Below are 57,671 nucleotides of genomic sequence, written 5' to 3' on the forward strand. Positions count from 1 at the left end.
TGGGCGCGGATTTGCAGGCCGTGCTGCTGGACGACTTCGACAGCCTGGACATGAGCGGCTTCGAACAGGGCGACTTGCGTCTGGTCAGTGCCGGGCAGGGACGCGGCCCGGTTGCCGGAAGCCTGCTGGACAAAGTCGAGTCTGCTACCGACCTGTCGCCTTGGCTGGGTCGGGTGCGACCGGTGGCGGACCTCGATCAGGCCTTGGCAGCACGTGCCTCGCTCGCTGATGGCGACAGCCTGATCAGCCGTGACGGTTACTGGGTTGGCCGGCATTTTCTAAGGGTCAAACGCGCCGGGGAGACTGAGTCCGGGCTGTTGGCGCGCAGCCAGGAGCTGGCGCTGTTGCAGGCCGAGCGTGATGACTGTGAGGTGAACCTCGAGCTGTGGGCCGAGCAGCTTGGCCAACTGCGAGAAACGCAACGCGAGCAGGAGGAATGCCGTGAGCAACAACGGCGCCAGCACCAGGAGCTGTCCCGTCAGCAAGCCGATCTGAATGCTCGTCTGTCGGCCAGCCAGGCCAAATTGGAGCAGCTGAGCCTGCGTCGGCGCCGGCTGGATGAGGAGCTTCTGGAGCTCTCCGAGCAGCGCGCCCTGGAAACCGAGCAGCTGGGCGAGTCGCGGCTGCAGTTGCAGGATGCGCTCGACGCGATGGCCGTCGACACCGAGCAGCGCGAGTCATTGCTGGCGAACCGCGACACGATTCGGGAAAAACTCGACCGGGTTCGCCAGGACGCCCGCCAGCACAAGGATCACGCGCACCAGCTGGCCGTGCGGATTGGCTCGCTGAGGGCTCAGCATGACTCGATCCGCCAGGCGCTCGAACGCCTTGAGCAGCAGTTCGAACGCGCCGTGGAGCGCCGCGAGCAGCTGAACCTGAATCTGGAAGAGGGCGAGGCGCCGCTCGAAGAGCTGCGCATGAAGCTCGAAGAGCTGCTGGAACGGCGCATGGGCGTTGAAGAAGAGCTCAAGCTGGCGCGTCTGGCGCTCGAAGACGCGGATCGCGAACTGCGTGACGCTGAGAAGCGCCGGACGCAGGCCGAGCAGCAGGCACAATTGCTGCGCGGCCAGCTTGAACAGCAGCGGATGGACTGGCAGGCCCTTAGCGTCCGTCGCAAGACATTGCAGGATCAGTTGCATGAGGATGGTTTCGACCTGCATGGCGTGCTGGCGACGCTACCTGCCGAGGCCGGCGAGGCGGCGTGGGAGGACGAACTCGAGAGTCTGGCTGCGCGCATACAGCGTCTTGGCCCGATCAACCTTGCGGCGATCGACGAATACCAGCAGCAATCGGAGCGCAAACGCTATCTCGATGCGCAGAACGATGACCTGGTCGAAGCACTGGATACGCTGGAAAACGTCATTCGCAAGATCGACAAGGAGACGCGCAATCGCTTCAAGGAAACGTTTGACCAGATCAACTCCGGCTTGCAGGCGCTTTTTCCGAAGGTTTTCGGTGGTGGCAACGCTTATCTGGAACTTACCGGGGAAGATTTACTCGATACCGGGGTGGCGATCATGGCGCGTCCGCCGGGTAAGAAGAACAGCACTATCCATCTGCTGTCAGGCGGTGAGAAAGCACTGACCGCGCTGGCGTTGGTGTTTGCGATCTTTCAACTCAATCCAGCACCGTTCTGCATGCTGGACGAAGTGGATGCGCCGTTGGATGACGCCAACGTAGGGCGCTATGCGCGGCTGGTCAAGGAGATGTCAGAGAAGGTGCAGTTCATTTACATCACGCACAACAAGATCGCGATGGAAATGGCCGACCAGCTGATGGGCGTGACCATGCACGAACCGGGATGCTCAAGGCTGGTCGCGGTCGACGTGGAGCAGGCGGTGGCGCTCGTAGAAGCTTGAATGGCGCTGTTTCAAGCGCAGTGGAAGGTGTTGGAAGACCAATAAAAGAGCCGTGTCGGGCGGTGCAAAACTACCGTTCGTCGTGCTAGTTTAGAGCGCAATTTTTACGATGCGCAGATGAGCCTGTTCAGCGGCTGTGAATCTGCGTCTTTATCATCGATTTCAGGGGTTCAAGCATTAATGGATATCGGTCTGCGCGAGTGGCTGATCGTCATCGGCATCATTGTCATCGCCGGCATTCTTTTTGATGGCTGGCGGCGGATGCGCGGTAGCAAGGGCAAGTTGAAGTTCAAGCTGGACCGCAACATTGCGAGCAATCTTCCCGATGAAGACGAGTCGAACGAGCTGTTGGGCCCGCCGCGTGTCGTGAGTCGAAACAACGAGCCCTCACTGGACGAAACCGATCTTCCCTCGATGAGCGCGCGCGAAACCGGTAAGCGTCGCGCCGAGCCGCGGCAGGGCGATCTGCATTTCTCGAGCGACGATGCCCCCGTTCCGACGCTGCTGGATCCTGTGGCCCACGAAGAGGCGGAATCGAATGAGCATTTCGATCAGGATCTTCCTCCCGTCGAGGAAGTGCTGGTCATCAATGTGATCTCGCGTGATCCGCACGGCTTCCGTGGTCCTGCACTGTTGCAGAATATTCTGGAAAGCGGTCTGCGCTTCGGTGAGATGGACATCTTCCATCGTCACGAAAGCATGGCGGGCAACGGCGAAGTGCTGTTCTCCATGGCCAATGCGGTCAAACCTGGCACTTTCGATCTGGATGACATCGACCACTTCACTACCCCAGCCGTGAGCTTCTTTCTGGGTCTGCCAGGCCCGCGCCATCCGAAGCAAGCTTTCGATGTCATGGTTGCCGCTGCTCGGAAGTTGTCACAGGAGCTTAACGGCGAGCTTAAGGACGATCAGCGCAGCGTGCTGACGGCTCAGACCATCGAGCATTATCGCCAGCGTATTGTGGATTACGAGCGCCGGCAGATGACAACCAAACGTTGATCCAGAAAACCGCTCCCAGGAGCGGTTTTCTGTTTGGCAGGGGAGGGATTCACCTGGCCTCACCGAACGGCACGTGAGGAGGGCTTCAGCCCCTCGAAGCTTATTCGCTTCGCTCTGGCTCAGAAGGTAATCGAAGCCCTCTGGCCAACCATTTCTTTGGTTTTTGCCTCTAGCGTAGCCTTAAGGGCCAGGGTGATTCTGCAGATAACCAGTAACCCTCCGATACCCTTGCGCCCGACGCTCCATGCCGTCACGCAAACAGGCTAAAATCCTCCGCAGAACATTCACTTAAGGTCGACCGGCGTGCCGCTTCTGCACTCGGTCCAGCCTGCAGCTATGGCCTCAATACCATGACGTCCGCCCAGACCGCCGCAGAACGCATCGCCGAGCTGCGCAGCGAAATCGACGCCCATAATTATCGTTATTACGTATTAGACGAGCCCAGCGTTCCCGATGCTGAGTATGATCGCTTGTTCAAGGATCTCAAGGCGCTCGAGGCCGAGCATCCCGAGCTGGTCAGTCCGGACTCACCGACTCAGCGCGTCGGCGGCGCGGCGCTGGCGGCCTTCGGCCAGGTCCGTCATGAAGTGCCGATGCTGAGCTTGGGTAATGCCTTCGAAGAGCAAGACCTGATCGACTTCGACCGCCGCGCTCGCGAAGGCTTGGACCTGCCGTCAGGCGACCTTTTCGGCGACGGCGTCGAGCTGGAGTACAGCTGCGAGCCGAAACTCGACGGCCTGGCGGTAAGTCTGCTCTACGAAAATGGCCAATTGGTGCGCGGTGCTACGCGTGGTGACGGCAGCACCGGCGAAGACATCAGTGCCAATGTCCGAACCGTGCGCAACATTCCGCTCAAGCTCCACGGCGACGGCTGGCCCGAGGTACTGGAAGTGCGCGGTGAGATCTATATGCCCAAGGCGGGTTTCGAGGCGTTGAACGCGCGTCAGCTGGAGGCGGGCAACAAGCCGTTCGCCAACCCGAGAAACGCTGCCGCAGGCAGCCTGCGCCAGCTGGATTCGAAGATTACCGCCAGCCGTCCGCTGGAACTCTGCGCCTATGGGGTCGGCCGTAGTGACGACGATCTGCCTGGTACCCATATTGGCATCCTCGAGGCACTTAAGGGCTGGGGCTTGCCGATCAGTCGTGAGCTCAAACTGGCGAAAGGCGTTAAAGAGTGCCGCGATTACTTTAATGCCATCGGCGAGAAGCGCGACGCGCTGCCGTATGAGATTGACGGCGTGGTGTTCAAGGTCAACTCCATTGCGCAACAGCGCGAGCTAGGCTTTCGCGCTCGTGAGCCGCGTTGGGCGATCGCTCATAAATTCCCGGCGCGCGAAGAAGTGACCGAGCTGCTCGACGTGGAATTCCAGGTAGGCCGTACCGGTGCTATCACACCGGTTGCGCGTCTGCAGCCGGTTCAGGTCGCTGGCGTGACGGTGTCCAACGCGACGCTGCACAACATGGACGAGGTCGCCCGGCTCGGGGTCATGATCGGGGATACGGTCATCGTCCGTCGCGCCGGTGACGTCATCCCGCAGATCCTCGGCGTCATTCCGGAGCGCCGACCTGAGAATGCCCGTACCGTTCATGTGCCGGAGCAGTGTCCGGTTTGTGGCTCGGCCGTCGAGCGCACCCAGCTGATCAAACGCAGCAAAGGGCGCGAGTCGGTAACGGAAGGTTCGATCTATCGCTGTGTTGGTCGTCTGGCCTGTCAGGCGCAGCTCAAGCAGGCGATCATCCATTTCGTTTCGCGCCGGGCGATGGACATCGATGGCCTGGGTGACAAGATCGTCGAGCAGCTGGTCGATGCCGGGTTGGTCCGGTCCCCGGCAGATCTCTATTGCCTCAGCTTCGAACAGGTCCTGGCACTTGACGGCTTCGCCGAAGTGTCGAGTCGCAACCTGCTCAATGCCATCGACGCCAGCCGCAAGCCTTCCCTGGCGCGCTTCGTCTTTGCCCTTGGCATCCCTGACGTCGGCGAAGGCACGGCGAAACTGCTGGCGCGTGCCCTGGGTTCGCTGGACCGCATCAGTCGTGCTCTGCCTGACGTGTTGGTTTACCTGCCGGATATCGGTCTGGAAGTCGCCCACGAAATCCATAGCTTCTTCGACGATGAACACAACCAGTCGGTCATCCAGCAGTTGCGCTCGCGTGGTGTTGAGTTGCAGGAGGAGGGGGATGTGCATCCTGACTTTGCGGCCTGTGCGACGCTGGCAGGCTTGCTCGACAGGCTGAACATTCCGTTTATCGCCGCCACCGGTGCCCAGCGTCTTGCTGATCGTTTCGGCAGCCTGACCGGTATCATCGAAGCCGACTGGCTGGACCTGCGTCAGGTTGAACGGCTCAACGAAAAGGCGGCCCGAGCACTGCGCGACTATTTCGATGACCCGACAAATACCGCCCGTGCTCGCGCCATCGAAGACCAACTGAAAGATTTCGGCATGCATTGGGAGAGTGAGCGCAAGACTGCTCAAGGCTTGCCGCTGGCCGGCCAGACCTGGGTGCTGACGGGCACGCTGGAAAGCATGAGCCGCGACGATACCAAGGCAAGACTGGAAGCGTTGGGCGCAAAGGTGTCGGGTTCAGTCTCGGCCAAGACCAGTGTCGTGGTGGCCGGGCCAGGTGCTGGCTCCAAGCTGGCAAAAGCCAATGAACTGGGCCTTGAAGTGGATGACGAGGAGGCCTTTCTGAAACGCCTCGCCAGCCTGGAAGGTTAGCCGTCAGAGGTCCCCGGCTAGGTAGGGAATGACGGTCAGGCGGCCATCGGAGCGACGGTCGCCCTTGTTTTCGAGCGAAGAGGCAATTCGCTATTCACAAGCGTAGTACGAACTACACATTCTGAGCTTGCTGGATGCTTGCCCTGCTTGACGCTTCACTGGCCACGGTATTCGCAGCCGCTGGTGCAGGTTTCATGAATGCGTATTCGCGACAGCTCTGGCAGCAACGGCTTGAGCTCATTCCAGATCCATACGGCAAGGTTTTCGCTGGTCGGATTGTCGAGGCCTGGCAGGTCGTTCAGATAGTTATGGTCGAGTCGTTCATAGACAGGCTTGAAAATCTGCTTGATCTCACTGAAGTCCCGGATCCATCCGGTATGGGGGTTCACCTCGCCTTCAAGGTAAATCGCAACCCGGAACGAGTGCCCGTGTAGGCGGCCGCATTTGTGCCCTTCGGGAACATGGGGCAAGCGGTGGGCTGACTCGAACGTAAACTCTTTGAATATTTCCACTGGTCGATCCGGTAAGGCGAAAAGCCGCATTCTACCGGTTTGTATTCGGCTGTCGCCGTTGCGCAGCGAGCTACCAGTCGCAACCGCCGCACTGCATACGCAGCGCTTTTGACACTCCCTCGGGCTTGCGGCACAGTGCCCGGCTTTTTATCGGCGTTCGCCGCTTTCGGGGAGTTGAAATGAATGCAGTGGTAGCGGCAGTCGGCATCATGCTGATTCTTAGCCTGTGCAGGGTCCATGTGGTAGTGGCATTGATTGCCGGCGCGCTTGCTGGCGGCGTTATGGGCGGATTGGGGCTGGACGGCAGCCTTGCAGCGTTCAACAAAGGGCTGGGCGGTGGCGCGACGGTAGCGCTTTCCTACGCTTTGCTGGGCGCATTCGCTGTTGCGATCGGCAAGAGTGGGTTGGCTCATGCGCTGGCTGATCGCGCGTTGGCCATGGTGGGCCGGCACGAGTCGGACTCCGCAGGGGTTGTGAAGTGGTTGATGATCGGTCTACTGCTGGCGGTTGCCGTGTCGTCGCAGAATATCCTGCCGATCCATATCGCCTTCATCCCTTTGCTGGTTCCACCGTTGCTCTACGTGCTGAGCAAGTTGAGGATCGACAGACGCTTGATTGCCTGCGTACTCGCGTTCGGCCTGGTGACACCGTACATGTTCCTGCCGGTAGGTTTCGGCAGCATCTTTCTGCATGAGATTCTGCTGGCAAACGTGGCCAAGAGTGGCGCCGACATCGCCGGCATCAATGTCAGTCAGGCCATGCTGATTCCCGCAATCGGCATGCTGACCGGCCTGCTGATAGCCATGTTCAGCTATCGAAAGCCGCGCAATTACGATCTGGCCAAGGTTGACCAATCGAAAGCCATCAGTGTCAGCTACAGCCCGCTGACCTTGTTGGTGGCTGCGTTGGCCGTCGCTGCTGCGTTCGTCGTTCAACTGTGGTTGGACTCGATGATCATCGGCGCGCTGGTCGGTTTCGTGATCTTCTCCGTATCCGGCGTGGTGCGCTGGAAAGAAGCTGATGATCTATTCACAGAAGGCATGAAGATGATGGCCATGATCGGCTTCATCATGATTGCTGCAGCGGGATTTGCCGAGGTCATGCGCGAAACCGGCGAGGTGAAAACCCTGGTCGATACATCTGCCGCCTGGATTGGTAACAGCAAGGCCATCGGCGCGTTGATGATGCTTCTGGTGGGGTTGCTGGTCACCATCGGTATCGGCTCCTCCTTTTCCACCGTGCCGATCATCGCTGCCATCTTCGTACCGCTCGGGTTGGAGCTTGGCTTCAGTCCGCTGGCGATCGTCAGCTTGGTGGGCACGGCGGGTGCGCTGGGTGATGCGGGGTCGCCCGCTTCGGACTCGACCCTCGGGCCGACCGCCGGGTTGAATGCCGACGGCCAGCACAACCATATCTGGGACACCGTGGTCCCGACTTTTTTGCACTACAACCTGCCGCTTCTTGCCTTCGGCTGGATTGCTGCGATGACGCTGTAACTCTCATCGGTGTGGTTGCGCTGGCACGATGCGTCGTCGCCGGCGCGTCCGCTCTTTCGCTAGGTCGTGCTCCATCAGCACTCCTGGCGCGAATCGCTGACTAACTGATACGACCGCAGCGATAGGATGAATTCGTGAACACCACTCTTGAGCAGAAAGTCTTTCTCGCTCTACTGCTCATCGTGAGCATTGCCTTCGGCTGGATACTGCTTCCGTTTTATGGGGCCGTGTTCTGGGCCGTAATTCTCGCGATCATCTTTGCGCCACTGCAACGCCGCCTGCAGCGTCGCATGGGGCACAGGCGAAACCTGACGGCGATCATCACCTTGACGGTCTGCCTGGTTGTTGCGGTACTTCCGGTTATCTTGATTGCGGGTCTGCTGGTTCAGGAGGGCTCGTTGCTGTATCAACAAATGGAAAGCGGAGAGCTCGACGTCGGCGAGTTCGTTGGCGGCGCCAAGGAGATGCTGCCTGAGTCGGCGCAACGACAATTGCAACGCTTTGGGCTCGGCAATCTTGATCAGATGCGTGATCGACTTGCCAGTGGCGCTTTGCAGGGCAGCCAGTTCCTGGCTACCAAAGCGTTCAGCTTCGGCCAGGGCACCTTCCAGTTTCTGGTCAGCTTTTTCGTGATGACGTATCTGTTGTTTTTTTTCATTCGGGACGGGCGCGATCTCGTCGCCAAGATTCGCCGTGCGATGCCACTGAGCGATAACCAGAAGCGTCGGCTGTTCAGCAAGTTCACCCGCGTGGTCAGGGCTACCGTCAAAGGCAACATCGTCGTGGCGGCCACCCAGGGATTTCTCGGCGGTGTGATCTTCGCTGTCATGGGCATCCCAGGCTCGTTGCTCTGGGGTGTGATGATGGCGTTTCTTTCCTTGCTCCCCGCGATTGGCGCCGGTTTGATCTGGGCACCTGTCGCGATCTACTTCCTGCTACAGGGAATGGTTTTGCAAAGCGTGATCCTGACGCTCTACGGTGTTCTGGTGATTGGCCTGGTGGACAATTTCCTACGGCCGATTCTGGTGGGTAAGGACACCAAGATGCCCGACTATCTGGTGCTGATTTCGACGCTGGGCGGGCTCGCCCTGTTTGGCTTGAACGGCTTCGTCATCGGGCCGCTGATTGCAGCGCTGTTCATGTCGTCGTGGGCCTTGTTTATCGCCCCTGATGCCAAGCCTTCACCTCGATAGGCGTCCGGGCTAGCCGGACGCCGCTTCGGGCTAGAGGATACGTCCGCCATCATCACGCGTGATGATGACTGTTGCCGAGCGTGGCCGACGGCCCGGGCCGTCGGGCCAGCTGCTGGTGTACTCGGTTGACGTCGAGCCTTCCCCTGGATGCTGGATATTCACGAACAACGTGCGGAAGTCCGGCGTTGCGGTAATGCCGGTTACCTCGGCACCCTGGGGGCCGACCAGGAAACGTTTGGTTTCGCCGCTCTTCGGGTCTGACACCAGCATCTGATTGTTGCCGAATGGACCGCTGCGCAGCTGGCTTCCGCTCATGTCGGTCTGGATCCAGAGGCGGCCTTCATCGTCGAACCAGAGCCCGTCCGGGCTCGCCATGATGTTTTCGTCGGTCAATGGTCGACCATGCGGATCACGGCTATCACTCTGCGGCCCGGCGAGCAGATAGAGGTCCCACTGGAACCGCGTGCCAACCTGATGCTTGCCTTCCTCACGCCAGCGAATGATGTGGCCGGTGGGGTTCGGCGCGCGAGGGTTGGCTGCGTCGGCTTCCTGCCTCGAGCTGTTGTTGGTAAGCGTGAAATACACTTCGCCCGTGTCGGGGTGGACGGCGCCCCACTCAGGGCGATCCATTTTGGTCGCGCCAACGATGTCCGCTGCCAGACGCGTGTTGATCAGTACCTCGCCCTGATCGGCAAAGCTTACATTTGCAGCCGCACAGGCCTGCTGAAAGGCTTCGTCTTCGAGATCCAGCGCTAGCCAGTCGCCGCTGCCGTCCGGGTTGAAGCGCGCGACATACAGGGTGCCCTCGTCGAGCAGCCGACCGTCGCTTCGCTGTGGGCGGTACTTGTCGCGGCTGATGTATTTGTAGATGTACTCGTTCTGCGAATCGTCTCCTGAATAGCAGACAAGTGGCCAGCCCGGTTTGGTGGGTGCAAACACTAGGCCTTCATGACCAAAGCGGCCCAGGGCGGTGTGCTTGACGGGCGTGGAGTCGGGGTCGAATGGATCGATCTCGACAATCCAGCCAAAGGTGTTGGGCTCGTTGCGATAGTCGGCGCGCGGATCTGTCGCCGTAGTGGTTGCATCGAAACGCTCGAATTCGTCGCCGCGAATGGTTTCCCAGCCGTAACGCCCGGTTGACCGGAGGCCGTAGCGCTCCAATTGGCGTGGCAATTCAGCGTCGCGAGTGGCGAAATAGCCCGCCCAGTTTTCCTCGCAGGTCAGGTAGGTGCCCCAGGGGGTATAGCCATTCGAGCAGTTGTTCAGCGTGCCGCGGGTGGAGGTGCCGCTCGGGCTGTAGCGCGTCTTCATCAAGTCATGGCCACGTGCCGGGCCTTCAATGCGCATCGGCGTCGCGCCGGTTATGCGGCGGTTGCGTGCCGAGGGAAGTACCGACCAGTCTCCCTGAGGGCCACGGCGAACTTCGACAACGGAAACGCCGTGCGCATTGATCTCCTTGCGCACTTCATCCGCGTCGACACGCTTGCCAGCGACGACGGTCGGACCGTTGGGATGGAGCAGCGGGGCATCAATGTATTCATGGTTCAGCACGAGCAGACCATGATCACTCTTGCGGCCTTTGAAACGTGCATCCATGGGAAAGAAGTGCATGCCATCGTGGTGCATGCCGGTCTGCTGGGCCTGATCTTCCGCACTGTTGCTGGCGTCTTCGAGGAATGCTGGATAGCTTCCACAGATTGGCGTGCCCCAAGGGATAAAGGCTTTTGCGGAGAAGCCTGCGGGAACGGTAATGGTGTCGGCGCGGGTTACTGCTACCGTCCCGAAGGGAAGACGGTTACGCCGTTGAAAGGGCGACCGGCTGCCGATCTCAGCCGGCTCGGCTGCAGTGGCCATCGAAGGCAGCCCGCCGAGAAAGGCCAGTGCGCCGAACGCTGCACCGCCGGCCAAAACCTTGCGGCGTCCCGCATCGATGACATCCTGAATGTGAGGGTTGGCAGAGCGGTTACTAGGCAGCTCATCACCATTGCCGAACAGTATCTTTTGATTATCGTCAGTCACGACGCAGCTCCATTGGTAATCGACGGGACTGTGACGTTATGTTCGGCTTGCGACAGCTTAATGACACCCACTCCAAGCTCGACGAGCGGTCCGCTAGTTCTGTTCGCCAGGACTGTCTGCGTTACCATCGTCGCCCTAGTTCACAATGGCCTTGTTATGGAATTCAGCGCTCCGCTTGCCCTGTATCAGCAGGCTATTGCACGTCAGGGTTACGTCAGTGACGCCGCCCAGCTGCGCGCGGTCGAGTGGCTGCAGCGCTGCCATGAGGCGCTGCACGACGATGCGGGTGGCGAGTCGATTCGCGGCGTTTACCTATGGGGTCCAGTCGGACGCGGCAAAACCTGGTTGATGAACATGTTCCATCGCAGCCTGCAGGTGCCAGCAAGACGGCAGCATTTCCACCATTTCATGCGCTGGGTTCACATCCGTCTGTTCCAGCTCAACGGTACGCCTGATCCGTTGCAGGCATTGGCAAAGGAGCTGAGCGAAGAGGTGAGGGTGCTGTGTTTTGACGAGCTGTTCGTTGCCGACATCGGCGATGCGATCATTCTGGGGCGCTTGTTTCAGGTGATGTTCGAGCACGGCGTGGTCATCATCGCGACGTCCAACCAATCACCCGATCAGCTCTATGCTGACGGGTTCAACCGCGAGCGCTTCCTGCCTGCCATTGATGCAATCGAGCTGCACATGCAGGTCGTCAATGTCGACGGCGGGGCTGATCATCGTCAGCGCCCGGGCATAGCCGAACAACGCTATTGGATCAGCGAGCCACAGGACGGCGGGTCGCTGCGCTCTGTATTCGACAGGCTGAGCAGAGGGCAGGCTGCCGATACCCGGCCAGTCCTCGTCGGACGTCGACTTTTACAGGTCGAGTGCAGCAGCGACTCCGTGCTCTGGTGTTGTTTTGCTGCCCTGTGCGAGCAGCCATTCTCAGCGTTGGATTTCATCGAACTCTGTGATCGCTATTCGGCGATCCTGATCGGCGCAGTGCCGCGACTGGGAAGCGAGCAGCGTGAAGGACGCATCGCGCGCGGTACTGAAGACGGCGCAGCACAAGTAGTGGCGGGCGACCGCGAGCTACCGAAGCTGGCCGCGCACGATGACAGCGTCAGACGCTTCATTGCGCTGGTAGACGAATGCTACGACCGAGGCGTGCCGCTGTATCTGGAGGCCAAGGTTGCGATGGATGAGCTCTATACCGAGGGTTATCTGTCCTTTGCATTTCGCCGAACGTTGAGCCGGTTGCAGGAAATGCAGCTGAAGCGTTTCGGTCACACCGACTAGCTTCTTAGTCGCGGTAGAACACCTGCACCAGGTGATAGCCGAACTGGCTTTTGATCGGGCCATGCACCTCTCGCAGCGGCTTCTTGAAGATCACCTGGTCGATGCTGCGCACCATTTGCCCCGGACGGACCTCTCCCAAGTCGCCACCTTTCTTGCCGGAGGGGCAGGTCGAATATTTCTTCGCCAGCACGTCGAAGGCTTCGCCGTTGGCGATGCGCTTTTTCAGCTGCGCGGCTTCGGCTTCTGTCTTCACCAGAATGTGGCGGGCCATGGCTTTGGGCATTGCGGATCTCCTCGGATGCGGCGGCGATTGTAGTCAGGCAGCGCTGCAAACCGAAGCGGGAAAACAGCGAATCTGACCGTTCGGCTGCAAGCAAAGCCGACGAACGGTAGTTATGGTTGGTCATATGTTAGCGCTACCATCCGGTCCACAAACATAATGTGGCACAACGATGCCGCCGGAGACCGACAGTGGATTACCACACCCACAGCGATTTTCCCCCTAACCGCCGCGCATTGGTGGTCATGGGCGTCAGTGGTTCGGGAAAAACCGAAACCAGTCACGCCGCCGCCGATGCCCTGGGCTTTCGACACATCGAAGCCGATCATTTCCACCCAGAAGAAAACGTTGCACGCATGCGTGCCGGCACGCCGTTGTCAGATGCCGACCGCGTCGAGTGGCTGCAGAAGCTCGTGGTGGAAATGCAGCGCGCCATCGATGATGACGTCGGCTTCGTTCTTGCCTGTTCCGCGCTGAAGCGCCGCTACCGTGATCTGTTGCGCGATGCGGTGCCGGGCTTGTGCTTTGCGCACCTGTCCATTGATTACGACACGGCGGTCCAGCGAGTCGGTGGGCGCGCTGGACATTTCATGCCGATTTCGCTGGTTGACAGCCAGTTCGCCACGCTCGAGTCCCCAGCCGGCGAGCCCCATGTGCTCGTGGTCGATGCCAGCCAGCCACGCGAGCAAGTGCTGGACGAGATCACCGCTTGGATGACTGAGGACGGCGGCTTGGCGATCAATGCCAAAGAGGACCTTTCTGCGGTTCCGCTTGATAGCGCTAACAAGGGCGACGGTCAGCGCGGCGGCCAAGCTTCGGGCGCGGTCAATGTCGATGACGTCGAGCCGACGGGCGCCGAGCTGACCACCCAGCCGATCTATGGCGGCAAGTTCGCGCAGGGCTTTGACCGGATTACCGACTGGCTGATGGCGGCGCTGCTGGCCTTCATGGTGATCGTGGTGTTCAGCAGCGTGGTCCTGCGCTATGCCTTCGGCACGGGCTGGACCGGAGCTGAAGAGCTTTCGAGGCTGGCCTTTGTCTGGTTGGTATTCGTTGGCGTGGCCTCGAGCATGCGCCGTGGCGAGTTGATGGCCTTCAGCATGATCCGCGACCGGTTCCCACGTCTGTTTCGTCGAGTGGTGGATTCGGTCAGCTGGATCATGGTCGCGGTAGCCAGCGCACTTGCCGCGATGGGCGGATGGAATCAGATGCAGTTCGGCTGGACCATCAATAGCCCGGTTGTGGGTTATCCGCTGGCCGTGGCGATGGTTCCGGTCGCCGCCAGCATGGTTGCGCTTGCGGTTCTGGCGCTGATCCAGCTGGTCAACGTCTGGCGTCGACAGCCACCTCTACCCATCGCCGAAGCCAACGTTACGGCCGATTGATTCCTGATAACAACAAGGGCATACGCCCACCCGAGGTCCGTACATGACTGTCGTCGTCTTCTTATCGTCATTGTTTGGCTTCATGGCCTTCGGTATGCCGATTGCCTTCGCGCTGATTCTCACCGGCGCGGTGCTGATGTGGTACTTGGATTTCTGGGATGTGCAGCTGCTGGCACAGAACCTACAGGCCGGTGCCGACAGCTTTCCGCTGCTGGCCGTGCCCTTTTTCATCCTCGCCGGCGAACTGATGAATGCCGGCGGCATCTCCCGCCGGATCATCAACATGGCGCAGGCCTACTTCGGCCATAAGCGCGGCGGTCTCGGCTACGTCGCGATTGCGGCATCTGTCCTGCTGGCAAGCATGTCCGGGTCTGCGCTTGCCGACACTGCGGCGCTGGCAACCTTGTTGTTGCCGATGATGCGCGAGCGCGGCTATCCGCTGAGTTCCTCGTCGGGGCTGGTTGCGGCGGGCGGCATCATCGCGCCGATCATTCCCCCCTCAATGCCCTTCGTGATCTACGGTGTTGTCACCAATACCTCGATCAGCCAGCTGTTTCTTGCCGGTATGGTTCCCGGTCTGATCATGGGCGCCGGGCTGGTCGTGGCGTGGACGCTGATCGCACGAAAGATCGAGGAGCCGCCCCAGGCGAAGGCCACCGGAGCCGAACGCCGCAAGGCGCTGGTCGATGGCGCGGCTGCGCTGATGCTGCCAGTGATCATCGTCGGTGGCTTGCGCTTTGGTCTGTTCACGCCGACCGAGGCAGCAGTGGTCGCGGCCGTTTACGCCTTGCTGGTCTCGACGCTGCTGTATCGAGAGCTGAGCTGGAGCGGTGTGGTCGAAGTGCTGACCCGAGCCAGTCGTACCACGGCGTCGGTGATGTTCCTTTGCGCCGCGGCGATCGTCTCCGCCTACATGATCACCCTGGCTCAGCTGCCAGACGAAATTGCCTCGATGCTTGGCCCCTTGGCTGAAGATCCCAAGCTGCTGATGGTCGCCATCATGGTGCTGATGATCGCCATCGGCATGGTGCTAGACCTGACCCCGACCATCTTGATCCTCGGGCCGGTACTGGCGCCTATCGCCGTAAAGGCCGGCATCAATCCGGTGTACTTCGGCGTGATGTTCGTGCTGATCGGCTCGATCGGTCTGATCACACCACCCGTCGGTACCGTACTCAACGTTGTCGGCGGAATAGGGCGGCTGCGCATGGAAACACTGGTGCGCGGCGTCATCCCGTTCTTCGTCATCTATCTGGCCATCGTCATTCTGCTGATAGCAGTACCGTCGATCATCACCGTGCCACTGGCGTGGCTGCGGTGATCGACGCGAGGCTTGAGCTTTATCCTTCATTCACAACAACAAAAGGTAAGAGAGCATGAAACGATTTCTCATCGCGGCGCTGGCCGCCACAACCCTCAGCAGCGCAATCACTGCGGTGACCGCTCAGGCTGCCGACGATATCCGGCCTCGGATGATTCGCTTCGGTTATGGACTCAACGAAGACAGCAACCAGGGTCGCGCCGCGAAGCTGCTGGCCGAGGAGATTGCCAAGGCGTCCGATGGCAAGCTCAAAGTCCGTACCTTCGGCTCTGCCAGTCTGGGTTCCGATGATCAGATGCAGAATGCGCTGATGGGCGGCGCTCAGGAAATGATGGTCGGCTCGACGGCGACCCTCGTCGGTGTGGCTGAAGAAATGGCGGTCTGGGACACGCCTTTCCTGTTCGAAAGTGAAAAACAGGCCGACTACGTACTGGATGGCCCTGTCGGCCAGAAGGTCATGGATGCGCTGGAAGAAAAGGGCCTCGTTGGCCTGGCCTACTGGGAGAATGGCTTCCGTAACCTGACCAACAACGTCCGTCCGGTCGAAAAGATGGAAGATTTCGAAGGCATCAAGCTGCGCGTCATGCCGAACCCAGTGTTCATCGACACCTTCAAGCAGATGGGCGCGAATGCCGTCCCGCTGCCGTTCTCCGAGCTGTTCACCGCGCTGGAAACCAAGGCAGTCGATGGCCAGGAGAACCCCTATAACACCATCCTCTCGTCCAAGTTCTACGAGGTACAGAAGTACCTGAGTGTGACCAATCACGTGTACAGCCCATGGATTGTCACGGCATCCAAGCGCTGGTGGGATGGCCTGTCGAAAACCGAGCAGGACATCATCATGACGGCGGCGAAAACCGCGCGTGACTCGGAGCGTGAAGACACTCGCGCTGAAGCCCGCGAAGCCTTGGCTAAAATCAAGGAGCAGGGCATGGAGGTGAACAAGGTCAGCCCGGAGGAAATTCAGCGCATGCGCGAGCAGGCCAAACCGGCTATCCAGACCGTGATCGATACCGTTGGCGAGCCGCTGTTCAACGAAGTACAGGCAGCGATTGAGAAAGCGCCGAAGTAATCGGTTGCAGCCCCTTCAGACCTTGTGAGCGCTGGCGTCTGTCAGTGCTCACCTGGCCTGATTCGGGGCGACTTCCCGTATAGAATCTCCGCCCCCTCGCCGCTGGATTCCACCATGAGTTCTCGCCGTCGCCGCTCGCTGGAGCGGGCCACCTTGTCCGACGTGGCTCGCAGTGCCGGTTGTTCGCTGATGTCCGCCTCGCGCGCGCTGTCTCAACCCGAAAGGGTGTCAGACGCCCTGCGCGAACGGGTGATGGCAGCGGTCAAGACACTGGGTTACGTCCCGCATACAGCGGCGCGCAACCTGGCCAGCGCGCGTTCAAACCTCGTCGCAGTGATTATCCCCTCGCTGTCGAACGCCGTATTCGTCGATACCGTCGAAGCCATTCAGCGCGTGCTGATGCCGGCAGGTTACGAGCTGATGATCGGCGTCAGCCATTACCATCCCGAAGAAGACGAGCGCCTGTTGCGTGCCTACCTTGCCCATCAGCCGGCTGGGCTGTTGGTTACCGGCTTCGAGCGCAGCGATGCCGCGCGCGAAGTACTTGGCAGCTACACCAGCCCGATCGTGACCTTGATGGAACTGAGTGATGGCGAAGAGGAGTACTGCGTCGGTTTCTCCCAGTTGGAAGCCGGTGCGGCCATGACCCGCAAGTTGCTCGACCGCGGCTATCGCAACATTGCGTTCGCAGCCGCGCAACTCGACCCCCGAACCTTGCAACGTGCCGAAGGTTATCGGCAGGTCATGCGCGGGGCCTCGCTTTACGATGCCGCACTTGAGGTGCTTACGCCGCAGGTTTCATCCATAGGGCTTGGCGCCGAGTTGCTCGATCGGTTACTGGCGCAGCATCCAGAAATCGATGCGATCTTCTTTAACAACGACGATCTGGCGCTGGGCGCGCTCTTTCGTGCTCGCCAGCTGAACTTGGCCGTGCCGGAGCGGCTGGCGATTGCCGGTTTCAACGATCTGCCGGCCGCCGCCTGGATGCACCCGGCGCTGACCACTGTACGCACCATCCGCGGCGAAATCGGCAAGCTGGCTGGGCAAATGCTGCTGAGCCTGATGCGCGGCGAGTCGCCACCGCAACGGCGTATTGATGTGGGTTTTGAAGTGGTGATGCGCGAAAGCGCATGAGGCAAGCCGGCACGCATTGGACGTGCCGGCAGATCTGAGGCTCAGCTCGGGTAAATCAGTCGGCCTGCTGCGCCGCCGTGACCTGCTGAGCGATCTCGATCATCTGTTCGCGCATCCAGCGGTTGGCTGGGTCCTGATCGGTACTCTCGTGCCAGTAGATGTGTGTTTCCAGCGGTGGGATATCCACTGGCAAAGGGACCTGGAATAGGTCGTGACGCCGTGCGAAACGCTCGGGGACGGTCACCGCCATATCGGTCTGTTGAATCACTTGGGTGGCCATCATGTAGTGCTGGGAGCGCAAGGCAATTTTGCGCTGTTGCCCCATCTTGCCGAGCGCCAGGTCCACCATGCCCAGCCCGCTGCGTCGGCTGGAAATATGAATGTGCGACAGCGAGAGGTATTCCTCGACGCTGAGCTTGTCCTTGGCCAGTGGATGCCCACGGCGCATGGCGCAGACGTAGCGGTCTTCCAGCAGCTTGACGTGGCGCACCTGCGGGTCAGTGTTGAGTGGGGCGTCCATGGCGAAGTCCAGCCGCCCAGCCGCCAGTTCCTTGGTGGTTTCGCGGCGCTTGGCGAGCATGCTTTCGATCTTCACGTTCGGCGCCAGCCGACGCAGACGCTGGAACAACGGCGGCAGCACAACGGCCTCGGTAAGGTCGGTCATGCTGATGCGGAAGGTCTTGTTCGCCTGCAGCGGATTGAAGGTGCGGCTTTCCTGCACCGAGACGCGAAGCAATTGCAGCGCGTTGCGCACCGGTCCGATGATGTTCTGCGCCATCGGCGTCGGCACCATACCCTGCGCGGTTCGCACGAACAGCGGATCGTTGAACGTCTCCCGCAGGCGTGCCAGGGCGTTGGAAACGGCTGGCTGAGTAATGCCGACGATCTGCCCGGCGCGGGTCAGGTTGGCCTCGGTGTAGATGGCGTCGAAGACAATGAATAGATTCAGATCGACCTTGTTCAGGTTCATTGTTGTGCTCTCTGGCGTGTATCGGAATTCGCCGATCATATATCGGTGATGAATGTTTATACACGAGGAAAATAGCTTAGATAAATCAAGAAACCTCCTCTAGCATCCAAAATTACAAAACATTACCTGCCAGAAGGTTATCGCCCATGGATTTCGCCTACTCCCCAAAGGTTCAAGAGCTGAGAGAGCGTGTGCAAGCGTTCATGGATGCTCACGTCTATCCCGCCGAAAAGGTCTTCTATCAGCAGGTCGCAGAGGGTGATCGCTGGCAGCCGACCGCCATCGTCGAGGAACTCAAGGCCAAGGCAAAAGCCGAGGGCCTGTGGAACCTGTTTCTGCCGGAGTCCGAGCTGGGTGCGGGCTTGACCAACACCGAATATGCGCCGTTGGCGGAAATCATGGGCAGCTCGGGCCTCGGCCCGGAAGCCTTCAACTGCTCAGCGCCGGACACCGGCAACATGGAAGTGCTGGTTCGCTACGGCAGCGAAGCGCAGAAGCGCGAGTGGCTGGAACCTTTGCTGCGCGGCGAGATCCGTTCCGCCTTCGGCATGACCGAACCAGGCGTGGCTTCGTCCGACGCCACCAACATGGAAGCCCGCGCGGTGCGCGAGGGAGACGAATGGGTCATCAACGGGCGCAAGTGGTGGACCTCCGGTGCCTGCGATCCGCGCTGCAAGATCATGATCTTCATGGGGCTGACCAACCCGGATGGGCCGCGCCACGCCCAGCATTCGATGATCCTGGTGCCGATGGATACCCCCGGCGTCAAGGTGCTGCGGCCGTTGCCGGTGTTCGGTTACGACGACGCCCCGCATGGCCACGCCGAAGTGCTGCTGGAAAACGTGCGCGTGCCCTATGACAACGTCATCCTCGGCGAGGGCCGCGGCTTCGAGATCGCTCAGGGCCGACTCGGCCCGGGCCGCATTCACCATTGCATGCGTTCGATCGGCGTGGCCGAACGTGCGCTGAAGTTGATGTGCGAACGCGCCGTCAGCCGTACGGCTTTCGGTAAACCGCTGGCGCGCCTGGGTGCCAACTTCGATTACATCGCCGAGTGCCGTATCGAGATCAACATGGCGCGCCTCTTGACGCTGAACGCGGCGTACATGATGGATACAGTCGGCAACAAGATCGCCGCCAGCGAGATCGCGCAGATCAAGGTGGTCGCGCCCAACGTCGCGCTGAAGGTCATCGATCGCGCCATCCAGATCCACGGTGGCGCGGGTGTTTCCGAAGACTTCCCGCTGGCCCACTGGTGGGCGATGCAGCGTACGCTGCGGCTGGCCGATGGCCCGGACGAGGTGCATCGGGTGGCCATCGCCCGTCACGAGCTGGGCAAGTACGTGCCGCGTGAGGCGCTGCGTAGCCGCTAAGCCGACCGCTATCGGGCAACAGCTGAAAGCAAGGCCACGTGAGTGGCTTTGCTTTTTTATGCGCTGTTATCAGTGCGGCATAAAACAAGCTTGCCGCCACGAGGGTCCGCTTTTGCAGGAGCGAGCTCTGCTCGCGAACGGGCTGCAGGCCACGGTCATACCGCCGTACCTGCCTCCTCTCCCGGCGCGCTTATGGCGCCACAGTGCGCAGATCCGGCGGCGTTTGTTGACCATGGGTGTCGATGACCAGCTGCCGATAGCGCCGATAGGCCTGTTCATAAGCCCGAACCGATTCCGCCTGCGGCTCGACCGCTGTGCCTTCATCGACCCGCACGCAGCGAGCGCACAGCGCTGCGAGGCTGGCGATGGGGTTGCTTTGTCGTGCATGGCACCACGCCGCCTGGATGGCGCCGCCAAGGGCCGCGGCTTCGCTGTGGGTGGTGCAGACCACCGGGGTGGCCATCAGGTCGGCGACGATCTGGCGCCACAGCGGGTTCTTCGCGCCGCCGCCGATCAGCTGGACGCGTTCGCTGCGGATGCCGCTTTCGCGCAGCAGGTCCAGGCCATAGCGCAGGCCGAAGGTCACGCCCTCGACAACGGCCCGGCAGAGGTTTGCGCGAGTGAGGTTTTCCGTGGTCAGGCCGTGCAGGCTGGCACTTGCCTGGGGCAGGGCGGGGACGCGCTCGCCGTTGAGGAAAGGCAGCAGGGTGACGCCGTCACAGCCGATTGGCGCCTGCGCGACAAGTGCGTTGAACGATTCGAGATCGAGCTGCAGCAGGTCGCGGATCGCGGCGTTGGCGTTGGTCAGGTTCATGGTGCAAATCAATGGCAGCCAGCCTCCACTGGACGAGCAGAAGGTGGCGACTGCTGGCTGGGGGCTGATGCGCGGCGTGTCCGAATAGGCGTAGAGCGTGCCGGAGGTGCCCAGGCTCATGGTGATGGCGCCGAGGCGGATGTTGCCGGTGCCGATGGCGCCCATCATGTTGTCGCCCCCGCCACTGGATACGATGGCGTCAGGGTTCAGCCCGAGCTGTCCGGCGATTTCCGGGCGCAGCCGGCCGACGGCTTCGTCCGGCTCGATCAGCTCCGGCAGTGCCGCCTCCAGGCGACCGCTCGGGTCGATGTGGCGCAGGATGCCGAGGTCCCACTCACGGGTTCGTACGTTGAAATAGCCGGTGCCGGACGCATCGCCAGACTCGGCGCAGGCGCGCCCGGTGAGCCAGTGGTTCAGATAGTCGTGCGGCAGCAGGATGTGCGCGATCTGCTCGAAGCGTGCGGGGTGCCGCGCCTTCATCCACAAGAGTTTCGAGACGGTGTAGCCCGGCGCGATGACGATGCCGAGGCGCTCGAGCGACCCCTGTTCCCCGCCCAGCCAGTCGAGCAGCGCGGCGTTCTGTGCAGCTGATTCTGTATCGCACCAGAGCTTGGCCGGGCGCAGCACTTGTCCGTCGCGGTCGAGCGTGACCAGCCCGTGTTGCTGCCCGGACACACCGATGCCCAGCACCTCGCGACCGTCTACTCCGGCCTCGGTTAGGGCGGCTCTCGTGGCGGTGGCGAACGCGGTCGTCCATTGCGTGACGTCCTGCTCGCGGCGTCCATTGGCGCCGCTGATGAGCGTGTGTGCCGCCGAGCCCTGGCCCAGCACGCGCCCGCTGGCGGCGTCGAGCAGCAGTGCTTTGGTGCCCTGGGTTCCGCAGTCGATACCGAGATACACGGAGCCGTCCTCAGCGTGTCAGCAACAGATCGAGGGTACCGCTCACGCCGAGCGTGCGCAGCCGCAGAAGGTTGCGCTCGAATGCATCGTGAAACGCCAGGGAGTGTGGAATCTGCGTGCCGAAGATTTCTTCACGCCCTAGCAACCGCTCGGTGAGTCCTTCGTCTTCCTCGACCAGCGACTGACAGAACTCAGCGCGTGGATCGGGAATGCTGTACGGGGTGCCGTGTTCGTCGACGCCTTTGAGGTACATCGCCCAGGCTGCGACGACCAGTGCGGCGCGGTCCAACTCGGCGTTATCGGCGATCAGGCGGTTGATGGTCGGCACGCTGAATTTGGAAAACTTCGACGAGCCGTCAGAGCAGACGCGCTCGAGTTGGTCGGCGATGGCGCAGTTGGAGAAACGATCAATCAGCGTCTGCTTGTACTCGGTCAGGTCGATACCCGGCACGGGCGCCAGCTGCGGCGTAACGTCGTCGTCCATGTAACGGCGGATGTACTCGACGAAGAGCGGATCAGCCATGGTTTCGTGCACAAAGCGATAGCCGCGCAGGAAGCCCAGGTAGGTCAGCGCTAGGTGACTGCCGTTGAGCAGCTTGATCTTCATCTCTTCGTAGGGCGCTACGTCGTCGGTGAACTGCACGCCAACCTTGTCCCAGGCTGGTCGGCCGGCGACGAACCTGTCCTCTAGAACCCACTGCACGAACGGCTCGCACACCACCGGCCAGGCGTCTTGGATACCGTGCTGCTGCTTCAGGTTGTTGCGGTGCGCTGCGCTGGTCATCGGCGTAATTCGGTCGACCATCGCGTTGGGAAAGCTGACATTGCTTTCAATCCAGCCAGCCAGCTCGGGATCGACGAGATTGGCGAAGGCCAGGGTTGCCTTACGGGTAACGTCACCGTTATGGGGAAGGTTATCGCAGGACATCACCGTAAACGGGCCGGTACCTTCGCCACGTCGCTTGGCCAATGCAGCGCAGATCAGACCGAACACGCTGATAGGTGCGCGCGGATTCTTCAGATCATGCTGGACGTGCGGCAGCATGGCGTTGAACTGACCGGTGCTTTCGTCCATGCAGTAGCCGCCCTCGGTGATGGTCAGCGAGACGATACGGATGGACGAATCGGCCAGACGAGTGACGACCGCATCGGAGCCGTCCTGGCCTACCAGCAGCATGTCGCGGATGCTGCCGATCACACGCACTTCGGTCTCCGGTCGGTCATCGAGCTCGACCAGGGTGTAGAGGTAGTCCTGGGAGGCCAGCGCATCGCGCATGCCCGACTCATCGGTGCGCGTACCGATACCGCAGATGCCCCATTCGTGCGCTTCGCCGCTGTTCATCAGGGCGTCGGTGTAGGCGGCCTGGTGGGCACGGTGGAAACCTCCGATGCCGATGTGCGCGATCCCTGCCGTGATCGACTCAAGCGTATAGGAGGGGCGCGCAATGTGCGCCGGCAGCTGCGGCAGATTCTGTTCGTTCAACTTCATGTCAGGCCTCACTGGGCGTGAAATAGGGGAAGCCAGCGGCGTGGTAGGCGCTTCAATGGCAACGATTTCGCGGCGAGCTTTGCCGTCGTTACAGGCGGGTTGAGTATCAGGCGACCTGTTGCAGCGGCTGACCGACGGCCAGTCCATTGCTGTCGAACAGATGGCAGTGACCGGCGTCGAGCTCCAGCGTCAAGGGCTCGCCATATCGCGGCGTAAAGTCCCCGCGGATGCGCATCGTCAGAGGCTCGCCGGTTTGAGTAATCACATGGCAATATGTATCGCTGCCCAGTCGCTCGCTGACATCTGCCTTGACGGTCAGCTGGGCGCTGCCTTCGCTGCCGCGGTTGAGGTGCTCCGGACGAATGCCCAGCGTGACCGGGTCGCCCACCGCCAACACGGCGCCGCCCAGCGGGAGAAACAGGCGGCAACCGGCATCCAGTTCGACCTCCACGCCGACGGCTTCGACCCGGTTGATGCGGCCTTTCAGGAAACCCATCTTGGGGGTGCCGAGAAAGCCTGCTACGAACAGGTTGGCCGGATGGTGGTAGAGCTCCATGGGCGAGCCCACCTGTTCGATGCGCCCGCCGTTGAGCACCACGACCTTGTCGGCCAGAGTCATGGCTTCGACCTGGTCATGGGTGACGTAGATCATCGTGGCCTGTAGCTCTTGATGCAGGCGCGACAGCTCCAGGCGCATCTGGACGCGCAGTGCTGCGTCGAGGTTGGACAGCGGTTCGTCGAAGAGAAAGACCTTGGGATTGCGCACAATGGCCCGGCCAATCGCCACCCGCTGGCGCTGACCACCGGACAGTTGGCGCGGTTTGCGTTCAAGCAACGGCTCCAGTTCAAGGGTGCGCGCCGCCGCTTCGATCTTGTTGGCGACCTCTTTTTTGTCTGCGCCAGCCAGGTCGAGCGCAAAGGACATGTTTTTGCGCACGGTCATGTGCGGATACAGCGCATAGGTCTGGAACACCATGGCCAGATCACGCTTGGCCGGGCTGAGATCGGTGATATCCCGGCCATCGAGTTCAATCTTGCCGCTGCTGACTTCCTCCAAACCTGCGATCAGGCGCAACAGGGTGGACTTGCCGCAGCCGGACGGGCCGACGAAGACGACGAACTCACGGTCGCGAATATCCAGGTCGATGCCCTTGATGATCTCGTTGCCGTCGAAGCCTTTCTTTAGGTTGTGGATTTTCAGGTCTGCCATGTTCGAATCCTCTGTTGTTCTTTTTGGCTCGGCGGTGTCACTTGACCGCGCCGAACGACAGGCCGCGGACCAGTTGCTTCTGGCTGATCCAGCCGAAGATCAGGATGGGGGCGCAGGCGAGGGTGGATACAGCCGAAAGCTTGGCCCAGAACAGCCCTTCAGGACTGGAGTAGGAGGCGATGAGGGCTGTCAGCGGGGCGGCATTGGACGAGGTGAGGTTCAGTGACCAGAACGCCTCGTTCCAGCACAGGATCAGCGACAGCAACATGGTCGAGGCGAGGCCGCCCTTGCTGATCGGCAAGAGCACGCGAACCATCTCCTGCATCAGGGTGGCGCCGTCCATGCGCGCCGCTTCGAGGATGTCGCGGGGGATGTCCTTGAAGTAGGTGTAAATCATCCACACCAGGATCGGCAGGTTGATCAGTGTGTAGATAATGATCAGCACTGCGCGGCTGTCGAGCAGGCCGAACTGCTTGGCCAATAAGTAGATCGGCACCAGCACGCCCACCGGCGGCAGCATCTTGGTTGAGAGCATCCACAGCAGCGTGCCCTTGGTGCGCTTGGTCTCGTAGAAGGCCATCGAGTACGCGGCCGGAATGGCGATCAGCATGCCCAGCGCGGTCGCGCCGAAAGAAATGGTCACCGAGTTCCAGGCGTACTTGAAATAGCCGCTGCGGTCCTGGATGTGCAGGTAGTTCTCCAGCGTGGGCGTAAAGATGAACTGCGGCGGCGTGGCGAAGGCGTCGATCTCGGTTTTCAGGCTAGTCAGCAGCATCCAGAAGATCGGAAAGAACAACAGTAGCGCGATCGCCCAGGCGAACATCCCGACCACCAGGGTGTTGAGGCGGCGACTTTGTTTGAGCGTCAGCATCGGTCTGTCCTCAATATTTCTCGGTGAGATTCTTGCCGAGCATCCGCACCAGAATGATCGCCGCGATGTTGGCGATCACGACCGCGATCAGGCCGCCGGCCGAGGCCATGCCGACGTCGAATTGCAGCAGTGCCTGGGTGTAGATCAGGTAGGCAAGGTTCGTGGAGGCGTAGCCGGGACCACCACTTGTGGTGGTGAAGATCTCGGCGAAAACCGATAGCAGGAAAATGGTTTCGATCATCACCACTACGGCGATGGGGCGCGCGAGGTGGGGCAGCGTCAGGTGCCAGAAAATCGCTATGGGGCCGGCGCCATCGAGTCGGGCGGCCTCCTTCTGCTCCTGATCGAGCGACTGCATCGCGGTCATCAGAATGAGGATCGCGAAGGGTAGCCATTGCCAGGAGACAATGATGATGATCGAGAGCAGCGGATGTTGCGCCAGCCAGTCAATCGGTTGCGCCCCGAAAAACTTCCAGACGGCGGCGAGGATGCCGGAGACCGGGTGGTAGATCAGGTTCTTCCAGACCAGCGCGCTGACGGTTGGCATGATGAAGAACGGCGAGATCAGCATCACACGGACGATGCCGCGTCCGGCGAAGTCTGCCGCCTCCAGCAGCGCGGAGATCAATACGCCAAGCACGACGCTGATCAGCAATACGCTGCCAACCAGCAACAAGGTATTGAGCATGCCGGGAACGAACCCGGCATCCGTCAGAAAGTAGTGAAAGTTTTCCAGTCCGACGAAACCATTTTCGCCTGGGTAGAGCAGGTTGTAGCGAATCACTGAAAAGTAGACCGTCATCGACAGCGGTACCAGCATCCACAGCAGCAACAATGCAACGGACGGGCTGACGAGGAACCAGCTGGGTGCGAACCGGCGTGGCTTGCGCTCAATCGGTTCGCTGGGCGTATCGGTAACAGGGGCCTTGGGCAACGCGGTGGAGGGGGTGGCCATGGACGTGCTCCGGCTGAAAAAAGGCCATGAGGGCTCGGTTGAGCCCTGTCCGGTGGGTGTGCCTACTGGCGGCCTATTTGGGGTAGCCGGCGCGTTTCATGTCGCGGCTGGTCGATTGCTGCACAGCCGTGAGCATCTGTTCCACCGGCATTTGTCCGGTGAGGGCGGCGGCAAACATCTTGCCGACCTGCGTGCCAATGGCCTGAAACTCGGGGATGGTTACCAGCTGGATGCCGACATAAGGCACTGGTTTGGCGGATGGCGAGGCCGGGTCAGCCTGTTTCAACGATTCAAGGGTTATCTTGGCGAAGGGGGCGGCCGCCATGTATTCCGCGCTGTAGGTGGACTCCCGAGTACCCGGCGGTACGTTAGCGACGCCGTCGGTCTCGGCAACCAGTTCGGCATAGTCCTGCGAGGTGGCCCAGGCCGCGAAGGTCCTGGCCGCGTCTTTTTTCTGCGAACTGGTTGGAATGGCCAGCGCCCAGGAATATAGCCAGGCCGAGCCTTTATCGGTCGTCTGCTGTGGCGCGAAGGTAAAGCCGACCTTGTCCGCCACCTTGCTTTGGGAGGTATCGGTGACGAATGAACCGGCTACGGTGGCGTCGACCCACATGCCGCATTTGCCGCTGTTGAAAAGCGCCAGGTTTTCGTTGAAGCCGTTGCTGGAGGCGCCCGGTGGGCCATATTTGCTCAGCAGGTCCACGTAGAAATTGGCGGCTTTGGTCCACTCCGGCCCGTTGAATTCCGGCTGCCATTTTTCATCGAACCAGCGCGCGCCGAACGAGTTGGCGACGGTGGTGACCAGTGCCATGTTCTCGCCCCAGCCGGCTTTGCCGCGCAGGCAGATGCCGTATTGCTCTTTGCCTGGCTTGTGCAGCTTCTGGGCGAACTCGGCCATCTGCGTCCAGGTTGGATGCTCTGGCATCTGCAGCCCGGCCTGCTCGAACAGGTCGGTGCGGTAGTAGGTCATCGAGCTTTCGGCATAAAACGGTAGCGCATAGAGGGTGCCGTCAACCGACAGGCCTTCACGCACGGACGGGAAGACGTCATCGAGGTTGTAGCCATCGGGCAGATCAGTCATCGGCGCCAACCAGCCTTTATCGCCCCAGAGAGAGGCTTCGTACATGCCGATGGTGAGCACGTCGAATTGGCCCCCCTGGGTGGCGATGTCAGTGGTCAGTCGCTGACGCAAGACGTTTTCTTCCAGCACCACCCAATTGAGGTCGATGTTGGGATGCTGTTCTTCGAAAGTCTTGGACAGGCGCTGCATGCGGATCATGTCAGCGTTGTTGACGGTCGCGACGGTCAGGGTCTCGGCTGCAGCATGCGTCGCGCCGACCATTGCAATACAGGTGGATCCGATCAGCAATCTTGCGAGTTTCATCTAGGACTCCTCTTCCGCGGCCGGAGGGCGGAAGCACTTATTGTTTTTGTTGTTGCTCGCTTACTGCCGTACGAGCGGCTCACGACCATTACAACGCTGGGGTTGTCTGGGTGACAAAGCCCTGACTGCACATTGTCTGGTACTTTTTTGCTCTCCTTGGCCAGTGGCTGAAGGCAATGGATGAGCACATTCAAGGGCCGCAGAGCGCCGTGTCTGGGCCAAGGCAGCGATTGGCATATCCGAAAAAGGGTAACGCCAGAGGTCATGTCGTAGCGGCGGGCAGCGAGGATGCGTATCAGCTGGCGAGGTTCTGCTCGGTCAGTCGCTGCTCCACCAGACGGCGATAGCAGGACGGCGTCATGCCCTTTAGTTGCTGAAAGCGGCGGTTGAAGTTGGACAGGTTGTTGAAGCCTGATTCGAAGCAGATATCGGTGACGGGCTTGTCGTTATCCAGCAACAACTCGCACGATTTGCTGATGCGCAGGCTGTTGACGAACTCAACGTAGCAGCGACCAGTGGCACGTTTGAAGAACCGTGAAAAATAGGTGGGATTCATCCCCAGGTGACTGGCGACTTCTTCGAGAGGCAGCTCGCGCATGTAGTTATCGAAAATGTAATTGACCGCCATGTTGGTTCGATCCGCGTGGTGTTCGTCGCCGAGCTGTGCCGAGGTCGCGCCGGAGAGCAGCTGGTAATCGTCGCAGCTGGCGAGCAGCTCCAGCATGATCAGAAAATACCCGAGCCGGGTGGCACCGCGGCTGTCAGCAATGCGGTGCATCAATCTGTTGGCCTCGGCAATGGTGTGCGGGCAGCGATACTCAATCCCGTAGCGCGCGCGCTCGAGCATTGGTGTCAGGCTGCGTAGTTCGGAAAAGACGTTATGGCCCGCCTCGAATAATTCGTCGGTGAAGTTAACCAGCATGTCCCGCTTGGCGACGACTTCACCTTCATCGACCTGGCTGATCCAGTTGTGTGGCAGATTTGGACCGGTGAGAAACAGGCTGTCGGGACCAAAATTGCCAACGTAATCTCCGACGAACACTTTGCCTGAACTGGCTACGATCAAGTGCAGTTCGTATTCCTTATGGTTGTGCCAGCGCACCAGCGGGCACGGAAAGCCATGCTCTCGATAGATCAGCGAGTTGCCGTGGTGGTCGTCCATCAATTCGTAGGATGGATCGGAAATTTTCAACGCTTTCATGCCTGGTTCCGTCTTCCTTATTTTTGTCCCCTTGGGGTTATAGACGCTCGTAGTGTCGCGGCCAATTTTTCAGACAATTTCGTATCGGTAAGGTAGATCTGGGCCGCGCCTGGAGCAGGTTATCGCCGCTGCCTGAACGGCAAATGTCAGCAAGGCTTGCAGTTGCTCGCGCTGAATCTGCGCCAACGCTTGGGCGGTATCCAGTTGCTGGTTATGCAGAAAGCTGAGCAGGGCGGCCTGAAAGGTATCGCCGGCGCCAACCGTATCGCGGACGTTGACCGCGACCGCAGGGACGTAAAACACGCCCTGACGACGACTGAACAATTGAGCGCCTTCCCGGCCTCGGGTCAGCGCCACGAGTTCACAGCCTCCTTGCAACCAACGCTTGGCAACGGATTCGGGGGCTTCGCCGGGATAGAGCAACGCCAGATCCTCATCGCTGACCTTGATGAGATGCGCTAGCGCCGCGATCGCCTCGACACGCTCGCGCCAGCGAGCCACGTCCGGTTCGACATTGAGGCGGACGTTGGGATCGAGGGAAATGAGTCGGCGCTCGCTTTCGCGGCGTACCAGCGACAGCAGGGTGTCGGCCATCGGTGCGGTCACGATCGAATAGGAACCGACGTGGATGCCGCTGATCTCATCGCTGAGTGGGGCGAGATGCTCTTCGCGTGGCAGGCGATCAGCGCAGCCTTCGCCGCGAAAGCTGTAGACGGGAGCACCCTGTGCGCCCAGCGCGACCATTGCCAGTGTGGTGGGTGCATCGAAGTCGATCAGGTAGTCTCTATCGACCCCTTCGTCCTCGAGCACTTGTCGAAGCTGCTGGCCCAAGTGGTCTCGAGATAGGCCAGTGAACAGCGCCGACGGCGTCCCCAGGCGGGCAAGACCGACCGCTACATTGAAGGGTGAGCCGCCCGCCACTGCATCGAGGCTCAGGCGATTGCGGGACACCCCCGCAGGGGCGACAAAGACATCGAACAGGGCTTCGCCACAAACGAGATACATGATTGTTTCCGCTTCTGGAAATCGCTTGAGCTTAATCGCGCCGACCGCGACGTAATAGTACGCCGCCGGCTATCGACCGATACGATCTTGCACCCGTTCGACGTTGTTCAGTACACCCAAACCTCAACGCGCCGGTTCTTTATGCGTCCGCTCTGGCTATTCGAAGCCACTGTAATTTCATCTCCTAAGCCACTGATATTCTTTACAAGTATTCCACCTCGAGCCAGTTCCCTACGTACAGCCATGGCGCGAAGCTTGGAGAGCAAAGCAGTACGCGCGGGGTCGCCACGAGCGTCACCGAATCCAACCAGCACCGTCGCGCTCATCGTTTTATTGGTGCTCTGCAGATACTGAATGAGGCGCTCCACGTCGCGTTGCGCCTTGTTGTCCAGGCGCGCGCTGCCTTCATCGAAACGGAAGTTCACCGTCAAACGCTGCGCCTGACTGGCGAGCGCCTGATAAGGCTGCGGCATGTCAGGTGAAGGCGAGAGCGTAATCGCGTTGATCGCCTGACCGATGTAGCCGGATTTGGCAACGATGGCCTGGCCGGCGGCGCTGTGCACGAAACTCAAAAAAGTGCGGGTCCATTGCGATTGCTGCGCCGGGTTGGCATAGAAAAACAGCCGTCGCGACAAGGGGTAGTCTTCAGTCGCCACCAACGCGGTGCTGGGCAACATAGGTTGCGAGTCGCCGTCGGCAATAGCTAACGCACGGGCTTTTCCCACCGATGCCAGGCCAACAAAACCAATCGCACCAGGACGGCTGCTGACCACCTGCGAAAGCTGATCGTTGGACTCATAGCGTGCGGCGTCAGCTGCCAGTGTCTTGCCCTGTGCGCTCAGTACCAGTTCCTTGAACGTGTCGTAAGTTCCCGACTGATCGTCCCGGGCATGCAATTCCACCGGTACATCTTTACCCCCGAGCGCTTTCCAGTTGCGGATTTCACCGGCAAACAGGCTGGCAACCTGTTCAACGCTGAGAGATGAGACCGGATTGTCCGGGCTGACGACGATTGCAAGCCCGTCGATGGCAATCACCTGTTCGGCGCCTGCACTGCGTAGATCGCCCAGGCTGGCGAGATCTGCATATTCGCTGTCCTTGATGGGGCGCGAAGCCGCAGCGAGATCGGATGTGCCGTCCTTTAGCCCGGCGAACCCGGTGCCTGTGCCGTGTGCCGCAACCAGCGCAAGATAAGAGCGGCCGGAGCTGTCGAGGGCGCTGACACGCTGTTCGTTCTCCTTGCCGGCCGGGCTGATCCTTACCGAGGTCAGTCCCTGTGCTTCGAAGAGGCCGGCCACCAGCATCGGCGCGAGCTTCGCACCGACGGTATTCGATCCTTGTATGCGCAGCACCGGGCTGTCATCGGCAGGCGCCGTCAATGGCTCACCTAGCGCGAGCGGGCTGGCGAAGAACAGGCCGACGGCCCACAGGCGCAGCGCCCGTTTCCTTATGCCGCTTACGGACGCTGAAGCTGTCATGCGATGGCTCTCCCTTTCAAAGAAGCGGGGAGATTAAGACGCTTTGCTTACCGTTATATGACAGCCGGCTGTGATCGGGCGAGGTCGGCGATCCGGTCGCAAAAACCGTCGTGGATCGCCGCGCGGGGACGTTGTCTGCGCACCTATTGACCTAGCTCGATCCACACGGGGCAGTGGTCCGACGGCTTTTCCATGCCGCGGATGTCATAGTCGACGCCGCAATCCGTGACGCGCTCGTGCAGGCCCGCCGTAGTCAGGATCAGGTCAATGCGCAGCCCGCGGCGTGGGTCGTCTTCGAAACCGCGGCTGCGATAGTCGAACCAGCTGAAGCGATCAACCACTTCAGGATTGAGCGTACGAAAGCTGTCCTGCAGCCCCCAGTTCTTCAAGCGTGTCAGCCACTCGCGTTCCTCCGGCAGGAAGCTGCACTTGCCTGTGCGCAGCCAGCGTTTGGCGTTCACCTCACCAATGCCGATGTCACAGTCTTCGGGTGAGATGTTGAAGTCGCCCATCACGGCTACGGATTGCTCAGGAGTAAATCGTTCTTCCAGCAGCGCCTGGAGATCGGCATAGAACTTGGTCTTGGCCGGAAACTTGGTGGGGTGGATGCGGCTCTCGCCCTGAGGGAAATAACCGTTCATGACCGTAACCGGCTCGCCATTGCTGTCTGCGAACCGACCCCAGATGAAGCGCTTCTGCGATTCCTCGCCATCGCCGGGAAAGCCTTTGTGGATTTCCAGCGGGGCCTGTCGTGACAGCAGCGCGACACCGTAATGACCTTTCTGGCCATGAAAATGGACGTGATAACCAAGAGCCTCTATCTCGGCCTGCGGGAACTGTTCGTCAGACACCTTGGTTTCCTGCAAGCCAATCACGTCAGGCTGATGCTTCTCGATGATTGCGGAAAGCTGATGAGGTCTGGCTCTTAAACCATTGATATTGAAAGAAACAAGCATCATCGACTGTGGCTCCGGCAAAACCGCGATTCTACTGGCTATGGCGGCGCTGCGGCGAGCCGTAATCATCAAACCAGGTTCTCCCCCGGCAAGACTCCGATGCGGCTGCTAACGTGAAATCAGCCCCAGTGACATAACAAGAGAACCGCCATGCCGATGACTGCAGAAGTACGAATGCTCGACAGTGGTTACGCCAGGGAAATCCGCTCGCTTCTGTATAACGCCTATCGACACGAACCGACCTTCGCTTATTTGTTCGAGGCTGATCGCCCCGGCTACGAGCAGCGTGTTCGCGCAACCGTGCGCGAGCTGGTCAATCAGCACTTGCTGCAGGACCAACCGGCGTTGGGGTTGTTGCTCGATGACCGGCTGATTGCTGCCGCGCTGATCGCGCCACCACAGCGTCGACTGGACATCACCGAAAGCTGGGCGTGGCGAATGCGCATGCTGCTTACTGCAGGCTTCCGCTGTACACGGCGCTATCTTGATTACCACGCTGCGGTGCTGGGTTGTCTGCCACCAGGGAATTTCCATGTGTTGCCGCTGATGGCGGTCCATCCCAAGTGCCAGGGACAACACTATGGAGAACAGCTGCTCGAAGCGTTGCACAACTGGTGTGCCGCGGACGCCGCATCGGAGGGCCTGGTGATCGACACCGGCAACTCACGCTACCTCAACTTCTACGCACGTCAGGGTTATGAAGACATCGGCCAGGTAGCCATCGGTCCGGTGGTCGAACATGTGTTCTTCCATCCGGCGCCGCGACAGGTCGAGGCATCCAGCGGTTAGAACGAATTTTGCGCAGGGGCGACAGTCGTACTGATGTTGTCCAAAGAAGTGCTCCCATGCTTTTGCCTAACGCTGCATATGCCGTGCTACACGTATCGCCACCTGGCCAACGCCTAGTGCGCAGCGTGCTAGCATCCCTGGCCATGCCTATTCGTATCCTTCGCCGAACCTTTCCGGCGGGCCTCTTCTTGTGCTGTGCATCTACGGTGTACGCCGCTGAACTTGACGTCCAAGTCACGCCATCCAACAGTGCGCTGCGTGAAAACGTCGAGAACTACATCGGCGAACTGGGCGATCGCAACGAAGAAGAGTTGCTGCGTTACAGCCGCATTGCTCAGGAGCAGGCGAACAAAGCGCTGCAGGCGTTGGGCTATTACCACGCCGTTATCGAAACCAGGGTCGCTGATGGGGAAGTTCCCCGATTGACGCTGCGAATCAAGCCCGGCGAGCCAGTTCGCCTGCGTGATGTCACGTTGCAGGTCAACGGGCCGGCCGCCGAGCTGCAAGCGTTTCGAGTGCCGCGCAACACCTTGAAGCCAGGCGCCGTGCTCAATCATGGGCAGTACGAAGCGGTCAAGCAACGGATCCTCAACCAGGCCTCACGCTATGGGTTTTTCGACGGACGCTTCGAGCGCCAACGGCTGGCGATCAACCCTGATACGAACGCCGCCGACGTAGAACTGGTGTTCAACAGCGGGCCACGCTACGTGCTCGGGGATGTGGGTTTTGAAGGAGACTCGCCTTTTGATCCGGACTTGCTGGAGCGCATGGTGCCGTTCGATCCCGGCACGCCGTATGACTCGGAACTGATCGCCGAACTCAACCAGGCGATGCAGTCCAGCGGCTACTTCGAAGGCGTCCGGGTCGATGCCAACCCGGCTAACGCCGACCAGCAACGCATTCCCGTTGCGGTGCAGCTAACGACGCGAGAGCCGCGCACGCTCGGACTTGGTTTGGGCTACTCAACCGATGTCGGCCCGCGAATACGTTTCGACTTTACCCGCCATTGGGTCAACCCCCAGGGCCACAGCTATGGCATCGAGTCCGAACTGTCCGCGCCGCGGCAGAACATCGGTCTGTTCTATGACGTACCGCTGGACCCACCGTTGACCGACAAACTGCGCTATGCGGCCGGCTATCAATACGAAGAGCTGAGTGATAAGGACAGTCTTAGTCGTCTATTGACGGTTGGGCCAGAGTGGCACCGCCGACTGCCCAGCGGTTGGCAGCGCGTCTGGGCGTTGAAGTGGCGCCATGAGCAGTACGAGCTGGGCGATGATTCGGGTGTCAGCACCTTGTTGATGCCAGGTGTGTCTTACAGCTTTCTGCGCAGCGACAACCGCCTCGATCCCAGCCATGGCTATCGCTTGAGGTTCGAACTGGGGGCGGCGAAGGAGGGCGTGTTCTCGGACGCTGATCTGGTTCATGCCAACGCGACGGTCAAGGGGCTGACCACGCTGGGTGCCCGGCATCGTTTTTTAGGTCGGGTGGAAGTGGGCGGGAACTGGACTGACGAATACACCAACGTGCCGCCATCGCTGCGCTATTTTGCCGGTGGTGACCAAAGCGTGCGGGGTTACGACTACCAGAGCCTGTCGCCGACCAACTCGGATGGCGACCGAATCGGCGGACGTTATCAGCTCGCGGTCAGCGCTGAATATCAGTATTCACTGACCGAGAAATGGCGCCTGGCGACCTTTGTCGATCAGGGTAATTCGTTCAACTCGATGGAGTTGCCAAGTCTCAAAAGCAGCGTGGGCGTCGGTGTTCGATGGGTTTCGCCAGTCGGGCCGATTCGCGTTGACCTCGCTCATCCGCTGGACGGCGAGGGCGGAGTTCGCCTGCACTTTTCCATGGGGCCAGAGCTTTGAGGCGTAGTGCGAAAATCGTCAGTGGGTTGTTGTTGGCCATACTGGCGCTGCTGCTGGTGGTCGTTTTGACGGTCTTGCTGGTGCTCGGAACGAACACGGGCAGCCGTTGGACGTTGAGCAAAGTGCCTGGGCTGCAGCTTGAGGCATTCACGGGTCGCCTCGGTGGTCACTGGCAGGCGGATCGTCTGGTCTGGGAACAGGCGGGTCGCCGGGTCGAAGTGGCGTCGCCGCGCATGAACTGGTCGCCCAGTTGTTTGCTGAGCAAGGCCCTTTGTATTGATGAGCTGGTCACCGGCGATATCGATCTCACTTTTCCTCCTGCTCCGAAGGACGAAGCAGCCAGCGAACCCTTCAATCTTCCAGATCTCGATTTACCACTCGAGCTGCGTCTTGACCGCGTCGATATCGGCGCGATCAATCTCAACGGCGTTCAACAGATGCAGGGCGCGGAGTTGCAGGCGGACTGGGACGAAGAGGGCCTGGTCGTTCGAATGCTGGAGGTTCGCCGTCAAGATGTGGCAATTGAACTTTCGGGCCGGTTGCAGACCAGAGCCGACTGGCCACTGGCGCTAAGTGGCACCGCGGCGATTCGCTCGCCAAACGAGCAGCCCTGGGCAGTGAAGTTCGAGGCCGACGGCGAGTTGCGTGAGCATCTCATGGTCGACGTGCAAAGCCAGGGCTATCTGCAGGCCAAGCTCAGCGGATGGGTGAGGCCTCTGGAACCGGAGTTACCAGCGAACCTGCTGCTGGCGGTGGAGCGTTTCAAGGCCGCCCCTGCGCTGCCCGATGCCTTGCGCCTGGAGGCGCTTGAGCTGACCGTTAAAGGAGACATGGAACAGGGCTATCGCCTGGTGGGCGATGGAAGCCTGCAGGGCGAGGGCGGTCCGGTGGCTCTTGCACTCAAGGCATTGGTCGATTTGGCCCATGCCGATATCGAAACCCTCACATTGACTGCCGGCGAGCAGCAACACGTTGATCTGAACGGCCGGATCGATTGGCACGAGGGGCTGGATGCTGAGGCGCAGCTGGCCTGGCGTAACTTCCCCTGGCGCCGGCTCTATCCCGACATCGAAGAGCCTCCCGTGACACTGCGAACCCTCGACGCGCAGATCCAGTACGACGATGGCAGTTACCTGGGCAATTTCAACGCGGCGCTGACCGGTCCCTCCGGCGACTTCACGTTGCAAAGCCCAGTCAGTGGTGACCTTGAAATCGTTCATCTGCCGCAGCTGCAACTGCAGGCTGGACAGGGCAAGGCCGAAGGAAATCTCAGCGTCGGGTTCGCTGATGGAGTCGATTGGACGACCCGTCTCGAGCTGAGCGAACTCGATCCGTCTTACTGGGTCGCAGAGCTGCCGGGAACCATCGGCGGCACGCTCAGTAGTAGCGGCGCCTTGCGAGAGGACAATCTGCAAGCCGACGCCGCCCTCGATTTGAATGGCACGTTGCGCGAGCAGACGCTCAGGTTTCAACTGCAGGCGAGCGGTGAGAATACGACTTGGAGTCTGCCGGCGATCGATTTGCGTCTGGGCGACAACCGCATTCAGGGGAATGGCCTCTGGGCCGAGACGCTTGAGGCGAACCTGGCCATTGATCTGTCACGTCTCGGCCAGCTCTGGCCTGATTTGAACGGCAGAATGACCGGAAACCTTGACCTGTCGGGCACGCCGGACGCACCGCAGGGAAAGCTTGTGCTGAGTAGCACCGGTGTCGCGTTTCAGGACAATCGAGTCGATCAACTGCAAATGACCGCGAGCCTGTCCCAGGGCGAGCGTGGCCAGCTTAGCCTCGACGCGAAAGGCTTACAGTCTGGAGCAACTGATATCGGCGAGTTGCAGCTGAGCGCCGAAGGCACGCCAGCAGCACATCAGGCCAGACTGCAGCTGCAGGGCCCCTTACTCGACCTGTCGCTGGCGTTGGCCGGCGGGCTTGAAGGAGGCGATTGGCGGGGTCGGTTGATGGAAGCCGAGCTGGATGCCCAGGGACAGCAATGGGCACTGCGCGATCCCGCGTCGCTGCAGCGATTGGCGAGCGGCAAGATCACCTTCGGCGCGCATTGCTGGGCCTCGGGTCAGGCCACGCTGTGTGCCGATGACCAGCAACTGCAACCTGACCCGCAGTTGCGCTATCGCCTGCGCGACTTTCCGCTTGAGTCGCTGGCCGAATACCTGCCGGACAATCTGATCTGGCAGGGCGAAGTCAATGCTGATCTAGCGCTGGATCTGCCGAGCGCGGGTCCAAGCGGGTCTATCCGTGTCGACGCCGGTCCTGGCATGTTGCGCATGCGCGATGGCGAGCAGTGGCTCGATTTTCCCTATCAGACCTTGTCACTGAACAGCCAGCTGACGCCGAAACAGGTCGACAGCAGGTTGAACTTCGAGGGCGGGGATCTCGGCGATCTGGATGTTCGACTGCAGGTGGACCCTAGCGGCGAGGTCAAGCCGATCTCTGGCAATTTCGTGTTAAGCGATTTCGATCTTTCCGTTATCCGGCCTTTCGTTGCGCAGGTCGAGCGGCTTGACGGCCAACTGAATGGCAATGGTCAGATTTCGGGCACGCTGCGGAAGCCGCAGATCAACGGAGAGCTGAGGCTCACTGATGGCGAGATTGCCGGCGCCGAGCTGCCGGTCAGCTTCGAGCAACTGCAGGTCACCGCAGTCATCGACGGCGAGCGGGTCCGTGTCGATGGTGACTGGCGCAGCGGCGAGCAGGGCCAGGGACAGATTGCGGGAACGATTGATTGGGCGCAGGCGCTGGACCTCGATCTGCGTATCAACGGCAGTCAATTGCCTGTGATCGTCGAACCCTATGCTGAGCTCGAAATTGCGCCCGATCTGCGCATTCAGTTGGCTGGTGAGCAGTTGGCCGTAAGCGGGAAGCTTCGGGTGCCCCGCGGCGAAATTACTGTCCGCGAGCTACCACCCTCAACGGTGAAGGTGTCAGAGGATGCGGTTATCGTTGGCGCCGAAGCGCAAGAGACAAAGCCCCCCTTGGCGATTCGCATGGATGTGGACGTCGAAGTCGGGCAGGACAGGCTGCGCTTTTCCGGCTTCGGCCTTACGGCGGATCTTGCCGGCTACCTTCACATAGGTGACGACTTCGATGCGCGCGGGGAGCTCAGCCTCAACAAGGGCCGTTACCGCGCCTACGGCCAGCGTCTGACGATCCGTCGCGCCCGGTTGTTGTTCACCGGTGTGCTGTCGCAACCCTACTTGGATATCGAAGCCATTCGGCGTATCGAAGACGAGAATGTCATTGCTGGGCTGCGTATTACCGGCAGTGCAGAGCAGCCACGCGTCGATGTATTTGCCGAGCCTGCGATGAGTCAGGAGCAGGCATTGTCGTATCTGGTACTTGGCCGGCCCTTGGGCGCCGAGACGGGTGACAGCAACCTGCTGGCCCAAGCGGCCCTTGGACTCGGCTTGGCCGGCAGTGCGTCGATTACCGGCAACGTCGCGCAACGCCTGGGTATCGAAGACTTTCAGCTGGACACTGAGGGTAGCGGCACAGACACCAGCGTGGTGGCGAGCGGGAAGCTGTCCGATCGGTTGACGTTACGTTACGGCGTTGGGGTATTCGAGCCTGCTAATACGGTCGCTTTGCGCTATCAGTTGACCAAGCGGATTTTCCTTGAGGCGGCCAGCGGACTCGCCAGTTCGCTGGACGTGTTCTATAGACGCGATTTCTGACTATTAGCTAACCAAAAACCATCGCTTATCGGCTGGCTTTGACGCTGTTGTGGGCTACGCTGGAAGGCTTCCGTATGCGGCTATCTGGGGTGCGATCACAAGCTGACCCGTCGGTCGTTCGTGTGCGCTCAGCATCCGCTGTGGATCATGCATAAGGGTGTGGCGCCAAGTACAGAATGTGGTGGTAGGATCGCTCGGTCGCTCCTTGCATGGCGGCTGATGCAAGGCTCTAGCACGAGTCTTGCAGGTTGTCGGTAACGCTCCGGACATTGAAGTCGGGGTATTACCGGGTCGTTCGGGCTGCAGTTGAACATGCGTACTCAACCCGCCGTTCAGTGCTCGTACCGATTCGGCCCGCTCGGGCAAGGATGTCTAACATAATCAATAAGGGTGCCTTGAATGGAATTCCTGCAAAACCTGGTTAATAGCGTCAACGGTCTCGTCTGGGGACCGCCCATGCTGGTACTGATCCTCGGTACTGGTTTCTTTCTTATGGTCATGCTCAAGTTCATGCCATTGGCGCGTATCGGCACGGGCTTTGCGCTGATCTGGCGCGGACGTGCCAAAGGCGATGAGGAAACAGGTGAGATCAGCCCTTTTCAGGCGTTGATGACCTGCCTGGCCGCTACCGTGGGTACCGGTAACATTGCGGGCGTCGCGACGGCGATCTTTCTCGGCGGTCCGGGTGCGCTGTTCTGGATGTGGTGCACGGCACTTGTAGGGATGGCGACCAAGTATTGCGAGGTGGTGCTGGCAGTGCATTACCGCGAGAAGGATGATCGTGGTGAGCACGTCGGTGGACCGATGTATGCCATCAAGAATGGCTTGCACAAGCGCTGGCTTTGGCTGGGTGGCGCCTTTGCCATCTTTGGCGGTCTGGCTGGGTTCGGCATCGGCAACATGGTCCAGGTAAACAGCATGGCGCTGGCGCTGGAGTCGACCTTCTCGGTACCGCTGTGGCTGACCGGTCTGGTCACAATGCTGTTCGTGGGGCTGGTCATTCTAGGGGGCATCAAGCGTATTGGTGCAGTGGCTGCTGCCCTGGTGCCGTTCATGTGCGTTGCGTATGTCATCGCCGGCATCGTCGTGCTGGTGGTGCATGCCGCTGAGATTCCCGCCGCGTTCGAGCTGATCTTCACCCATGCCTTCTCGCCGATCGCTGCCACTGGCGGCTTTGCCGGCGCGGCAGTGATGGCCGCAATTCGCTTCGGTGTGGCGCGGGGCATCTTTTCCAACGAGGCGGGACTGGGTACAGCCGGTATCGCACAGGCTGCCGGTACGACCAAGAGCTCGGTACGCTCGGGGCTTATCGGCATGATGGGTACCTTTATCGACACCATCATCATCTGCTCGATCACCGGTCTAGCGATCATCTGCTCAGGTGTCTGGACCGGTGGCGAAAGCGGGGCGGCACTGTCCGCTGCAGCCTTCGAATCGGCCATGCCCGGTGTTGGTGCCGCGCTGCTGACGATCGCGCTGGTTGTGTTCGCTTTCACCACCATCCTTGGCTGGAGTTATTTCGGCGAGAAATGCTGGGAATTTTTGGTCGGCACCAAGGCGATCTGGCCGTTCCGCATCATCTGGGTCTTGGCTGTGCCGTTCGGTGCAATCGCCCAGCTCGATTTCGCCTGGTTGTTGGCAGACACCCTGAATGGTCTGATGGCAATTCCCAACCTTGTTGCACTGTTGCTGCTGAGCCCTGTGGTAGTCAAGTTGACCAAGGAATACTTCGCCCGAAACCAGGCAGCCTGATAACCCGGGCCGTTGCGATGCGCGCGGCCCATGACTGAGAGGAATTAGACATGACTGAAGTAACCCTGAAAGGCAATCCGATTCAGGTTGCCGGTAACTTTCCGCAGGTCGGCCAGAAGGCCGCGCCGTTCAGCCTGGTAGGTGGCGATCTATCCGATGTGACGCTTGCCAGCTTTGCGGGCAAGCGCAAGATCCTGAACATCTTCCCGAGTATCGATACGCCGACTTGTGCGACCTCGGTGCGCAAGTTCAATGCGCAGGCCAACGAACTGGCTAATACCGTGGTCCTATGCATCTCTGCTGACTTGCCCTTCGCGCAGAAGCGATTCTGCGGCGCTGAAGGGCTAGAGAATGTCATCAATCTCTCGACCATGCGCGGACGCGAGTTTCTTGAGCAGTACGGCGTTTTGGTTGCAAACGGCCCACTAGCCGGTGTCTCGGCTCGTGCTGTTGTGGTACTGGACGAGCAGGATCAGGTGCTTCACAGCGAGCTGGTCGCCGAGATCGGTAGCGAGCCGAACTACGACGCAGCGATTGCGGCGCTTAACTAAGCTCTGCCGATAGGAAGCGGTGCAACGCCGCTTCCTTTGCTTCTGGATATTGGCGACAAAAAAAAGCCGATTCACCCCTTGTTTTTGCCATTAATCAATTGGCTCAATCGCTCTGCTGACGCTTAGCTTTCAGGTAGCTGGTTTTTGCTAACGCAACCGTGTTTTGCCTCACCGACAGGCCAGATTTAAAGCGCCGTTAAATCTTTTTCTGTCGTTGCGGTCAGAGCATCGTTGCCCATTGAATGGATTCGCTTATGTCTACCTCGCAGATTAAGAAAAAGATCGGTGTATCCGGCACAGGGATGATTGCCCACTGCTTTATTCGGCTAATCAAGCAGCATTATCAGGATCTTGAAATCTCGCGAGTCCTGACCCGTCGCCCGTTAAACTCCTTTACTGATTTCCCGCTTCCTGAGCGACTCACCAATTCTATTGACCATCTGATTGATGGTGCAGACCTGATCGTGGAATGCAGCGGCGATGTATTTCATGGCACCGAGGTCATTGAACGTGCTTTCGAAGCGGGTCTGCCGGTGGTGACAATCAACGCTGAGCTGCAGGTCACCACGGGGTCGTACCTGGCTGCAAAAGGCTTCATCACCGAGGCCGAGGGGGACCAGCCGGGTTCATTGGCTGCCCTTCATGAAGAGGCCTTGATGATGGGCTTCAAACCGTTGGTCTACGGCAATATGAAGGGCTATCTAAACCACAACCCTTCGGTCGAGGACATGAGGTACTGGGCAAAGCGCCAAGGCATAAGCGTAGACCAGACCACTTCTTTCACGGACGGCACCAAGGTACAGATCGAGCAGGTCATTGTCGGCAACGGCCTCGGCGCGACCATTACAAAGCAGGGCTTGGAAGGCCTGGCTTCGACCAATCTGACTGAATCCGGCAATCTGCTCGGTATGATGGCCGAACGGTTAGGGCAACCCTTCGTCGATTACGTGATCCCCTCCGGATATTCCGCTGGCGGAGTGTTTATGGTCTGTCGCCATGATGACGACCAGCGTGCCGCTATCGAGTATTTCAAGCTTGGCCCTGGTCCTTATTACACGCTGGTGCGCCCGTTCCATCTCTGTTCGCTCGAAGTCGGCAAAACCGTGCGTCGAGTGCTCGGTGGTGGCGGTGTACTGTTGAACAACTCCATCGCACCAACCCTCGGCGTGGGGGCAATTGCCAAGCGAGCCATGCGCCCAGGTGAGTTGATCGAGCGGGGTATCGGTGGATTCCAGTTTCGCGGCGAAGCATTGAAGCTCGACCAGCATCCGGATCACGTTCCGATTGGCCTACTGCGCAAGACGGCCCTGCGGCGCGCGGTCGAACCCGGTCAGCTCATTACCTTCGATGACATCGATATCCTGCCCAGCCGTGCGCTGGACATCATCATGCAGCAACGTGCTCCGACTGCAAAGATTCAGCAGAAGCCCTCGGTGGACCATCAGCGGCCAGAATTGGCCGCGATAGGTGGCTGACCCGTGAAGGGCTGTACCGGTGAAGTGTTCGAATTAAGCGTGCGGAGCTAAACCATGCTTGAAAACAGACGATCTCGATGACCGCGATTGCCTGTTTTCACGGGTCTACTCGAACTCTCCATGTGCCTGATTGGGCAGGCCGGCTGACCTAGACCGCATAACCCAGTATTCGAGGCAGCCACAGCGCGATTTCAGGAAAGACTGCCACCAGGATGAGCGCGCTGCCCATCACCAGAACGAACAGCATGGCCCAGCCGACCGTTTGCTCCAAGCGGATTTTGGCAACCTCGGCGGTGACCAGCAGGTTTATCGCTACGGGAGGGGTGAACTGCCCGATGGCAATGTTCATTGCCAGTAATATGCCGAACCACACCGGATTCCAGCCGAAGTGTTGCATCACGGGAATCAGGATCGGCATCAGGATTAGATAGATGGAAATCGCATCCAGCAGCATCCCGGCCAGCAGCACTGCGATCATCACCAGGATCAACAGCACCGCACTGTTGTCAGATAGCGATATGAGCCATTCGGCCAGATGGCGGAAAGTACCCAGCATGGTGCCGGCCCAGGCGAATATCCCGGCCAGCGCGATGATCAGCATCACTACACCTGAAACCACTGCGGCCTCGCCGCAGAGCCGCCACAGGTTCCGCCAGTCCAGCTCGCGTGTAACGAACAAGCCGATGACCACGCCATAGGTCACGCCGGCCACTGCGGCTTCGGTGGGGGTAAACAGGCCGCTGCGCAAACCGCCTAGAATCAAAACGGGGGCGAAGAGTGCCGGTAAGGCTTGACGAAAGCTTTCACCAAGCGGCGGGCGTTCAGCCCCTTCCGGGTTCTCCCAGCCGTAACGGCGCGCCAATAGCCAGGCCGGTAGCAGCAACACGAGGCCTGCAATAATTCCCGGGAAAAGGCCGGCTGCAAACAGCGCTCGTAGGTCGACGCCAGGAACCACGATGGAATAGAGAATCAGCGCAATGGACGGTGGGATCAGAATCGCCGTCGAGGCGGACGCGGCTATCAGCGTTGCCGAGAATGGCTTGGGATAGCCAGCGCGAGTCATGCTCGGCAGCATCACCATGGCAACCGCCGCCGCATCGGCCGGGCCGGAGCCACTCATACCGCCCATGATCAGGCAGACCAGAATTGCGACCATCGCTAGACCGCCATGGCGTGGACCGATCAAGGCCTGAGCGAAGCGCACCAGACGCAGCGCCACGCCCGATTTTTCGAATACCAGGCCGGTAAGGATGAACAGCGGAATCGCGATCAATGGGTATTTGGCGACGCCGTTGTAGGTGTTGGTACCAAGCGTGGCAAGCATATCCGGTGAAAGGCCAGCGACGATGCCAAGGGCGCCGGAGAGCGCCAGGGAAAACGCAACCGGTACGCCAATCAACAAAAACAGCAGGAAGCTGGCAAGCATCCAGAGGTCAGGGCTCATCGGTGAGCCTCCCGCGCAATCGATCGATCGTCATTTGGGTCAAACGCACAACCATCAGCAGTGCGAGCAGTGGCAGCCAGACCACGTACCACCAGTTCGGCAGCCCGAGTCCGGGTGATTCGGATTCCCACTGGTATTCCTCCAGTGCGAACTGTCCGCCGTACCAGAGCACCATGCCGAGCACCGATACGCTGGCCAACCACTGCAGCCAGATCAGCGGAGTACGCAGGCGCGGAAACAATCGCTCGGCAAAACTGATGCGGATGTGGCGGTTGCTGCGCATGGCTACCGACGCGCCGCCGAATGTGAGAATTACAAGGAGAAAAACGGAGATTTCTTCGGTAAAGGCGAAGGAGGCATCGGTGAAATAGCGCACCACCACATTGGCCAGGCTGATCAGGCTGATGACCACCAGCGCCAGGATAGCCAGCACGCGCTCAAGGCGCGCGTCCTGTCGATTATTCATGAATTTCCTCGACGCCCGGCTGCATCATGCCGCCGGGCTGAACGGTTTTACTTTGCCACGGCGGTGCGGGCTGCTTCGACCAGCTCGGCACCAATCTTCGACGTCCACTTATCCTGCACGCTGCGAGTCGCGTCGGCGAACGCCTGTTGCTCGGCCTCGCTCAGTTCGGTGACCTCAACGCCGCGTGCGCGGATGTCTTCCAGGCGCTTGGCCTCGCTGTTGCGCGACAGCTCGATTTCCCACTTACCGGCGTCTATCGCGGCCTGACGCAGCAATTCGCGGTCGGCTTCGGGCAGTTCCTTCCAGACGCGCTGGTTGACAGCGAAGATCAACGGGTCGGCCATGTAATGCCAGAGCGTCAGATATTTCTGTCCGACCTGATCGACCCGGGCCACATCGAATACGGATAGCGGGTTTTCCTGGCCATCAACCGCGCCGGTGGTCAATGCGGGTTTGGCGTCTGCCCAGCTCATCTGGGTCGGATTGGCGCCCAGTGCGGTGAAGGTGTCTTGAAAGAGGGGGGAACCTACTACACGGATCTTCAGGCCTTTCAAATCGGCGGGCGTCTTTACGAGCTTGACCGAGTTGGATATCTCCCGGAAACCATTCTCACCCCAGGCCAGAGGAACGATGCCGCGCTTCTCAATGGCGGCGAATGCTTGCTCGCCGGCATTCCCCTGCGTGATGGCGTCGAGGTCGGCGCTGTCTGCCATCAGGAAGGGTAAGGAGAAGAGGTTGAGCTCCGGAACTTGTGGCGACCAGTTGATGGTCGATCCGACAGCCATGTCGATCAATCCGGAACGCATCGCGGAGAATTCCTTGGTCTGGTCGCCCGCGACCAGTTGTGCGTTGGGGTATACACGCAGGGTGATTTCGCCGTTTGAGCGCTCCTCAACCAGGTCAGCCCACTTCTGGGCGGCCTGGCCCCACGGGAAGGCGTCGGAAAGCACAGTGGAAACGGAGTATTCACGAGCCGAAGCGGCGAAGGTGGCAGAGAGCGCAACGGCGGCAGTCAGCGCAGTTAAGCAACGAGTCAATTTCATGAGGCGTCCTTGTTCGGATCGGTCTTTTGGTTGTTATTGACGAACGGTCGAGCACCGACAACAGCGATCGGCTTAGTGATGGCAGGTGAGCCATCGAAACGCGCGGGTGGCGCGAAGGACGCGGCAGGCTGCCGACGGTAGGAAGCAGCAAAACTCGCAAGGCGTCACAAGAGTGCCAGCCTTGTGGGCCGGCGCCAGGCCAGCCGAATAAGCTGGTCGTACAACTATCGCAGATGGCGGCAACGAGTTCCATCGCCGGGGCCTTCGGTCGTTGCGCAGGTATTGTCACGCATCGCGCAACAGGTCGTGCGCGTTAAGCAAGCTGAAGGCGATTTCCGGGCGCTTTTCCAGGCCGCGACGGATCGCCGCCGGGATCGACTGCCGGGTCTTGCGGCACAAGCCTGGCAACTCCTCAATGTCAATGTGGATGCCGCGCATGCTGCGCACTTCGTTGAAGCCCGGTGCGATATGAAGGCGAACCCCGAGCTGTTCGTAGATTCGTCGCTGCATGCGCTCAAGATCAGCTAGGTCTTCCAGATTTTCCAAGCGGTAAAGCAAGCGGTTCTCCTCCTGGCGGGTCAGCCGGAGGATGCGCAGGTCACTGCTGCTGGACGCTTCGAGCAACTGATCGCGCCCGCAGATGCAGGTGGCAGGCGGGCAGGGCTGACGTATTGGCACGGGAGCGTTCATGGGCTGGTCATAGACATGATCGTTGAGGTGTTAAATATCTCGCAGCCGAAGCGGCCCAACACTTAGCGATTTATTCTGGCTCAGACAATGCTCTTCAATACCCGACCTTGTCTGGAAGAGGTAACAGGCGTAACAGCTGTCTGCAGACGGGGCCGGAACCCGCAAGCGCTCTCTTCAGTTATATCGCCCACCAGTCCCGCCAATACTGAACCTGCCCGCACCGATCAGAGCGACGGCGATTGACCCAAATAGAAACATGCCTTGAAGCTCAAGGGCCCAGCCACCCATTTGGCCGAGCGAGAACAGCTCCTGTAGATGGGCGAGTCCAAATGCGACGAGCATATTGCCTGCTATGAGCAACGCACCAATTCGTGTGAATACGCCGAGAATCACCAACGCCGGCGCAATTACCTCACCTATATATACGCCATAAGCGAAAAAAGCGGGCAGCCCATGACTGGCTAGCATGCCTGCGATCCCATCGATACCGTTCTGCAGCTTGAAAAGGCCATGCAGGAGAATAAGCACACCCAGCGAAACCCTTAACACCAGCTTTCCCAAATCATCGGCCATGGTTCATTCACCCTTCATGTTCAGGATCGGTAGCCGCGCAAATAGAAGATAGACCACTCACGCTGGCGCTGCACTGGCAACCCTCTGTAGAAGGCGCGGTAGGCGGGCTGCTTTGCCCATCCGCGCTGGGTGAGTGCGTCGGTCGCGATCCCGTTTTTTGAACAGCGTTAGCGACGCCGTTTACAGCTGGCAGCGTTTGGCGTTTCGACAGCTATAAACTAACCCCGCGCGACTCTGTTTTCTTGTGCCTGATCAGCGGGGTGACTTCTCCGATACGAGCCACTAGAATGCTTGCCCATTCTGGGGCCGGAATGCCGGCTTATGTCTGTGCAACGAGGAAAATCCATGCAAGTTTCTGTTGAAAGCACCTCCGCTCTTGAGCGCCGCATGACCATTGGCGTGCCGGTCGAGCGCATCGAGACCGAAGTCAACAAGCGTCTGCAACAGACCGCCAGCCGTGCAAAGATCCCAGGCTTCCGTCCCGGCAAGGTGCCGATGAGCGTCATCCGCCAGCGTTACGAGGCCGCTGCACGCCAGGAAGCATTGGGTGACCTTATTCAGGCAACCTTCTATGAGGCTGTCGTTGCCGAGAAGCTGAACCCGGCTGGCGCTCCGGCGGTCGAGCCTAAGGTGTTCGAAAAGGGCAAGGATCTGGAGTACGTCGCAACGTTTGAAGTGTTCCCTGAATTCAAAGTTGCCGGTTTGGACGATATCGAAGTCGAGCGTCTGCAGGCTGAAGTAGCCGATGCTGACGTAGACAATATGCTTGAAATCCTGCGCAAGCAGAACACCCGTTTTGAAAAGGTTGATCGTGCTGCCGAAGACGGTGATCAGCTGAATATCGATTTCGTTGGAAAGATTGACGGTGAAGCTTTCGCTGGCGGATCGGCGCAGGGTACGCAGCTTGTTCTGGGCTCCGGTCGTATGATTCCTGGCTTCGAGTCCGCACTGGTTGGTGCCAAGGCAGGCGAAGAGAAAGTCATCAATCCGACCTTCCCCGAGGACTATCAGAATCTAGATCTGGCAGGGAAGACAGCTGAATTCACTGTTACTGTCAACAGCGTAGAGGCTCCGCAACTGCCGGAGCTGAACGACGAATTCTTCGCTCAGTTCGGCGTGCAGGAAGGTGGTCTTGAAGGCTTCCGTGCTGAAGTCAAGAAGAACATGGAGCGCGAGCTGCGCCAGTCTATCAAGACCAAGGTCAAAAACCAGGTCATGGAAGGTCTGGTTAGCGCCAACCCGATCGAAGTGCCAAAAGCCCTGATCGACAACGAAGTGAACCGTCTACGTGTTCAGGCCGTTCAGCAGTTCGGCGGCAATATCAAGCCTGATCAGCTACCTGCTGAGTTGTTCGAAGAGCAGGCCAAGCGCCGTGTCGTGCTGGGTCTGATCGTTGCTGAGGTGGTCAAGCAATACGAGCTGAAGCCAGACGATGCACGCGTTCGCGAACTGATCGAGGAAATGGCGTCCGCTTATCAAGAGCCTGAGCAGGTCGTGTCCTGGTACTACAAGAACGATGAGCAGTTGAACGAAGTCCGGTCTGTTGTGCTCGAAGAGCAAGTTGTAGATACTGTTCTGCAGCAGGCTAAAGTGACCGACAAATCGGTCTCCTACGAAGAAGCAGTGAAGCCTGCGGAAGCCCCGCAAGCTGCCTGAGATCCTTCAATCGTTTAATGCACATTCATAAGCCAGCCTCGAGCTGGCTTATGTCTTTGCGGCGTAATATAGGGAGTATCGTTGGACATGTCCGGCAATCCGTTTATGCAAGCACCAGACATTCAGGCCGCCGGCGGCCTCGTGCCGATGGTTATCGAGCAGTCCGCTCGTGGCGAGCGCGCGTACGACATCTATTCCCGCCTCCTCAAAGAGCGGGTGATCTTCATGGTCGGCCAGGTCGAAGACTACATGGCCAACTTGATCGTCGCGCAGATGCTGTTCCTCGAGGCCGAAAACCCAGAGAAGGATATTCACCTGTATATCAATTCGCCTGGTGGATCGGTGACTGCCGGCATGGCTATCTACGACACCATGCAGTTCATCAAAGCAGATGTTTCTACAACCTGTATCGGTCAGGCGTGCAGCATGGGAGCATTCCTCCTGGCTGGCGGGGCCAAAGGCAAGCGATTCTGCCTTCCGAATGCCAGGGTAATGATTCATCAGCCACTTGGTGGGTTCCAAGGGCAGGCGTCGGATATTGATATCCATGCCCGTGAGATTCTTTTCATTCGCGAGCGTCTGAATCAGTTGCTGGCCCACCATACGGGTCAGGATCTGGAAACGATTGAGCGCGACACCAATCGCGACTACTTCATGAGTGCCACACGGGCGCTGGAATACGGGGTTGTCGATGCGGTTCATGAGAAGCGGCAGCTGCCGGTCTAACGCTGGTCTAGGAGGGCGTAGTTAGCGGGCATCCGTCATGTGCGCTTTGCGCGCCCTTGAAAATGCCTGCATTTGCCTTCATCTTGTATTACAAGCCTTCCCCGATTGGATCGATCGAATGACTGACACCCGCAACGGCGAGGATTCCGGCAAGCTGCTCTATTGCTCTTTCTGCGGCAAAAGCCAGCATGAAGTACGCAAGTTGATTGCCGGCCCCTCGGTTTTTATTTGTGACGAGTGCGTCGACCTTTGCAACGACATCATCCGCGAGGAGGTGCAAGAAGCACAGGCCGAGAGCACATCGCAAAAGCTGCCTGCCCCCAAGGAAATTAGCGGCATCCTCGACCAGTACGTGATTGGTCAGGAGCGCGCGAAGAAGATCCTGGCTGTGGCTGTGTACAACCATTACAAGCGATTAAATCAGCGCGACAAGAAGGAAGAAGTCGAGCTGGGCAAGAGCAACATACTGCTCATTGGGCCGACCGGCTCAGGCAAGACGTTACTTGCGGAGACGCTGGCCCGGTTGCTGAATGTTCCCTTCACCATCGCCGACGCTACCACGCTGACTGAAGCCGGGTACGTGGGCGAAGACGTTGAGAATATCATCCAGAAGCTGCTGCAGAAGTGCGATTACGATGTAGAAAAAGCCCAGATGGGTATCGTCTATATCGATGAAATCGATAAGATTTCGCGCAAGTCTGACAACCCGTCGATAACTCGCGATGTCTCGGGTGAAGGCGTGCAGCAGGCGCTGCTGAAGCTGATCGAAGGCACGGTCGCTTCTGTTCCGCCGCAGGGTGGTCGTAAGCATCCGCAGCAGGAGTTCCTGCAGGTAGATACACGAAACATTCTGTTCATCTGCGGCGGTGCGTTTGCTGGCCTTGAGAAGGTTATTCAGGGTCGCTCGACTAAAGGCGGGATCGGTTTCAATGCAGAAGTTCGCAGCATGGACCCGGGCAAGAAGATCGGTGAGTCGCTGCGCTCGGTTGAGCCGGACGATCTCGTCAAGTTCGGTCTGATCCCTGAGTTCGTGGGCCGTCTGCCTGTAATCGCAACCCTTGATGAACTCGACGAGGCGGCGCTGATTCAGATCCTCACGGAGCCGAAGAACGCGCTGACCAAGCAATACAGCAAGCTTTTCGAGCTGGAAGGTGTCGATCTTGAGTTCCGTAACGATGCCCTGAAAGCAGTGGCAACTCGGGCGCTAGAGCGCAAGACGGGTGCCCGAGGTCTGCGTTCGATTCTCGAGGGTGTATTGCTGGATACCATGTATGAGATCCCTTCCCAGAAGGACGTCAGCAAGGTGGTCATCGACGAGAGCGTCATCGAAGGAACATCCCAGCCGCTGCTGATCTACGAGAACAGCGAGCCGCCTGCCAAGGCCGCGCCTGACGCGTGACAGAACAAGGGGCCTCCGGGCCCCTTTGCTTTTCTACCGACTCCTTGTTTTTTGTGTTGCGCGCCCTCATCTTGATCGCCAAGGGTATGAATTTCCCGTTTACCGCCGTATGGCCGTCGTAGAGCTGAATTTATGAAGACAACCATCGAATTGCCCCTTTTGCCGCTGCGCGACGTAGTGGTCTACCCGCACATGGTGATTCCGCTGTTCGTTGGGCGGGAAAAATCCATCGAGGCCCTTGAAGCCGCCATGGCTGGCGACAAGCAGATATTGCTCTTGGCCCAGAAGAACCCTGCCGACGACGACCCAAGCGAAGACGGGCTCTATAGTGTGGGTACAGTCGCGACGGTGCTGCAACTGCTGAAGCTGCCGGATGGCACTGTAAAAGTGCTTGTTGAAGGCGAGCAACGTGGCGTCATCGACCGCTTTTTCGACGTCGAGGACCATTGTCGAGCGGAGGTTGTACTGATCGACGAGTCGGAGATCGAAGAGCGCGAATCGGAAGTTTTTACTCGCAGCCTTCTGAGCCAGTTCGAGCAGTATGTTCAATTGGGTAAAAAGGTGCCGGCAGAGGTGCTTACCTCGCTTGCAAGCATTGACGAGCCGGCGCGTCTGGTTGACACCATGGCCGCGCACATGGCGCTAAAGATCGAGCAGAAGCAGGCGATTCTCGAAATCACCGATCTGCCGGCTCGTGTCGAACATGTGCTGGCCTTGCTTGATGCTGAGATAGACCTCCTACAGGTCGAGAAACGCATCCGTGGTCGCGTCAAGAAGCAGATGGAGCGCAGTCAGCGTGAGTACTATTTGAATGAGCAAATGAAAGCCATTCAAAAAGAGCTCGGCGATATCGACGAAGGCCACAATGAAGTTGATGATCTCAAGAAGCGCATCGAGAATGCCGGGCTGACCAAGGACGCCTATGCCAAGGCGACGACAGAGCTGAACAAGCTTAAGCAGATGTCGCCTATGTCGGCTGAAGCCACCGTAGTGCGGACTTACATCGATTGGTTGGTCAACGTGCCGTGGAAAGCGGCTAGCAAGGTTCGCCTCGATCTCGCCAAGGCTGAGGAGGTGCTGGATACCGATCACTATGGCCTGGAAGAGGTCAAGGATCGAATTCTTGAATACCTCGCGGTGCAAAAGCGTGTAAAGAAACTGAAAGGTCCGGTTTTGTGTCTGGTTGGCCCGCCGGGCGTGGGTAAGACTTCGCTCGCAGAATCGATTGCCCGTTCGACCAATCGTAAATTTGTGCGTATGGCACTGGGTGGTGTACGAGATGAGGCCGAGATTCGTGGACATCGTCGCACCTATATCGGCTCTATGCCCGGTCGGTTGATTCAGAAGATGAGCAAAGTCGGGGTTCGCAACCCACTTTTCTTGCTCGATGAGATCGACAAGATGGGCAACGACATGCGTGGAGACCCTGCATCTGCGCTGCTTGAAGTGCTTGATCCTGAGCAGAACCACAACTTCAACGATCACTATCTGGAGGTCGACTACGACCTGTCCGACGTGATGTTTCTGTGCACCGCGAACTCCATGAACATTCCAGCCCCGCTGCTGGATCGCATGGAAATCATTCGGCTGCCCGGCTATACGGAAGACGAGAAGATCAACATTGCGATTCGCTATCTGGTCCCCAAACAGGTCCAGGCCAACGGGCTGAAGAAGACCGAGCTGCTGTTCGATGATGAGGCTATCCGCGACATCATTCGCTATTACACCCGAGAGGCCGGCGTTCGCGGACTAGAGCGGCAGATAGCGAAAGTATGCCGCAAGGTAGTGAAGGAGCATGCGGCCGATAAGCGCTTTGAAGTCAACGTTACTGCTGAGTCGCTTGAGCACTTTCTAGGCGTTCGCAAATTCCGCTATGGGCTTGCGGAGCAGCAAGACCAGATCGGTCAGGTTACCGGCTTGGCATGGACTCAGGTGGGCGGCGAACTGCTTACCATCGAAGCCGCGGTTGTGCCTGGAAAGGGGCGGCTGACCAAAACCGGCTCATTGGGCGATGTGATGGGTGAGTCGATCACGGCTGCCCTCACGGTGGTGCGTAGTCGCGCTAAAAGCCTTGGTATCGCCGTCGATTTTCACGAGAAGCAGGATATCCATATCCATGTTCCGGAAGGTGCCACACCAAAGGATGGACCTAGCGCAGGTATCGGTATGTGTACGGCACTGGTCTCGGCATTGACCCAGATTCCGGTTCGGGCTGAGGTCGCTATGACCGGAGAAATTACCTTGCGTGGACAGGTGCTCGCTATTGGTGGTTTGAAAGAGAAACTGCTCGCGGCACACCGTGGCGGTATCAAGACGGTGATCATTCCTGAAGAAAATCAGCGTGATCTGAAAGAGATTCCTGACAATATTAAGCAGGACCTGCAGATTAAACCGGTTAAGTGGATTGACGAAGTCCTCCAAATTGCGCTGCAATACGCGCCGGAGCCCTTGCCCGATGCGGCTCCTGATATCGTTGCAAAGGATGACAAGCGCGAGTCTGATTCCAAGGAGCGAATCAGCACGCATTAGTCCGAAAGGCTTTGTTGACACATATTTGGCGGCCTTCATATTAGCCGGCCTTATTGTGTAGTTGCTATTTCGGCATCGCTTCGTTTACACCTAAAAAATTATAGATACGACTCAACAGAAATAAGGGGACTTAGAGTGAACAAGTCGGAACTGATCGATGCTATCGCCGCATCTGCTGATATCCCGAAAGCTGTTGCTGGCCGCGCGCTGGATGCAGTAATTGAATCCGTCACAGGCGCTCTGAAGGCTGGTGATTCCGTGGTGCTGGTTGGTTTCGGTACTTTTGCTGTCAAGGAGCGCGCAGCGCGTACTGGCCGCAACCCTCAGACAGGCAAGCCGATCGACATCGCTGCAGCCAAGATCCCAGGCTTCAAGGCAGGCAAGGCCCTTAAAGACGCCGTTAACTAAGCGTTTTCGATCCGCCAGTTGCCAGTTAGCGCTGGACCTGGCTTGGAGCGGTCATTCGAACTGGCACTGCTTGTTTCGGGCTTGGGGGAATAGGCCCAGCTGCTCCAAAAGCTCCGAGAAGGCGCATCCCTGGATGCGCCTTTCTTTTTATCCGGATTCCGCGCTGCACTGAAAACCGCGCAGCTGACTCCTGGGGGACGCATGCTTCAGAACATCAGGGACAACTCACAAGGCTGGATTGCCAAAACTATCATTGGCATCATCGTGATGCTGTTGGCGTTGACCGGCTTTGACGCCATCTTCAACGCGGCCAGCAATAGCCGTAATGCCGCTGAGGTCAACGGTGAGGAAATCTCACTGGACGAGCTCAACCAGGCCATGAACATGCAGCGTCGCCAACTGGCTCAGCAGCTCGGAGGTAACTTCGATCCATCAATGCTGGACGACAAGCTGGTACGCGAATCATCGCTGCGTGCCCTTATTGATCGAGCGTTGTTGCTGCAGGGCGCCCGCGATGCAGATTTCGCGTTTTCCGAAACAGCGCTTGATCAACTGATCCTGCAGACGCCTGAGTTTGCCGTCGACGGCGTGTTCAATGCCGCACGGTTCGATCAGGTCATTCAGCAGATGGGCTATACCCGGCTGCAGTTTCGTGAGCTGTTGAAGCAGGAAATGTTGATTGGTCAGCTTCGCGCCGGCATATCCGGTTCCGGTTTCGTCACAGATGAGCAGATCGAAGCGTTTGCTCGGCTGGAACTGCAGACACGTGATTTCGCAACAATTACCGTGCCGGCTGAAACCGCCGCGGTTGACGTGAGCAATGACGAGGCGCGCGAGTATTACGAGAAGAATACCGACCGTTTTCGCTCGCCTGAGCAGGTCATCCTCGAGTATCTCGAACTGAACAAGGAGTCATTCTTTGATCAAGTCGAGGTTTCTGAGGAGGATATCAAGGACCTGTATCAGCAGCGCATTGCCAACCTAGCAGAGCAGCGCCGTGCGGCGCATATCCTGATCGAAACCGACGGCAGCGACGACGCGACTGCCAAGGAAAAGATCGACGAGGTTGCTAAGCGTTTGGCCTCTGGCGAGGACTTCTCGGCGTTGGCTAAAGAGCTTTCACAAGATCCAGGTTCCGCGAACGAAGGGGGCGATCTCGGCTTTGCCGGTCCGGGCGTTTATGACCCGGCATTCGAGGAGACGCTCTACGGACTGGAGGAAGGTCAGGTTTCTGCGCCGGTTCGTTCCGACTTCGGCTGGCACCTGATCAAGCTGCTTGGCGTTCAGTCACCAGAGATCCCCACACTGGAAAGCTTGAAGCCGGAGCTGGTGCGCGAACTCAAGGCCCAGCAGGTCGAACAACGTTTTGTTGAAGCTAGCAAGCAGCTCGAGGACACCGCGTTTGAGTCATCTGATCTTCTCCAGCCGGCCCAGGAACTGGGACTTTCAGTGCAAACGACCGAGGCGTTCGGGCGCGAGGGCGGGGCTGGCGTCGCTGCGAATAGGCAGGTTATCCAGGCTGCGTTCAGTGATGAGGTTTTGGTCGACGGCGCTAATAGTGGTGTGATCGAACTGGATCCGGATACCGTCGTTGCGGTGCGTGTAAAAGAGCACCTGCAACCCGAAGTGTTGCCTTTCGACGCAGTGAAGGACGACATCATTGCTCAGCTCAAGAGTAGCAAGGCTGCAGAGCAAGCGCTGGCGAAAGGCGAGCAGCTGATCGCTACGCTGCGTGATGGCGGGCAGGTCGAGCAGCAGTGGCAACCGGTCGAGGCTGCTTCGCGTAGCCAGGAAGGGGTTGAGCCGGCGGTGCTTCAGCAAGTCTTTCGGATGCCAAAACCGGAGGCAAGTGACAAGCCGAGTTACGGCAGTGTGCGTCTGTCTGACGGGGATTTCATCGTGGTTCGTCTAAGCGGTGTAAGCGAGCCAAAAGCCGAACTCTCGGAGGAAGACAAGCAGAACTATCGTCGCTTCCTGGCTTCACGCAGTGGTCAACAGGATTTCGCTGCCTACCGCCAAATGCTGCATGAAAACGCAGAGATCGAGACGTTCTGACTGAACGCTAGCGCAAAAAAAACCCGCATCATATGCGGGTTTTTTTTGGGGCGCTGGATCAGTCTTCCATCGCACCCATCGCGGTGGTGTTGAAGCCGCCGTCGACATAGAGAATTTCACCGCTGATCCCCGATGCCAGATCTGAGCTGAGGAAGGCGCCAGCATTGCCAACCTCGTCAATAGTTACGTTGCGGCGCAGGGGGGTTTGCTTTTCGTTGGCTGCCAGCATCTTGCGGAAGCTCTTGATCCCTGAGGCAGCCAGCGTACGAATGGGTCCCGCAGACACAGCGTTGACGCGGGTGCCTTCAGCGCCCAGGCTGCCGGCGAGGTAGCGAACACCGGCTTCGAGGCTGGCCTTGGCCATGCCCATGACGTTGTAATTGGGCATGGTGCGCTCGGCACCGAGGTAGGAAAGCGTCAGGATGCTGCCATTGCGTCCCTTCATCATTGGGCGTCCGGCCTTGGCCAGCGCAACGAGGCTGTAGGCGCTGATGTCGTGGGCGATGCGGAAACCTTCACGAGTAGTAACCTCGGTGAAATCGCCATCGAGCTGATCACCTGGGGCGAAACCTACCGAGTGGACGATGCCGTCCAGACCGTCCCACTTCTTGCCGAGCTCTTCGAAGACCTTGTTGATCTCCTCGTCACTGGCAACATCGCATGGGAAGCACAACTCTGGGCCCGAGCCCCAGCCAGCGGCGAACTCTTCGACGCGGCCCTTGAGCTTCTCGTTCTGATAGGTGAACGCCAGCTCGGCGCCTTCACGGTGCATGGCCGCGGCGATCCCGGAGGCAATCGACAATTTGCTGGCAACGCCAACGATCAATACGCGCTTACCGGTAAGAAAACCCATGTGCTTTTCCCTCTTCTGGTTGTTCATCAGTGGCTGGAACCATGAAAGCCGATTCCAGCAACTGCTGTGTGTATGGATGTTGGGGAGCGGCAAAGATTGCCTCTGCCATTCCCTGTTCTACGACTTTGCCTTGCTTGACCACCATCATCTGGTGGCTCATCGCCCGTACCACCGCCAAATCATGACTGATGAACAGGTAGGTCAGGTTGTACTTGGCCTGGAGTGAGCGCAGTAGCTCCACCACTTGGCGTTGCACCGTTCGGTCCAATGCCGAGGTCGGTTCATCAAGCAGAATCAGGTCCGGCTTGAGGACCAACGCCCTGGCTATTGCAATTCGCTGCCGTTGACCTCCAGAAAACTCGTGGGGATAGCGGTGCCGACTTTCAGGGTCGAGTCCAACCTCCACCAGTGCATCGATGATTGCTTGTGCTTGTTCCTCGGAAGAACCCAAACCATGGATGCTGAGTCCTTCCCCGACGATCTGTCCCACCGACATGCGCGGGCTCAGGCTGCCGAAGGGATCTTGAAAAACGACCTGCATTTGCCGCCGCAGTGGGCGCACCGCCCGTTGCGACATGGTTTCCAACGCCTGGTTCTGAAAACGGATTTCGCCGCTGCTCGAAATCAGGCGAAGAATAGCCAAACCCAGCGTGGACTTCCCCGAGCCGCTTTCGCCCACAATGCCCAGCGTCTGGCCTTTTGGCAGGTTGAACGTGACGCCATCGACTGCCTTGATATGGTCGACGGTGTGTCTGAAAAGTCCCTTCTTGATAGGGAACCAGACCCGAAGATCATTCACTTCCAGCAGTGTCGGCGCCGACGCTTCGACCGTTACCGGCCCGCCGCTAGGCTCTGCTCCAAGCAGCTCCTTTGTATAGGGGTGCTGCGGTGATCGGAACAATTCCTCGCAAGGTGCTTGTTCGACGACGCAACCACTCTTCATGACACATACATGGTTGGCGATTCGGCGAACCAGGTTCAGGTCGTGGCTGATCAGCAATAGGGCCATGCCCAGGCGCGCCTGAAGCTCCTTGAGCAGCTCAAGTATTTTCAGCTGCACCGTCACGTCCAGCGCCGTTGTCGGTTCGTCGGCAATCAACAACTCGGGTTCGTTCGCCAGTGCCATGGCGATTACCACGCGCTGGCGCTGACCGCCCGAGAGTTCGTGGGGATAGGCTCGGATCCGTTTGGTGGGTTCAGGTATCCCAACCAGCTCAAGCAGCTCAAGGGTGCGGGCCGTAGCTGCCTTGCTGTTGAGACCCTTATGGATCCGCAGCACTTCGTTGATCTGCTTGCCTATGGTGTGCAGCGGGTTGAGCGAGGTCATCGGTTCTTGAAACACCATGGCGATCCGATCTCCACGGATGCCGCGCATGCGTTTCTCGGACGCCTGGAGTAAATCTTCACCTGCATAGCGAATTACACCTGCCGGGTGTTGCGCGATGGGGTAGGGCAGCAGACGCAGGATTGAGTGCGCTGTGACCGACTTGCCCGAGCCGCTCTCACCCACTAGCGCCAACGTCTCGCCTTTGCGGATATCGAAGCTCACGCCCGTCACCACGCGCTGTGCCTGGCCATTGGTAACGAACTCGACCGCCAGATTGCGGACCTCAATAACGTTCTCGGTCATGCTATTTCCTTGGGTCGAAAGCATCGCGAGCCGCCTCGCCGATAAACACCAAAAGGGTCAGCATGATAGCCAGCACCATGAATGCACTGATTCCAAGCCACGGCGCCTGCAAGTTCGACTTGCCCTGTGCCACAAGCTCGCCTAGCGAAGGAGCGCCGGGCGGTAAACCAAAGCCAAGAAAATCCAAGGCGGTCA

45 protein-coding genes (2 of these 45 only partly in view) are annotated in these 57,671 nt (G+C 59.3%); 23 read left to right on the forward strand and 22 right to left on the reverse strand.

Going from position 1 to position 57,671, the window contains the following annotated elements:
* The 3 genes from smc to ligA form a co-directional block, all read left to right on the forward strand.
* Nucleotides 1-1,859: the 3' portion of a chromosome segregation protein SMC gene (gene smc / locus AAGW23_RS14865; protein ID WP_342407159.1), read on the forward strand. It extends 1,630 nt beyond the left edge of the window; only the last 1,859 of its 3,489 coding nucleotides appear in the window; the start codon falls outside the window, past its left edge; it ends in the stop codon at nt 1,857-1,859.
* Between the two features lie 180 nt (nt 1,860-2,039).
* Complete coding sequence (gene zipA, locus AAGW23_RS14870; protein ID WP_342407160.1) at nt 2,040-2,858, forward strand: cell division protein ZipA; 819 nt, start codon at nt 2,040-2,042, stop codon at nt 2,856-2,858.
* A gap of 350 nt (nt 2,859-3,208) precedes the next feature.
* The gene (gene ligA / locus AAGW23_RS14875) at nt 3,209-5,575 is read left to right on the forward strand and encodes an NAD-dependent DNA ligase LigA (protein WP_342407161.1); all 2,367 of its coding nucleotides are present in this window, start codon (nt 3,209-3,211) and stop codon (nt 5,573-5,575) included.
* 155 nt (nt 5,576-5,730) lie between these two features.
* On the opposite strand, the gene queD is transcribed toward ligA, so the two are convergent.
* Entirely contained in the window at nt 5,731-6,087 is a 357-nt protein-coding gene (gene queD, locus AAGW23_RS14880) for a 6-carboxytetrahydropterin synthase QueD (protein WP_342407162.1), read from the reverse strand.
* A 179-nt stretch (nt 6,088-6,266) separates the two neighbouring features.
* On the opposite strand from queD, the gene AAGW23_RS14885 reads away from it, so the two are divergent.
* Nucleotides 6,267-7,583 carry a Na+/H+ antiporter family protein gene (locus AAGW23_RS14885; RefSeq protein WP_342407163.1) on the forward strand — a complete coding sequence of 439 codons (1,317 nt, stop codon included), beginning with the start codon at nt 6,267-6,269 and terminating at the stop codon, nt 7,581-7,583.
* A 134-nt stretch (nt 7,584-7,717) separates the two neighbouring features.
* Nucleotides 7,718-8,776 carry an AI-2E family transporter gene (locus AAGW23_RS14890; RefSeq protein ID WP_342407164.1) on the forward strand — a complete coding sequence of 353 codons (1,059 nt, stop codon included), beginning with the start codon at nt 7,718-7,720 and terminating at the stop codon, nt 8,774-8,776.
* A 30-nt stretch (nt 8,777-8,806) separates the two neighbouring features.
* On the opposite strand, the gene AAGW23_RS14895 is transcribed toward AAGW23_RS14890, so the two are convergent.
* Nucleotides 8,807-10,795 carry a PhoX family phosphatase gene (locus AAGW23_RS14895; protein ID WP_342407165.1) on the reverse strand — a complete coding sequence of 663 codons (1,989 nt, stop codon included), beginning with the start codon at nt 10,793-10,795 and terminating at the stop codon, nt 8,807-8,809.
* 156 nt (nt 10,796-10,951) lie between these two features.
* Between AAGW23_RS14895 and zapE the strand changes: the two genes are divergently transcribed.
* Nucleotides 10,952-12,079, forward strand: a complete 1,128-nt coding sequence (gene zapE / locus AAGW23_RS14900; RefSeq protein ID WP_342407166.1) for a cell division protein ZapE — start codon at nt 10,952-10,954, stop codon at nt 12,077-12,079.
* Nucleotides 12,080-12,083: 4 nt separating this feature from the next.
* Here the strand turns inward: zapE and AAGW23_RS14905 are convergent, their stop codons facing one another.
* Nucleotides 12,084-12,362 (reverse strand): peptidylprolyl isomerase, encoded by a 279-nt coding sequence (locus AAGW23_RS14905; RefSeq protein ID WP_342407167.1) that lies wholly within the window; start codon nt 12,360-12,362, stop codon nt 12,084-12,086.
* A gap of 242 nt (nt 12,363-12,604) precedes the next feature.
* Here AAGW23_RS14905 and AAGW23_RS14910 point away from each other — a divergent pair, with 242 nt between their 5' ends.
* From AAGW23_RS14910 to AAGW23_RS14925, 4 genes are all read left to right on the forward strand, one after another.
* On the forward strand, nt 12,605-13,744 hold the full coding sequence (locus AAGW23_RS14910) for a gluconokinase, GntK/IdnK-type (protein WP_342407220.1): 1,140 nt from the start codon (nt 12,605-12,607) through the stop codon (nt 13,742-13,744).
* Nucleotides 13,745-13,787: 43 nt separating this feature from the next.
* Nucleotides 13,788-15,065, forward strand: a complete 1,278-nt coding sequence (locus tag AAGW23_RS14915; RefSeq protein WP_342407168.1) for a TRAP transporter large permease subunit — start codon at nt 13,788-13,790, stop codon at nt 15,063-15,065.
* A gap of 55 nt (nt 15,066-15,120) precedes the next feature.
* Nucleotides 15,121-16,137: a TRAP transporter substrate-binding protein gene (locus AAGW23_RS14920; RefSeq protein ID WP_342407169.1), complete on the forward strand. Its 1,017-nt coding sequence runs from the start codon at nt 15,121-15,123 to the stop codon at nt 16,135-16,137.
* Between the two features lie 114 nt (nt 16,138-16,251).
* Nucleotides 16,252-17,271, forward strand: coding sequence for a LacI family DNA-binding transcriptional regulator (locus tag AAGW23_RS14925; RefSeq protein WP_342407170.1), 1,020 nt, complete (start codon nt 16,252-16,254; stop codon nt 17,269-17,271).
* Between the two features lie 55 nt (nt 17,272-17,326).
* On the opposite strand, the gene AAGW23_RS14930 is transcribed toward AAGW23_RS14925, so the two are convergent.
* Nucleotides 17,327-18,241, reverse strand: a complete 915-nt coding sequence (locus AAGW23_RS14930) for a LysR family transcriptional regulator (RefSeq protein ID WP_342407171.1) — start codon at nt 18,239-18,241, stop codon at nt 17,327-17,329.
* 146 nt (nt 18,242-18,387) lie between these two features.
* On the opposite strand from AAGW23_RS14930, the gene AAGW23_RS14935 reads away from it, so the two are divergent.
* The gene (locus AAGW23_RS14935) at nt 18,388-19,614 is read left to right on the forward strand and encodes an acyl-CoA dehydrogenase (RefSeq protein WP_342407172.1); all 1,227 of its coding nucleotides are present in this window, start codon (nt 18,388-18,390) and stop codon (nt 19,612-19,614) included.
* A gap of 190 nt (nt 19,615-19,804) precedes the next feature.
* Here the strand turns inward: AAGW23_RS14935 and xylB are convergent, their stop codons facing one another.
* The 10 genes from xylB to xthA form a co-directional block, all read right to left on the reverse strand.
* The gene (gene xylB, locus AAGW23_RS14940; RefSeq protein ID WP_342407173.1) at nt 19,805-21,328 is read right to left on the reverse strand and encodes a xylulokinase; all 1,524 of its coding nucleotides are present in this window, start codon (nt 21,326-21,328) and stop codon (nt 19,805-19,807) included.
* A 10-nt stretch (nt 21,329-21,338) separates the two neighbouring features.
* Nucleotides 21,339-22,817, reverse strand: a complete 1,479-nt coding sequence (locus AAGW23_RS14945; protein ID WP_342407174.1) for a mannitol dehydrogenase family protein — start codon at nt 22,815-22,817, stop codon at nt 21,339-21,341.
* Between the two features lie 106 nt (nt 22,818-22,923).
* Nucleotides 22,924-24,027, reverse strand: coding sequence for a sn-glycerol-3-phosphate ABC transporter ATP-binding protein UgpC (locus AAGW23_RS14950; RefSeq protein ID WP_342407175.1), 1,104 nt, complete (start codon nt 24,025-24,027; stop codon nt 22,924-22,926).
* Between the two features lie 37 nt (nt 24,028-24,064).
* Nucleotides 24,065-24,898 (reverse strand): carbohydrate ABC transporter permease, encoded by an 834-nt coding sequence (locus tag AAGW23_RS14955; RefSeq protein ID WP_342407176.1) that lies wholly within the window; start codon nt 24,896-24,898, stop codon nt 24,065-24,067.
* A 10-nt stretch (nt 24,899-24,908) separates the two neighbouring features.
* On the reverse strand, nt 24,909-25,853 hold the full coding sequence (locus tag AAGW23_RS14960) for a sugar ABC transporter permease (protein ID WP_342407177.1): 945 nt from the start codon (nt 25,851-25,853) through the stop codon (nt 24,909-24,911).
* Between the two features lie 73 nt (nt 25,854-25,926).
* A complete protein-coding gene (locus tag AAGW23_RS14965) occupies nt 25,927-27,237 on the reverse strand; it encodes a sugar ABC transporter substrate-binding protein (protein ID WP_342407178.1) in 1,311 nt (436 codons plus the stop codon).
* Nucleotides 27,238-27,532: 295 nt separating this feature from the next.
* A complete protein-coding gene (locus AAGW23_RS14970; protein ID WP_342407179.1) occupies nt 27,533-28,438 on the reverse strand; it encodes an AraC family transcriptional regulator in 906 nt (301 codons plus the stop codon).
* Between the two features lie 69 nt (nt 28,439-28,507).
* Complete coding sequence (locus AAGW23_RS14975) at nt 28,508-29,443, reverse strand: carbohydrate kinase (RefSeq protein WP_342407180.1); 936 nt, start codon at nt 29,441-29,443, stop codon at nt 28,508-28,510.
* Between the two features lie 107 nt (nt 29,444-29,550).
* A complete protein-coding gene (locus AAGW23_RS14980; RefSeq protein ID WP_342407181.1) occupies nt 29,551-30,921 on the reverse strand; it encodes a substrate-binding domain-containing protein in 1,371 nt (456 codons plus the stop codon).
* Nucleotides 30,922-31,064: 143 nt separating this feature from the next.
* A complete protein-coding gene (gene xthA, locus AAGW23_RS14985; protein ID WP_342407182.1) occupies nt 31,065-31,880 on the reverse strand; it encodes an exodeoxyribonuclease III in 816 nt (271 codons plus the stop codon).
* 147 nt (nt 31,881-32,027) lie between these two features.
* Between xthA and AAGW23_RS14990 the strand changes: the two genes are divergently transcribed.
* The 6 genes from AAGW23_RS14990 to AAGW23_RS15015 all read left to right on the forward strand — a co-directional run bounded on the left by AAGW23_RS14990 (nt 32,028) and on the right by AAGW23_RS15015 (nt 42,004).
* Complete coding sequence (locus AAGW23_RS14990; protein WP_102835370.1) at nt 32,028-32,666, forward strand: GNAT family N-acetyltransferase; 639 nt, start codon at nt 32,028-32,030, stop codon at nt 32,664-32,666.
* Nucleotides 32,667-32,809: 143 nt separating this feature from the next.
* On the forward strand, nt 32,810-34,537 hold the full coding sequence (locus tag AAGW23_RS14995) for an autotransporter assembly complex family protein (protein WP_342407183.1): 1,728 nt from the start codon (nt 32,810-32,812) through the stop codon (nt 34,535-34,537).
* Nucleotides 34,534-38,226, forward strand: coding sequence for a translocation/assembly module TamB domain-containing protein (locus tag AAGW23_RS15000; RefSeq protein WP_342407184.1), 3,693 nt, complete (start codon nt 34,534-34,536; stop codon nt 38,224-38,226). The genes AAGW23_RS14995 and AAGW23_RS15000 overlap by 4 nt, the downstream gene beginning before the upstream one ends.
* 399 nt (nt 38,227-38,625) lie before the next feature.
* Complete coding sequence (locus AAGW23_RS15005) at nt 38,626-39,978, forward strand: alanine/glycine:cation symporter family protein (protein ID WP_200636924.1); 1,353 nt, start codon at nt 38,626-38,628, stop codon at nt 39,976-39,978.
* A gap of 50 nt (nt 39,979-40,028) precedes the next feature.
* Complete coding sequence (tpx, locus tag AAGW23_RS15010; protein ID WP_200636922.1) at nt 40,029-40,529, forward strand: thiol peroxidase; 501 nt, start codon at nt 40,029-40,031, stop codon at nt 40,527-40,529.
* A gap of 302 nt (nt 40,530-40,831) precedes the next feature.
* Complete coding sequence (locus AAGW23_RS15015; protein WP_200637150.1) at nt 40,832-42,004, forward strand: NAD(P)-dependent oxidoreductase; 1,173 nt, start codon at nt 40,832-40,834, stop codon at nt 42,002-42,004.
* A 148-nt stretch (nt 42,005-42,152) separates the two neighbouring features.
* Here AAGW23_RS15015 and AAGW23_RS15020 read toward each other — a convergent pair whose 3' ends face one another.
* From AAGW23_RS15020 to AAGW23_RS15040, 5 genes are all read right to left on the reverse strand, one after another.
* Nucleotides 42,153-43,448, reverse strand: a complete 1,296-nt coding sequence (locus AAGW23_RS15020) for a TRAP transporter large permease (RefSeq protein ID WP_342407185.1) — start codon at nt 43,446-43,448, stop codon at nt 42,153-42,155.
* Entirely contained in the window at nt 43,438-43,914 is a 477-nt protein-coding gene (locus AAGW23_RS15025; protein ID WP_342407186.1) for a TRAP transporter small permease, read from the reverse strand. Before AAGW23_RS15025 ends, AAGW23_RS15020 begins: the two co-directional genes overlap by 11 nt.
* A gap of 47 nt (nt 43,915-43,961) precedes the next feature.
* Nucleotides 43,962-44,957 (reverse strand): DctP family TRAP transporter solute-binding subunit, encoded by a 996-nt coding sequence (locus tag AAGW23_RS15030; RefSeq protein ID WP_342407187.1) that lies wholly within the window; start codon nt 44,955-44,957, stop codon nt 43,962-43,964.
* 285 nt (nt 44,958-45,242) lie between these two features.
* Entirely contained in the window at nt 45,243-45,647 is a 405-nt protein-coding gene (locus AAGW23_RS15035) for a hypothetical protein (RefSeq protein WP_342407188.1), read from the reverse strand.
* A gap of 174 nt (nt 45,648-45,821) precedes the next feature.
* Nucleotides 45,822-46,220, reverse strand: a complete 399-nt coding sequence (locus AAGW23_RS15040) for a DoxX family protein (RefSeq protein WP_200636917.1) — start codon at nt 46,218-46,220, stop codon at nt 45,822-45,824.
* 345 nt (nt 46,221-46,565) lie between these two features.
* Here AAGW23_RS15040 and tig point away from each other — a divergent pair, with 345 nt between their 5' ends.
* From tig to AAGW23_RS15070, 6 genes are all read left to right on the forward strand, one after another.
* The gene (tig, locus tag AAGW23_RS15045; RefSeq protein ID WP_342407189.1) at nt 46,566-47,876 is read left to right on the forward strand and encodes a trigger factor; all 1,311 of its coding nucleotides are present in this window, start codon (nt 46,566-46,568) and stop codon (nt 47,874-47,876) included.
* An 87-nt stretch (nt 47,877-47,963) separates the two neighbouring features.
* The gene (gene clpP / locus AAGW23_RS15050) at nt 47,964-48,602 is read left to right on the forward strand and encodes an ATP-dependent Clp endopeptidase proteolytic subunit ClpP (protein ID WP_073300029.1); all 639 of its coding nucleotides are present in this window, start codon (nt 47,964-47,966) and stop codon (nt 48,600-48,602) included.
* 118 nt (nt 48,603-48,720) lie between these two features.
* Nucleotides 48,721-50,001 (forward strand): ATP-dependent Clp protease ATP-binding subunit ClpX, encoded by a 1,281-nt coding sequence (gene clpX, locus AAGW23_RS15055; RefSeq protein ID WP_102835360.1) that lies wholly within the window; start codon nt 48,721-48,723, stop codon nt 49,999-50,001.
* A gap of 132 nt (nt 50,002-50,133) precedes the next feature.
* Nucleotides 50,134-52,530: an endopeptidase La gene (lon, locus tag AAGW23_RS15060; protein WP_342407190.1), complete on the forward strand. Its 2,397-nt coding sequence runs from the start codon at nt 50,134-50,136 to the stop codon at nt 52,528-52,530.
* A gap of 135 nt (nt 52,531-52,665) precedes the next feature.
* The gene (hupB, locus tag AAGW23_RS15065) at nt 52,666-52,938 is read left to right on the forward strand and encodes a nucleoid-associated protein HU-beta (protein ID WP_019339231.1); all 273 of its coding nucleotides are present in this window, start codon (nt 52,666-52,668) and stop codon (nt 52,936-52,938) included.
* A gap of 201 nt (nt 52,939-53,139) precedes the next feature.
* Entirely contained in the window at nt 53,140-54,993 is a 1,854-nt protein-coding gene (locus AAGW23_RS15070; RefSeq protein ID WP_342407191.1) for a SurA N-terminal domain-containing protein, read from the forward strand.
* A 58-nt stretch (nt 54,994-55,051) separates the two neighbouring features.
* Here AAGW23_RS15070 and fabI read toward each other — a convergent pair whose 3' ends face one another.
* The 3 genes in view from fabI to AAGW23_RS15085 are tightly spaced (at most 1 nt apart) and all read right to left on the reverse strand, a layout consistent with a single transcriptional unit that may run on beyond the window.
* On the reverse strand, nt 55,052-55,846 hold the full coding sequence (fabI, locus tag AAGW23_RS15075) for an enoyl-ACP reductase FabI (protein WP_342407192.1): 795 nt from the start codon (nt 55,844-55,846) through the stop codon (nt 55,052-55,054).
* Nucleotides 55,827-57,476, reverse strand: a complete 1,650-nt coding sequence (locus AAGW23_RS15080; protein ID WP_342407193.1) for an ABC transporter ATP-binding protein — start codon at nt 57,474-57,476, stop codon at nt 55,827-55,829. Before AAGW23_RS15080 ends, fabI begins: the two co-directional genes overlap by 20 nt.
* A 1-nt stretch (nt 57,477) precedes the next feature.
* A protein-coding gene (locus AAGW23_RS15085) for an ABC transporter permease (RefSeq protein WP_342407194.1) crosses the window boundary here: on the reverse strand, nt 57,478-57,671 show its 3' portion. The gene runs 826 nt beyond the window's last position; only the last 194 of its 1,020 coding nucleotides appear in the window; its start codon lies beyond the right edge, outside the window; it ends in the stop codon at nt 57,478-57,480.

Source organism: Stutzerimonas chloritidismutans (assembly GCF_038562055.1).
Lineage (GTDB): Bacteria > Pseudomonadota > Gammaproteobacteria > Pseudomonadales > Pseudomonadaceae > Stutzerimonas > Stutzerimonas chloritidismutans_A.

Bases quoted from the DNA above. Each gene is read 5' to 3' on its own strand.
- AAGW23_RS14965 (WP_342407178.1), bottom strand. From the start codon at position 27,237: ATGAAACTCGCAAGATTGCTGATCGGATCCACCTGTATTGCAATGGTC.
- tig (WP_342407189.1), top strand. From the start codon at position 46,566: ATGCAAGTTTCTGTTGAAAGCACCTCCGCTCTTGAGCGCCGCATGACC.
- AAGW23_RS15020 (WP_342407185.1), bottom strand. From the start codon at position 43,448: ATGAGCCCTGACCTCTGGATGCTTGCCAGCTTCCTGCTGTTTTTGTTG.
- AAGW23_RS15070 (WP_342407191.1), top strand. From the start codon at position 53,140: ATGCTTCAGAACATCAGGGACAACTCACAAGGCTGGATTGCCAAAACT.
- AAGW23_RS15025 (WP_342407186.1), bottom strand. From the start codon at position 43,914: ATGAATAATCGACAGGACGCGCGCCTTGAGCGCGTGCTGGCTATCCTG.
- clpX (WP_102835360.1), top strand. From the start codon at position 48,721: ATGACTGACACCCGCAACGGCGAGGATTCCGGCAAGCTGCTCTATTGC.
- AAGW23_RS15080 (WP_342407193.1), bottom strand. From the start codon at position 57,476: ATGACCGAGAACGTTATTGAGGTCCGCAATCTGGCGGTCGAGTTCGTT.
- zapE (WP_342407166.1), top strand. From the start codon at position 10,952: ATGGAATTCAGCGCTCCGCTTGCCCTGTATCAGCAGGCTATTGCACGT.
- AAGW23_RS14950 (WP_342407175.1), bottom strand. From the start codon at position 24,027: ATGGCAGACCTGAAAATCCACAACCTAAAGAAAGGCTTCGACGGCAAC.
- fabI (WP_342407192.1), bottom strand. From the start codon at position 55,846: ATGGGTTTTCTTACCGGTAAGCGCGTATTGATCGTTGGCGTTGCCAGC.
- AAGW23_RS14975 (WP_342407180.1), bottom strand. From the start codon at position 29,443: ATGTATCTCGTTTGTGGCGAAGCCCTGTTCGATGTCTTTGTCGCCCCT.
- AAGW23_RS14980 (WP_342407181.1), bottom strand. From the start codon at position 30,921: ATGACAGCTTCAGCGTCCGTAAGCGGCATAAGGAAACGGGCGCTGCGC.
- xthA (WP_342407182.1), bottom strand. From the start codon at position 31,880: ATGATGCTTGTTTCTTTCAATATCAATGGTTTAAGAGCCAGACCTCAT.
- AAGW23_RS14925 (WP_342407170.1), top strand. From the start codon at position 16,252: ATGAGTTCTCGCCGTCGCCGCTCGCTGGAGCGGGCCACCTTGTCCGAC.
- AAGW23_RS14960 (WP_342407177.1), bottom strand. From the start codon at position 25,853: ATGGCCACCCCCTCCACCGCGTTGCCCAAGGCCCCTGTTACCGATACG.
- AAGW23_RS15015 (WP_200637150.1), top strand. From the start codon at position 40,832: ATGATTGCCCACTGCTTTATTCGGCTAATCAAGCAGCATTATCAGGAT.
- AAGW23_RS14885 (WP_342407163.1), top strand. From the start codon at position 6,267: ATGAATGCAGTGGTAGCGGCAGTCGGCATCATGCTGATTCTTAGCCTG.
- AAGW23_RS14995 (WP_342407183.1), top strand. From the start codon at position 32,810: ATGCCTATTCGTATCCTTCGCCGAACCTTTCCGGCGGGCCTCTTCTTG.
- ligA (WP_342407161.1), top strand. From the start codon at position 3,209: ATGACGTCCGCCCAGACCGCCGCAGAACGCATCGCCGAGCTGCGCAGC.
- AAGW23_RS15005 (WP_200636924.1), top strand. From the start codon at position 38,626: ATGGAATTCCTGCAAAACCTGGTTAATAGCGTCAACGGTCTCGTCTGG.
- AAGW23_RS14990 (WP_102835370.1), top strand. From the start codon at position 32,028: ATGCCGATGACTGCAGAAGTACGAATGCTCGACAGTGGTTACGCCAGG.
- AAGW23_RS15040 (WP_200636917.1), bottom strand. From the start codon at position 46,220: ATGGCCGATGATTTGGGAAAGCTGGTGTTAAGGGTTTCGCTGGGTGTG.
- AAGW23_RS15035 (WP_342407188.1), bottom strand. From the start codon at position 45,647: ATGAACGCTCCCGTGCCAATACGTCAGCCCTGCCCGCCTGCCACCTGC.
- clpP (WP_073300029.1), top strand. From the start codon at position 47,964: ATGTCCGGCAATCCGTTTATGCAAGCACCAGACATTCAGGCCGCCGGC.
- AAGW23_RS14945 (WP_342407174.1), bottom strand. From the start codon at position 22,817: ATGAAGTTGAACGAACAGAATCTGCCGCAGCTGCCGGCGCACATTGCG.
- AAGW23_RS15030 (WP_342407187.1), bottom strand. From the start codon at position 44,957: ATGAAATTGACTCGTTGCTTAACTGCGCTGACTGCCGCCGTTGCGCTC.
- AAGW23_RS14970 (WP_342407179.1), bottom strand. From the start codon at position 28,438: ATGAAAGCGTTGAAAATTTCCGATCCATCCTACGAATTGATGGACGAC.
- tpx (WP_200636922.1), top strand. From the start codon at position 40,029: ATGACTGAAGTAACCCTGAAAGGCAATCCGATTCAGGTTGCCGGTAAC.
- AAGW23_RS14955 (WP_342407176.1), bottom strand. From the start codon at position 24,898: ATGCTGACGCTCAAACAAAGTCGCCGCCTCAACACCCTGGTGGTCGGG.
- AAGW23_RS14905 (WP_342407167.1), bottom strand. From the start codon at position 12,362: ATGCCCAAAGCCATGGCCCGCCACATTCTGGTGAAGACAGAAGCCGAA.
- AAGW23_RS14930 (WP_342407171.1), bottom strand. From the start codon at position 18,241: ATGAACCTGAACAAGGTCGATCTGAATCTATTCATTGTCTTCGACGCC.
- AAGW23_RS14920 (WP_342407169.1), top strand. From the start codon at position 15,121: ATGAAACGATTTCTCATCGCGGCGCTGGCCGCCACAACCCTCAGCAGC.
- lon (WP_342407190.1), top strand. From the start codon at position 50,134: ATGAAGACAACCATCGAATTGCCCCTTTTGCCGCTGCGCGACGTAGTG.
- AAGW23_RS14910 (WP_342407220.1), top strand. From the start codon at position 12,605: ATGGGCGTCAGTGGTTCGGGAAAAACCGAAACCAGTCACGCCGCCGCC.
- zipA (WP_342407160.1), top strand. From the start codon at position 2,040: ATGGATATCGGTCTGCGCGAGTGGCTGATCGTCATCGGCATCATTGTC.
- AAGW23_RS14915 (WP_342407168.1), top strand. From the start codon at position 13,788: ATGACTGTCGTCGTCTTCTTATCGTCATTGTTTGGCTTCATGGCCTTC.
- AAGW23_RS14935 (WP_342407172.1), top strand. From the start codon at position 18,388: ATGGATTTCGCCTACTCCCCAAAGGTTCAAGAGCTGAGAGAGCGTGTG.